Below are 57,671 nucleotides of genomic sequence, written 5' to 3'. Positions count from 1 at the left end.
GAGCTTGCTCCTGCATCATGCCCACCATGGCCTGGATCAAGGAATATCTTGATCACATTATTTTTTACAACCTGTGCCAGTTTGTTCAGTGTGTACGTATCAGCAATGCCACTGGCAGGAAGATCATAGGCTCTTTGAAAGCTCTTTACCTCTGCTACTGTTTTGTCGCCGAAATAGCTGGTAGGATTAGATGAAACACTATAGCCTATCGCAGCAAGATCTTTTTTCAGTTGGATAGCATCATTGTGATATTGACCTTTCCTTAACGGGCTTGACTTTAATTGATTGACTTTTTCTAAAGTTGGTCCATCTGCAATCCCATTAACCTGAAGCTTGTAATGTCTTTGAAAATCCTCTACGCGTTTTTTCGTGTAAGAACCATAAAAATCGGTAACTTTAATTCCATTGAATCCAAGGCTATTCAAATCTTCTTTAAGTCTGATGTTATCTTTATTACGTTTCCCTACCTGAAAATAGGTCGATAAGATGTCATTGATTTTATTCCAGGTGTTTTTACCTGCTACACCGGCTGCATCTCCTGTTACTCGATAGTAGGATTGAAATTCTTTTACTGTACTTTCAGTAGAACCCCCATAGTATGTAGTAGGATTATTCGATATATGGAAACCTAATTTCTCAAGCTTCACTTTCAAGTCGATGACATCATCATGATAGTTACCTTTAGATAGTGTTGTAGAATCATTATTACCGGAATCCCTTACAAGCTGAGAAATTTTATCCCTTGTGACCGGACCAGCTATACCATTAATGACTAATCCATATTTCCTTTGGAAGCTGCTCACAGAATCTGCTGTCTTACCCCCATAATAGGTGGTAGGGTTGTTTGATGTGTGAAAGCCTACTTTGGAAAGGTTTTCTTTCAGGGTGATATTCTGGCTGCTGTAGCCTCCCACCTGGAATGGACTGGACAAAATCGCGTCAATTTTACCGAAAGTCATCCTCCCGGCAATACCATCTGCAACTAACCCATAATAGGACTGGAACTCTTTCACTACTTTCTCTGTAGTAGATCCATAATAGGTCGTAGGATTATTGGATACATGGAAACCTAATTGCTCCAAATCAGCTTTCAATTGGATTACACCCTCGTGGTAGTCACCTTTAGAATAAGTCTCTGTGGTTGCAGCCTGAATGGAAAAACTGCTTAGGCTCTTATTTTTAGAAGCAGATAATAAGGAATTGATTTTATCCCAGGTTAGCGGATCAGCAATTCCGTTGACTACCAGGCCGTGATCATCCTGAAATTTCTTTATCGTTTGTGCTGTCGAGCTCCCGAAATAAGTAGTAGGATTATTGGAGATTCGATAACCCAGTTCATCTAATTTTTCTTTCAGGGTAATTGTTTCTTCATCATAGCCTCCAAGTTGGAAAGAAGTTGACGTAATTTCTTCCATTTTTGCCAAGGTCGCTGTTCCGGCGGTTCCTGGTTCATCCTCTGTTACACCATAATAAGATTGGAAGTTTTTCACTGTCTCAGCTGTTTTGGTGCCAAAGTAGGCCGTCAGATTATTGGATACTTGGAATCCAAGCTTCTCAAGAGCAAGTTTAAGGTCCACAACTTCCTCAGAGGTGGTGCCTTTCTTCATGACATTGGAATCTTCCTGTTCAGATGCTGCTTCTTCCTGTTTATCCTTAAATTCATCTTCTTTTACAGGTTCGTCTTGTAGTACGTCTTTCTCATTATTTCCTTCATCTGACTGGCTTTCCTCTTCTGTGGTGTTATCATTCTCCTCACGAGGAGGAAGGGATTCTTTTTGTTCTGGTTCCTCTTCTCCAGGTTCTTGTTCTTCTGTCTCATTCTTCACTGTGAGTTCTTCTAACTTTTGCTTTGTAACAGAGTCGACGATACCATTTACGATCAACTCATGTTCTTCTTGTAAGTCAAGTACCGCTTGCTCTGCTTTTTCATCAAAAATCGCGGACAGTTCATCTGAATCAAGGTAACCTGACTCAACGAGAGCTTCTTTTACGTCAACAACTTCATTGCCTTCACCCTCCAATTGCAATGGTGAAGTTAGTAACTCATCCATCAGTTCCAACGTGGATTCCCCGGCGATTCCATTTGACTCCAGGTCATAGTAGGTTTGGAAATCTATTACGATTTTTTTCGTATAATCGCCATAGTATTCGTTTGGTGCTTCTGGGTAATCACCAAACCCTAGATCAGTTAAGCCTTGCTTTAACTCATTAATGTGATTCCCATAGTCTCCGTTTTCATATTTCGATGGTGTTTCGAGTAACTCTTCAGGTAATTGGTCATCCTGTAACGCTTCATCATCACCGTCAGGTTCATCTATTGCTCCGTCTTCTGTTGAATCGATGATCTCATCCGTTTGCTCTTTTTTGTTCTTCTCATGCCCTTCATTATCTTCTGCACCTGCAGTAATCGCACTAAAGTTGAAGAGAGACAAAAAGAAGATTAATAGAATCAACCCATTTCTTCTGTTCAATTTAGACTCACCCCCCTTGTAAATTAAAGTAATACTTTCCTAGTATCGACAGATAATCCAACTTTTCAATAGTTTTAGTGCTTTTATTTGTCAAAAAACAACAAAAAATGAGTTTCTACCTGGGGTAGAAACTCACATTTCAATATGGAACTTAATTTTATTTTTTTACTAAACGTGAAATGAATTTAGAGAGCTTGCTGGCAGAGTCGTATCTTTGATGATTTTGTAATTGCTCTAAATCAAGTTGTAATTGTTTTATTTGTTTCTTCTGCTTATTAATTATGCTGTTTTTTTCAGCTGCTTTTTGTTCTGAAATTTCTTCTTTTATCACTTGAAAACCTAATTGAACAGGTTTCCTCCAAGGCTTTCCTGAGACTTCCTGCACTTGTGCCCGGCGTGGGCTTTCTGAATTAAGAACCGCTTCAAAGTTAAACATGTTGGATTCATCACCTGCAGCTACAATGAAAACAGATCCATCTGCTCTATTCTCTACAAATCCACTCAATTCTAAATTCATCGCTTTCCTCTGTACCCAACGCCTGTAGCCTACCTTTTGTACTTTACCAGTAACCGAAAATGCCTGCACGGATAAATGTCGTGGCAGCTCCGGCAGTATCACTTCTTCAGCCTGACCGGATCTGAGGGTGTCTGCAAAAAAAGGATAATCAAAATATATCTCCTGGTGTATAGCATTATTCATCGTTTCAGGGAAATAGTAATCGATGATTGCTTTTGGAATATTTTTGGCGCAGCCTTTCTCCGGAAAAAGGTGCCCCCCGATCCCCGGTTTGGAATTAACTTCAATCACCGTGACAGTATCACCATTTATAATCATATCCACACCACCTTGGACCATTCCCGGGATGGCCTTTGTAGTATTAACGGCTATACCTTTTATGTATGCTGTCAATTCATCCGTAACATCGATCGGCTCTCCTCCTGAAGATAAGTTACTGTTTCTCCTTAGAAAAATTTGTTCATTTACAGCAGGTATACTGTCCATTTCATATCCGGATTTTCTTATATACTTTCTAACTTCATTGTCTATCTTTATCGGCCGGGTTCTCAAGTTTGGATTTCTTTTTCTCTCTTTATTTCTATTAATAATCAATTGTTTAATTGAATGTTTACCATCTGCAATAATATTTGCCGGAATCCTTTTCATTGCTGCCAATACTTTGCCATCCAGAACATATACCCGTACTTCATCGCCTTCGACATATTTTTCAAGGATTACCTCATCATGCTTTAATCTCTTACGTACATAGGTCAATGCGTCCTTCAGTTCATCGGCATCACTAATATTGACGATGACTCCTTTTCCCAGCTTGCCATCAGTAGGTTTCAATACAACTGGGTAGCCCAGTTCATCTGCGTAACGTATGATCTCTTCGTCGCTTTTCTTATCATTGAAGTTGGCACCTGAAGCGACAGGGATATTCGCCAGCTCTAAATATTTTTTCGTTTTAGTTTTACTCCTGCTTATCTTCCTAGTTTCTTCTGTGACTTCAGGTCCCTTGGAAACTGCAAAATGGCATTCTTTTTCCTTGTTGGAAAGCGAATAATTGATCACCATTTTACCTTCGAATAATTCATTATATAACTTTAATTTCAGTCCTCTCCTCCAGCCTTCCAAAGCAATTGTATACATACTGATTTTACCAGAAGGCAACTTTTCAGGCATGCAGCTTTGTAGGTGCGGAAGCCATTCCTTTTGATTATTTCTCATCTGAATCACCTGTTTTTCTATGTAGAGTTAGAGGTAAGCAATTTTAAAACTAATAAATTTTATATTAACACACAAAATGAGTGTATCCTATCCTGTACAACCTTACAGTTAATTCCTGTTTTTTTACCTGAAATGGTGGGAATATTGTTCTTATTAAATGCCAATAACAGTCTTATAATAATTCAATTACATCTATTGTTATTAGAATTTTCCTTTGTATAATTTACTCAGCAACCTTAAAAATGTAGCTAGAAAGGACAGTGGATATGCTAGTCGGATATATGCGAACATTTAAAAAGCCAAAAGAATTTGTAAAATTATTAGCAAAAACAACTAAATACCATGGAATTGATTTGGTTTATTTTCATCCAAAAGATATTGATATGGAGCGTAACGTAGTAAACGGTAAAGTACTTGTTGATAATAAATGGGTCACCAAAGAAGTGCCCGTACCACCGTTTGTGGATGTTACTGTTTATAGTTTCAAGTATAAAGAACAAATAAAATTTTTAAGAAAGCATAGTTACTTTACAACAGATAGATTATCTTCTAAAAGTAACATGTATACTAAACTTAAGGAAGATGGGGAATTCGCCGATATATTGATCCCCACAATTGAGGATTCTGACTTTAAAGACTTCTATAAATTTTTAAAACATCACAATCAGATTGTCATGAAACCTAAAAGGGGACATAAAGGGCAAGGCATTTATAAGCTTGCAAAAGAGAAAAATAAATATATTTTAAGTTATGGTAATAACTCGGAGAAGATTTCAAAAGGAAAATTGAAAAAATTTTATAAGAAAAATCTTGCTCCCAAGAATTATATTTACCAAAAATATATCGCATCAAGAACCAAACACGGAGATCCATTCGATTGCCGAATCCGTTTAGAGAAAAATGGGAAAGGTGAATGGGAAATTGTCATCAATCTTATCCGGATAGGTACCGGACAAAAAGTTGTGTCTAATATTGCCCAGGGCGGCTGTATTAGTTATTTGGATCCTTTCCTTCAAGCAAACTATGGTGATCAATGGAAAGAGATCAAAAATTCCATCAATGAAGTAGGAAAAACCTTTCCCGCTAAATTGGAAAAATTGTTCAATAAAGAATTAGGCTCCTTAGGTATTGACCTGGGCATTGATGAAAATGGAAAACTATACTTTTTTGAATCGAACAATGCACCTGGGGTGGAAGGTGCCTGGGGTGAAATCGCCTTGGTTAAAAGTGAGTATTATAACTATATGCTGAATAAACTTTCCGGAAAAAATAGTGAAAATAATATACGTACTGCTCAACATTAAAAAAAGTATCTGTTTACTGAATAAAGAAACCCGGACAATATATACAAATTGTCCGGGTTTTCCCTTGGATGGGATTCTTTTGCTTTTGTTTCAGTCGTTTTCTATTATTTCAAAACCGATACTGCTTCTGCCCTTAAATTCCTCGAATTCCGCGGTGGTCACCTGATGAATTTTGGACTTTGCGGTGCCTTGAGTATTTATGAACTCTTCCAATTTCGATATCTTTTTCTCACTACCAATTGCGGTTACTTCAAGCCTTTCTTTTGAAATGGGATTAATCGATCCTTTCAATTGCAAGTTGGCTGCTTTTTTCTTCAATTTTTTCAGATACAATGGACCGAGACGTTCCCCTTCAATCACCAGTTCTTTTTTATGATAAGTACCTTTCGGGTACATCGGAATTGTGATTTCATCTGCTAATCCGCTCAAGAACAATTCTTTGACTGGTTTATATTCAAAGTAAAAGTGATCATTGATTTTTTTCGATTCAGGAAAGTAATAATCAATCAAATGTTTTGGAATGTCAATGGCCTCTCCTTCAACAGGAAATACATGCATCATGATTTCCCCTTTCGTGTTGATTTCATTGACGATTCCTTCATTTTTCTCTTCATTGATGATCATGTCTATCGAGCCGGTTGGTAACCCAGGGATAGAATTCAAAGCATCTACGGCATATTTTTTAAATTTAGGGTCAACGGTATTGGTACAGTCAACGTTAAGTCGTTTACCAAGGTAGGTACCATGTTTCCTGACAAAAACCCTCTCCCCCTTTTCAGGTATATATTGAAGAGAGAGATTCTGTTCCTTTAAATAATTTAACAGATTATCATCGATTTTGATCGTCCTATTCCTGGCAGCAACATTGCTCTTTATTTCTTTGTTTCTTTCCTTTATCAGTTGCTCGATATTGCTTTTCCCATCACCGATGACATTTGAGGAATAGGATTTTGATACAGCAATCACTTTATCTTTTATTACATAAAAGCGATAGTCGACCCCACCTTCAAAGTATTTCTCAATGATGACATTCTTTCTGCTGAATTCATCTTTTATTTTCAAAATAGACTCTCGCAGCATTTCTTTGGAATCGATATGGGTCACTACCCCTCTACCACCACCCATGTTGGTCGGTTTCACTACAAGAGGATAACCAATCGATTCACCATAATCACACATCTCTTCAACCGAGGTTTCGGAAAAATCGAACGTTCTGCTTTCAGGTATAGGCACTCCATTTTCTTTCAAATACTTATAAGCACTGCTTTTATTTTCCGCTTTAAGCACAGCTTCCCTAGTGGATTGAGATCCTCGTGCACAAACGAAATGATACTCGTTGTTATCATCAGAAAGTGAATAGGTTATGGACGTGGAGGGTACCCTCCCGCCTCTTTTACTATTATAATATTTTAATTTAAGACCACGGCGCCATCCTTCTAAAGCTACTGTATAAAAAGAAGTCTGGTAAGTGAAGACATCTTCAGGAAGAGAACCCTGAAGGTGTGGTAAATGATGTGAGTTGCTCATAATGTTCATCTCCAACGTTAGTTATTTATAGCACCAGAATGTTCCGCTTCATAGAGACCATGCTCAACAATTCTTACCTTTTCAATGCCCGTAATGGCTTTGTTACTTTCCAGGAAGTACTATTCAGGATTTTGTTTTGCCGTTTCTTTAATTTTGCTAATTCTCTTTTCAACTGTTCGTTTTCTTTCAAAAGCTTTTGATGCTGCAATTCCATCTCTGCATTTATTTCATCATTATCGATATAAAAGCCTTGTCTGACAGGCGAGTTCCTTGATTTCCTTTTCATGCTGATTGATTGTTTCGAGCGGGAAATCTTTCTTTTCAAAAGAGCTGTAAAATCATTTATGTCATCCCGGTTACCTCCAAGAATGAGAGAGAGGTTATTATTTTTGGTCCACTTGACATATCCACTTACGTTATTCCTTACAGCAGTGGATCGAATCCATTGATCAAAGTCTTTCGGAAACTTGTCCGCATTCAATAGAAACCTCGTCAGTTCAATATCATCAGGAATCGAAGGAATATCTATATATCCTGTTGTACCAGCTTCAAAAGATTGATAGATATGATTGAAATCAAAATACATTTTTGCAGCCTTTTCCCGTTGGTATCCTTTTGTCTCAGGAAAATAATAATCGATGATAGCAGATGGTACGTCCCTTGCCTTCCCATAGGATGGGAAAAGATGGGTACGGATGTGTGCTCTGGAATTTATTTCGAGCACGACTCCTGTATTGGTTTCCTTATCAATAATCATATCGACTCCAGCCTGGACGAGTGTCGGTATCGCTTTTGTAGCAGCGACTGCTATCCGCTTCATTTCATCTGTCGTTTCATCTGTGACATCGACAGCTTCACCGCCGGAAGATACATTGTTCTTCGATTTAAGAAATACTGTTTCTCCTTCTGCAGGTACAGACTCCATCGTGTATCCCAGACGACTTAGTAACTCCTTTGTTTCTGCATTTACTTTTATCGGTTTATTTTGCAGGGATGGAATTTTCATTCGGTCTTCATTTTTCTTTTTTAGCAGTTCTTTAATCGTATCAGTTCCGTTTCCTGTCACGCTTGCAGGATCACGTTTGAATACTCCGACCACTTCATCCCCTACTACGTACAGGCGATGATCTTCCCCTTTAAAAAATTGTTCAACGATAACCTTTCTATACTCCAATTGATCCCTTACATAGGTTATCGCCTGTTTCATTTCTGCTTCATTCTTTATATTGGCGATTACCCCGACCCCGCCTGTACCATCCGTCGGCTTCAATACAAGGGGGTAGCCTGCCCGATTTGCAAACTCTATTATTTCTTCATCGGATCTGTTTTCATCAAAAGTTTCCCCTTTTGGTGTCTCTACTCCGGATTTTAATAGATATTCTTTTGTCTGGTCTTTATTCACACAAATTCTTACTGCCTTTTTCGAGACTAAATCACCACGAGTGATTTGGAAGTAATGGGTTTTCTCTCCGTTACTCAACATAAATTCTGTTATTTTCGCTTTTCTTCTTAGATATTTAACCCTGATCTTTAAATCCAGTCCTCGTCTCCACCCTTCCAGGGCTATGCTATACCCACTGGACATGTAACCGTGGGCATGCTCCGGAAGAGCATCTTTAAGATGAGGAAGGTATCTTTCGTCCGTATTACTCATGAATAAATTCTCCATTCTATTAACCAATTATCTTACTCATTTCACCATTAACTTTTGTACAACTTATGATATTTCTATTTCAGGAACCCATTGGCTCAGGCGAGTTTTAAGTTCTTCATAAACTTCTGCCGACCTAAAATCTCCCATATGCGTTTTAATATATTCTCTTTGCTCAACTATGTCTTCTAATAAATGCATCTTATAATTCTTCTTATCTGTACTATCCGTAAATGTCAATTTCAGTGTCGGTTTGTCAATTTTTAATACAGGGTTGTCATTGAATTTTTCAATGTCTATTGTCATAAATGCGCCAATTTGCCTGTACAGTCCTTTTTGCCCTGAAAAAAAGTTCCCTAAAGAATTCATGACAAAAGTTCTTTTACCTCGTGAATTCAGAATATATTCAGGTGGTTGAAGGACATGTGGATGGTGGCCGATGATGACATCTGCTCCTGCATCTGAGAGGGTTGCAGAAATTTCCTTTTGTTCCATGGCAGGATACAAATGGTATTCCTTGCCGAAGTGAAGCGACAAAATGATGACATCAGCCAGATTTTCTTTTCGGATGTTTCTGATCCGTTTCTCTATCTTTTTGATTTTCATAGGTTCATAGCAATCTACCATATAAGGTTTATCTTTCGGCAATTTTACAGAAGGCATTTTCCTTGTATAGGATAGGAAGCAGACTCGCAAGCCATTTTTATTTATGATTCTAAGTGTCTCCTGGTCTTCTTTAGATTTATATGCACCCACATAAGGGATGCCTATTTTCTCCCAGTTTTCAATAGATTTTAATACCCCTTCTTCTCCTTTATCCATGATGTGGTTATTGGCAAGGCTTACGATATCCACACCGAAATTCTTTAGTGTGTAGCCAATATCCACTGGACTGTTGAATTTAGGGAAATCGGAAATGCCAAGTTCTTTCCCTCCAATGATCGATTCCTGATTCACAATCGTCAAATCGCCTTTATTAAAAAGGTGTTTCGTTTCCTCCATAAGCCCATCGAAATCATACCCGTTGCGTATTTTTCTTTTGGCTTTCCTGCATAATCTTGTATGTAAAAGTACGTCCCCCGTGGCTGCTAGGGTGAATTTTTGGCTTGATTCCATCTATCTACTACCTCCCCGGCGGGTATCCCTTAAAAAAAGCAGCTGTTACCTGCTTTTTCTAATTTCAAACCCAATCCTGATTTGTTTATCCCATGCAAATTCTTTAATTTTCTCAACTTCTGCCTTACTAGATCCATGGTAACAAGTATCTTTGAAATCATCTACAGTGTGTTTGTCTATACCAGCTACTACCACGACAACATTGCCATTATTCAGGTTTCTTGTATATCCATGAAGCCCCTGCTCTATTGCTTGTCTGCGAATCCATCTGCGGTAGCCCACCTTTTGTACGTTACCCGAAATCACATACCTTTTAGCATACAATTGACCTACAGGGGCATCAGTAACCCGAGCTTGTTCCAGTGAATTGCTCCTGAACAAATCCAAAATATTTTTATAATCAAAATAGATTTTGTCGCTGACAGTGATTCCTTTCGTTTCTGGAAAGTAATAATCGATGATTTTTGCTGCAATATTCTGCTTGGTTCCGAATAATGGGAATGTATGAAGGGAAATTCCTGCGGTAGGATTGATTTCGATTACTACTGCTTCCTGGTCATTTACAATCAAATCAATCCCAGCATGATTAAGGCCAGGCACTGCTTTCACTGCATCTATGGCTGTCTGTGCAACATCTGCTCTTAGTCTATCGGTGACATCGATAGAGTCTCCACCTGCCGAAATATTACTCTGTCCTTTCAAGTTAACCAGTTCACCATCCGAAGGCACATCCTCGAGTCTTTTTTCTTTTTTTAGCAGAAAATTTTTCATTTCTTCATCAATTTTTATGAGCCTCGTGGACGTCTGGGGGTTCTCACTCCTGATCGTATTCTTCCGTTCCACTAATTCTTCGATGGTATGTACCCCATCCCCCATCACATTGGCAGGAACCCGCTTTGTGGCAGCGGCTACTTCTCCCTCGATGACATACACTCGCACATCGTCTCCTGAAATATGGCGTTCCAAGAGATAATCTGTATAATCATGTTGGGAAATAACGTAATCCATGCTCTCACGTAATTCCTGTTGTGTTTTTATATTAGTTATAACACCCTTTCCTAAACTGCCAAAAGTGGGCTTCAGGGTTAAAGGGTATCCTGTCTCTTCCGCTAAACGGGCCACTTCCTCCCAGGAAGTTGCAGTAGAAAATTCAAAGCCCTCAGGAACCGGCACTTGCTGAGAAGCAAGAATACGTTTGGTTTCTTTTTTATTTGTTCCGACTTCCACCGCTTCATTTTCCACCTTATCCCCTCTGGTACGGTAAAAGAAATGGGTTCGATCATTCAAAGAAAGTGAAAAAGTTTTTCCGACAGGTTCAAAACCGATCACTTTTAAGTCAGTAACAGCTGCATGGTTGTTATGGAATGTTAACGAAAGACCTCTTCTCCAACCCTCCAGAGCGACAAGAAAAGAATCGATGTTGAATCTGCGGACTCCCTTCATCATTTGTTTAGATAACCAATAAGGATAAGCCTCTTCTATCATTCTAACTACTCCTCCCCACTAAAGTAACCATATTATCTTCCCTTTTTTACCAAAGCACCGACCTTTCTTAATGGTGCGGTATATCTCCACGATGTGCTATTTAAAATGTGTTGATTATCTTTTTCAATTCTGTTTTTCTGTTTAGTCAGATATTTCAAATCCTTGTCCATCTTTCGCAATGCGTGCTGAATTGATTTAAGGCTTGACGTGTTATATCTTTCTGAAATTTCGAAACCGACCGTAACTGGCTCCTCATGGTTCTCTTCCACTACTTTATTGACCTTTGAATTTTGCGGATATTGTGTGATCAGCTGTTTGAATTCTGTAATCGCTGACTTATTCGTCCCGGCAACTACGATTTCGATTTCATCAAATACCATATTTTTTATATATCCATGAAGATTACGATCCATTGCCTGCTTCTTTAACCACCGGTGGTAGCTTTGCCGTTGCACCGTGCCATACACTGTGAACTTCCTGGCATACAATTTTCCCATCGGGGCAGGAGCCACTTCTACTTCGAGCGCTGCCCTGTTCTCTAATGGTTCAAGAACATTAATTAAATCAAAATAGACTTTGGACCTTCTGGTGTCCATACCCTTTGTCTCAGGAAAATAATAATCAATGATTGCAGCAGGGATATCACGAGCTTTTCCTTTCAGTGGAAATAACGCACCACCAATTTGAGCAGTCGGGTTCAATTCGATGACAACACCCGCGACGTCCATCGACCGGTTTTCATTTGCAATGATATCGACCCCGCCATGATCCAGACCAGGAACAGCTTTAAGGGCATCAATCGCAATTTGTTTCATTTCTTTGGACATCGTATCGGTGACATCGATCGGATCGCCACCGGAAGATACGTTCGTTTTCTGCCTCAAGTAAATTTGTTCCCCTTTTTTCGGAACACTTTCCAGCGTGTAACCGGCCGATTGAATGTACTCAAGGATTTCTGTATCCATATGGATCAGGCAGCTGTTCAGCCTGGCATTCTTCTTTCGCTCCGTGTTTTTTAATTCAATCAATTCTTCAATCGTATGCTCCCCATCACCAATAATGTTAGCAGGCTTACGATTATAAGCTGCAATCACTTTGTCTCCTACGACATAGACACGGTATTCTTCTCCTTCGACATGCTGTTCTACAATAACCTCGTCATATCCTAGTTCGTGGCGTACATAGTGCATCGCCTTCAAGAATTCTTCATCACTATTGATATTGGTCACCACACCGTTTCCAAGGCTGGCGTTGGTCGGCTTTAATACAAGGGGGTAATCAATCGTTTTACTATAGGTGATGATTTCTTCATCGGTGGCTTCGGGGTCAAACCCTTTACCTTTAGGTACAGGCACGCCAGCTTTATCAAGGACCACCTTGGTATCGTCTTTCTCCGATGCGATTTCTACTGCCTCATTCGCCACAATATCTCCTCGAGTCCGAAAGAAGTAATGGGTCCTCTCTTCGGAACTAAGGGAGAAAAGCCTTCCCGGTGGATTGACACCAAAGATAATCATGTCTTGGAAATGTTCTGAGTCTTTGGTATACCATTTCAGTTTGAGACCTCTTCGCCATCCTTCCAAGGCTACTGCAAAGGCATCCAACCTGGTTTTTCTAGCATTTTTGACAATATCATTGGTAAGTTGGGGAAGACTGATTCCCTGCTGCTCACTCATTTTCTATTCCTCCTACACCGTACCTTACAGATGGTTGCTGTTATGATTTGATCTTCTTCACGACTGCTCCTGCCAATCGGATTGGTTTTGTCGCTTTCCAGGATAGGCTCTTATGGAATTTCCTCCGTTGGAGTTCTGCTTTTTTCATGGCATGTTCTGTCACTTCAAGCTCCTGCCTGAAAACTTTTAATTCCTCTATTTGGGTTTTCAAGTCTGCTTTAATTTCAAACCCGACTTTGATCGGCTCATAAAAAGGCTCTTCCTGAATTTCAATCACCTGGGCTCTCTCTTCGTCTTCCCAGATACCATTTTTGAAGTCATCTACCATTTCAGCGTCTGTCCCTGCCACGACGATTTCGATATCTCCATCGTCCCGATTCATAACGAATCCGTGCAAGGCACGTTCAAACGCTTGTTTTCGCAGTCCCCGGTGATAACCAATATCCTGCACATTTCCACTGACGATATATTTTTTTGCAAATATTTCACTCTCGGGGGATGGCGTAACAGTAACTGCAACGGCATCTCGTGCCTGCAAAGGGTCAAGTACATCCTGAAAATCAAAATAAGTTTTTGTTTTGTTCAGTTCCATACCTTTCGTTTCCGGAAAATAATAATCCATGATTGCAGCTGGAATGTCCCTCGGTTTTCCCTTCATTGGATAAAGGAGGCCCCCAATTTGTGCCGTAGGGTTCAATTCAATGACATAACCGTTCCACTTATTATCTTCATGCGTAATTAAATCAACCGCTCCATGCACAAGGCCCGGAACTGCTTTGATTGCATTGACAGCAATGGCTTTGATCTCCGGGTCCAGTTCATCTAACACATCAACAGGATCTCCACCAAGCGATATGTTGCTTTTATCACTTAGGAAAATCTGTTCTCCTTTTTCGGGGACCATATCGGCTGTATATCCTTTTCGCCCCATATATTCGATGACATCCTGATTCATTTCAATCGGACAGCTGACTAGTCTAGGGTTGAGACTCCGCTCTTCGTTTTTGATTTCGATCAGGGCTTTGATATTGTTGATACCGTCTCCCATTACGTTAGGCGGGATACGATTCATGGCACCTACTACTTCATCACCTACCACGTATAGCCGATACTCCGGTCCAGGGATATAGTGTTCAACAATAACATCCTGGTAATCGAGTTCACTGCGTAAATATTCCAAAGAATAGCGAAGCTCTCCTTCACTAGTGATATTGGACATGACTCCACGACCGAAGCTGCCATCTGTCGGCTTTAAGACAACCGGGTATCCAATCTGGTTGGCGAACGCTATGATTGTTTCGTTATCCACGTCTTCAGGAAACTGCTTTCCTTCCGGTACTGGTACACCTTGTTCTTTCAATACCCGCTTTGTTCTTTCTTTATCCCTGCCGATATCCACTGCTTCGTTGGAAACCAGGTCTCCCCGGGTCCGGAAGAAATAATGGGTCTTCTCACCGGAACTTAAGGAAAACAGTTGTCCTGGCTTGTCCACAAACCATGTTCGCATATCCTTGAATTTCTCCGAGTCTTTGACATGCCATCTTAATTTAAGCCCTCGCCGCCATCCTTCCAGCGATACGGCATAAGCATCCAACAGGTTGCCGTGAGCAGCTGCTACAATTTGGCCGGATAGGTGCGGCAGCCATTCTGTGTTGTTCTCGTCCATCAGATTTCCTCCTAAAACTCTATACATTCTTTAAGTGTTCAAATTTCCCTTCAACTTTTCATAGTCACTGAACTTTTTACCGGCAAGGAGATCTTCCATCAGGCGGGCTTCCGCTTCAAGGAATAGATCACCCATCCACCGGTCTGAATGCTCGTCAAATTCATCATAGTTACCTGGTTTCGGTGTGAATTCTCCGAATACCAGACCTTCTTCCGATCTTAGAAAATCGATTCGGATGAAAGGCGCTGGAATCTCTGTGCTGATATCCGCAGCAAGTTCTGTTTCAGCTGATGAAACGCCTTTTCCTAAATATGGATCATCTTCATATTTTCCTGTCTTCACTCTTTCACCATCAGCTGTCCACCAGCAGTATTTCACCTCTGGATAACGGGCGATCTCCAGGATAAGTCCCACCCTGCCATAAAAGCAATAGAACTTGATGTCACTGGCGGGAGTCTTTACCTCTTTATTTTCTAATATAAGTTCTTCCAGATACCAGCTATCTTCTTCCACCCAGCCGGATTGGAGGTCCTTATCCATTGCTTCTTTCAATTTGTCCCAGCTTTCGAGTTTTTTCGTTCGCTTGACGTCTATTATATCATCAAATGCATGGACCAGATAAACGCCGCGAGACCCGGCCCCATTGGCCGGTTTGATGACGATTCCTGTTTTTTCAGGGATATCTTTGGCTCGATACGTCTCTTCGGACGCCCATGGAACACGCACATTCATTTGCTTCATAAATGTATAAGCTGTCTGCTTCTCGTCGAGCAGCATCTCCGGGAGTGATTCGGTCAGCTGGAGTTTTCTCATTCGCATGTTGAGGCTTGCCCGGTAGGAAGCGGCGGGCGCAAGGGAAATCGGTTGATCGTTAAGCCCTTCCCGGACTATGAATTCCGGTATTTCTTCCACTTGAAATCCTTCGAGTACCTCACGGTAAGCTAATTTCCTGTATTCTGGTTTATCATTCATCCACGTTCTGGCTGCATAGCGCAGCGCTTCATTATAGTTTGCCTCATGTTGGTGTTTTTGTTGCACCAGTTTTGTAATGTATTCCAGGAGTTTTCCTTCCTGTTTCTGCTCTTTAACCACTTTGAGGGTTTCATGGCTTTTCATGTAACGATCATCGAGCCTAACTTCCGCCAGCTGTTCTTTCGTTGCTTCTAACTCTTTTTGGAGTAATTGTTTTGCTTCCTGCTCTATCTCAAGGAGATGCTTGTCTGCTTCCTCTTTGTTTCCTGTTATCCTACTGACTAGAGCTTTTATTTTACGTAGCGGTGCTGTATATTTCCAGACATTACTTTTCTGTATTTGTTTGGTTTCCTTTTGGTTTTGCTTAAGCTCTTGTTCTTTTTGGCCAACCTCTGCTTCCGCTTGAATCATGTGTCTAAGGTATTCCTGTTCATCTTCCTGAGGGGAAGTTTGTTGTTTTTCCTGTTCATTATTGTCCATCAGTTTTCACATCTCCCCTCGGTGATTTTACCAGCCAGTCATCAAGAAAAGCTTCGTATCTGCTGCCATAAGCGCTATACCAGTTCTGGCTTGCCAATTTAATATATTTCAGTTCCCTGTTTTCCTGATTGGTTAACATGCTTCTCACCTGTTTGTTTTTCGGATGCCACCTTGCTTGTTTATCCGCATAATCCAACAAATTTCGCGAACAGTGCCTTAGTGAATAACCATGCTGGCTATCGTCTGGAGGGCTCTCCATGACGACCCTTACCATTCCGGCTGAGATTCTTGGCAGCTTTTCCTGTTTTTCTTCCAGCACCTGTGGGTGTTTGATGATAAGCAAATCACAATTGACTTGCTTATTACTGTCGAGCAAGTCTACGACTTCATCATTAATCAATTTCTGAATCGCAGGAGCGATTGTTGCTGGCAGGCGAAAATCATAGGTTGCCAGTGGAACAAGCACAGTCTTTAACCCACGTTCCTGGTTAATATTAATTTCTTCTATTGTATCTGCCAGCTCATTTTCTGACAGACGGAAGTCGGTGGCAAACACTATATCTGCTTGAACTTGCTCTTCAGGTAATGGGGTGGGTTGCTGTTTTCCCATACTTTCTTCCAGGATTACTAAAGCTTGGTGCAGTTCTGGATGGTCCCAAAATCCAAGAGCCTTTTGTAAGACGTGTTTCGCTTTTTGCTTATGGTTAAGCAGGTGCAGACTTTCTGCTGTCAGGATAGCAGCTTGTCTGAGCAATTCTGGATCACTTGTTCCCTTGACGACTGCAGGCAGGTAAGCCAATGCCCGCTTTGCACCTTGTTCCGTCTTTTTACTGGCATACCAGCGGGACAGTTCCAAGGCTGCCAGCCGCTTCATGTGCTGGTCGCCTGTTGTTGTATATATTTTTTCAAGATCTGCTAAAACACGTTCGGTAAAACCTAATTCATATAAATAATAACGATAGGATTCCATTTGCTTCGTTCCTGTTTGAAGACTTGTACCTCTCTGAAAAAGAGTGAGAGCTTTCTTTTTTCCTCGAAGCACCTGTATGACATTTTTTATGAGTACTTTCACTTTATTAGCCTTATGAAGAAGCCTGAAAATATTACTGTTTTTCATGGCATAATAGCTGCCTTTTATTTGTTTCAGCTTGTTTTCACTGATTGCCAGTTCCTTTTCTTTTTCGGCCAGTTGACGCCGCAGCTGCTCATACTCTTCTGCATAGCTTCGTGTCTGAGCTTTAGCCATTGCTGGTCCGCCTCTGGTCGAGCAGCTCTCTGGCAGGTTGAATTTCTCCGAGCAACTCTTTTGCCTCATCGGAAAATACGCTGTTTTCACTTGCATACCAGCTCGCATTTTCACCGAAATATAAGTTCAGGTGAAGCTTTGCCTGCTTTAGTTTTTCCTCACCTGCTTCTGACGCATGGTGATCCGCCACGGCAACTTTTATATCTTTTGTATCTACTTCCGGGATATATTTTTGCTTATCTTCCAGTACACTGGAATCTAGAATATACATTTCATGCGTTACAATTTTTTCACCATAGACAAGCATGTGTACTTTTTCACCATCAAGCAGGTTTCTGACTTTTTCGTGGATGGGTTTCGTTATGCTGAGATCGTATCCATACATCTGCACTAATCCAACACGTTTATCAGCACGTGCAATCAATTCTTTTATAAGCTTCAGCTTCTTTTCCGGCATGACCCGGAAGTCGGCTGCTATGACTTTCTCAAAATGACGTTTGCCGTCCGGCTTCTCCTCACGCTCCGGCCACATCGGTTCCGGCACCGGGAACGGGCGTGTCGTTTGTGGGTACGGGTAATACAAGCTGTCTGCCTGACGGTGATGGTGCTCCAGGCTCTCGACATACTCTTTTCTTACCCCCATGAAAAATCCGTTATATCCAAAAGCAGAACTTCCAGTAAGAGAGGAAACAGACTGCCTTGGCAAGGATAATGGACCAGTCTCAAGATCGACATACTTCTCCTTGCCGAATGTTTTCACCAGTCTCCGCTTGAACTCGCCATCTGCTGCAAACCTGACACTATCCCAATAACCGACTTTCTCTATAACTGGTTCACGCCGGAACATGATGGAAGACATGTTCGGAAAAATATATTTACCTGGAGTACCGCGGCGATACAGCTTCAAGTCTTCTGTCAGCCGGGCGTGGCCAGACGTGTTCGCGATTATATCAGGATTGTCGATTAAATGGCGCACCTGCTTCTCTAGCTTCTGCTCATGAGACCAGTCGTCCGAATCATTGATCGTAACAAACTCCCCTTTAGCAGCTTGGAGAGCGATATTGCGCGCTACGTAAGGTCCACTGTTCTGAGGAGTAGAAAGCAGTTGTACCCGCTTGTCTTTAGCAACGTACTCCTCGACCACTTTACGGGTATCATCGGGACTGCAATCCTCTACAACTAGCAGCTCGACATTTTGCCACGTTTGCGAAAGAATCGATTCGATGGCTGTATGAATTCCATCCTCCGCTTTGAAAGCTGGAAGAATGACGGAGATCAGCGGACCATCGGTGATTTTCTTCTCACTTGATATGGTGGTAAGGTCGTCATACTCTGGTTTCTTTTTAGAAGCAAACGAAATAGGCTGCAGCTGATAGGCTTCCATCGCCTTATTCATCCACTTCAGCCTATCCTCTATGTTATCTTCTAAATTTGCCATTGCTAAATAAAGGTCAGGATGCTTCTGGTTTGCCAGCATTTCTTTAATCGTGTGCTGCCCTTTATCCTGTTTTCCCAGGATGTCATAGCATTCTGCCTTAATAATCGCAATTCTTCTAAGGTGATCGGGGCTGGTTTCCATACGGGCTGCTGCAGGAAGGTATTCCAGCGCTTTTTCTGCCCCTTCTTCCGAGTACTTATTAGCGTACCAGAGCACTAATTCCCACGCGACAAGCCGTTTGATATCTTCCCCTTTTACTTCCCGGTAGAACTGTTCTAATTCTCCCAAAGCACGTTCGGTGAATCCCAGGTTATAAAGGTGGTGCTTCAATTGCCGTAATTTCTTTCTTTGGAGAAACTTTTTGCCATGAAGAATTTCCTTTAGTCTCTGCTTTTGTTCCTGTGAAAGAAAGTCACCTAGTTTTTTTCGTTGTCTTTCATTCAGCACTGTGTACAATAGCCAGTCCATCGGGCCGGCTGCCACTTTTTTCAGAAGACGTAACATATCGAGTCACCACCTGATCCCTGTTTATGATTTTTGTTCTGCTTCTGTATTATTAGTCTTTTTATTGTCCGCTTTCGTCGTACCTTTTGGCGATGTTTTTTTGAGGTTTTTTCCATTCTTACCATTTGCAGCATTATTACCTGTGACGTTCCTTTTATTCTTACGCACTCTCTTTTGAACGCCCTGAGATTCCCGGTATTTAGCCACCGCTTCCTCAGCACTGCCGTCGAATTTAACATGGCCTTTTTCCATCCAGATACCTCGTGTACATATTTGCTCAATGAAAGAGAGACTATGGGAAACTATGATGACAGCCTTCGCACGCTCCATCATTTCCTGGATCCGTTCACTCGCTTTCTGCTTAAATGCCATATCCCCTGTCGACAGCGCTTCATCTATGATGAAAATATCCGGCTTTAGGATGGCTGCGATACTGAAGCCAAGGCGTGCCTTCATTCCGCTCGATAGATCTTTTACTGGTTTATGGATTTTTTCTCCTAACCCTGAGAATTCGACAATTTCATCATACTTATCATCGACACGTTTCTTAGGAATTCCAAGCAGCATGGCATTCAAATAAATATTATCTGCACCGCTTAAGTGTGCATTGAAGCCTGTGCCATAACCAAGCAATGCTGAAGTTTCGCCGTGCAGTTCGATTGAACCTTCATCTGGTGCGAGAATTTTCGTGAGCACCTTGCAAAGGGTACTCTTCCCTGCTCCATTATGGCCGATGATCCCCACGACTTCTCCTTCTTTGATTTCAAAGTTCACATTTTTTAATGCCCAGAAGTCTTTATTACTTAGCTTGAACCGTACGCCGAGGTTTTCTGCCTTAATAATTGCTTTATCCGTCACATCTGTTTCTGTCTTTTCCAGCTGAAGGTTACGTTGTTTCCTCGGCGGCCGTGGGGGCACTGTAGCTTTATAGTGCTCAATCACTTCTTTCGGATCGCCTATTTCCCGGACCTCCCCGCCATCGATCCACATCAGCCTGTCGCAATTACGGCGGGCATAACCAAGGCTATGTGTGACGATGATGACCATTTTTGCCTGCTGGACGAGTTCCTTCATCTTGGCAGCTGCTTTCTTACTGAACTTAGCATCCCCCGTATTAAGTGCTTCATCAAGAATAAGGATTTCCGGCTGTAAGTGAGCGGCGACACTAAACCCTAGTCGTGCTTTCATCCCGCTTGAATAATATTTCATCGGTTGATAGAAAAAATCTTCCAGATCGGAGAATTCGTGAATCTCGCGAATATATTTTTCGATCATTTTTTTATCGATGCCGAGCATCATCCCATTCAAGAAGACGTTCTCTTCGCCGGTCAGCTCTTTATTGAAGCCCATACCAAAAGAGAACAAGGCAGTAACCTTACCGTCTACTTCCATTTCTCCCTTGTCCTCTTCCAGGATACCCGCAATTATTTTACTGAGCGTTGTTTTGCCCGCGCCGTTTGATCCGATGATACCCAGGATTTCCCCCTGAACACCTTCGAAATCAATATCGGTCAGCGGCCAGACCAATTTATCTTTTTTATTGCTGCGTCCTTCTTTAAAAAAACGGAGAACCCGGGATTTGTAGTCATCCCTATAGTTTCCGCCAAAGAAAGAAACTCCAACATTTTTAGCCTTTATTACTTTTTCCTGTGTGTTGTCTTTATTGATAGACAATTGAAAAACCCTCTTTTTATTCAAGATTGCTTCACTGGAACCTTCCAGAAAAGCGGGCCGTCCTACAACGCTTTAATAATTTTATGTTCATTGTTGCTGTAGTAGCGGATCATAAAGATGATAGCTGCTACTGACAAGACGAAAATTACCGACAACCCTATAAACGCCGGGTTGGTTTGGTGCATCAGGACAGCGCGGTAGGATTCCACGATAATTGCAATCGGGTTATAATCCACTGCCCAGCTGTACTCCGGCGGCAGTCTTCCACCTTCCCAAATAATCGGGGAGGCATAGAAGAATATTCGAATAACGTAGGACAACAGATTATCGATATCCCGAACGAATACCGTCATATAACCAAGAATCATTCCAACTCCCAAAAGGAAGACAGTCTGAACGAGCACAATCAATGGCAGATAAACGACCTGCCAGCCAGGCATCACCCCATAAATAGCAAGGAATGCAGCTACTACAACAAGACCAAATGCAAAGTTGAACAATTGCGTTAGCGTAAATGACAATGGAAACAACGACTTAGGTAAATAGACTTGATTAATAATAGAACTGTAGCGTGTTATCGATTTTGCTGAAGTATTGATTGTTGAGCTGATTGCTCGCCATGCTACCAGTCCGATAACAAGGAATAACGGATAGTTCTCCCCGCCTCTACCAAGTATGATGACGACGAGGAAGTAGTACACAAGTACGTTTAATAGCGGATCGAGCAACCACCAGAAATAGCCGAGATAACTATTGCGGTGTTCTGCTTTCAACCCGGATTTCACAAGATATATCAATAAATCCTTACGTTTAAGCATTTCCTGTAAATATGTTTTCATAACTTCTCATGACACCGTCCAATTTCTTCACAGCCAGATCATCATCCAGCCAAATTATTGTGAGATTCGATATTTAATAACATCCCTAATCGATAATATCGCATAATGAACAAAATACCAGATACTTTTCGGAAGACTTTGCTTTTCAACTTCCCGGAACACTCGCCAGTTTTGTTTCGCAGCCTTCCATTTGTTACTGGAAATCGAATTATCGACGACACGATACTTTGACAGCACCTCCGGAATTCCGTATGCCAGAAACCCTCGTCTCGTCAAATCAAGCCACAGAGCATAATCCTGACGGGTTCGGATGTTGACCATCTCAACGCTTCCGGTTTTATCTGTATCGAGCATTACTGTCAGACAGCCGATGACGCAGCGCTTCATGAGTGCGTCATAGTGCACTGTCGCGGGTGCTTCTGTGATGGCATTCGTTTCAGTTCCGTCTTCTTCCATCCTGCGGTATTTCGTAAACGAGAAAGCGACGCCGGTTTCCTGCATGAACTTCAACTGGCACTCCAGCTTCTCCGGCAGCCATAAATCATCACTATCTAAAAATGCAAGATAACGACCTCTTGCCTCCCGGATCGCTGTGTTACGTGCTACTGCTGATCCGGAGTTTTCCTCGAGAACAATCAGACGGATACGCGAGTCTTTTTTCTGATATTTTTCTACAATCTCTATCGTCCGATCCTGTGACCGATCGTCGACAATAACCATTTCCCAGTCCGTGAACGTCTGATCGATGACCGATTGGATTGTCTCTCCGATAAAACGCTCTGCATTATAGGCAGGCGTAATGACGGAAACTAATGGTGTCTCATTATTTTGCATTGTCACCCTAACCTTCCATCTTCGCCGGCTGTTCGCCTAACAGGCGCTGATACCAGCTGATCAGTTTCTGTTCTTGTGTCTGCCAGTTCAATTCTTCCATGACGGCCTTCTTGCCATTCTCACCCATTTGCTTTGCTTCTTCCGGGTGAGTGCGCAGATAGTTGAGAGCGTTACGGATGCTGTCGTCATCATATGGGTCCACCGCGATGCCACACTCATGCTTCTGGACGAAATCCTTCCATACCGGAAAGTCAGAGCAAATGACAGGGAGCCCGGCATTCATGTATTCAAAGAACTTTGTCAGTTCTTTTCTCCTGTAATGTTCTGTCGGTGGAAACAGCGCGATTCCTGCCAGCCAGTTGCGGCTAAGGTAACGATCTTCAATTACTTCTTTTTCAATAAAGCGGTCTATCCCCTCAATCACCAGTTGATCTTTCTGGTCGCCTGCCACTTCATACATTTCTTCGGCCAATGATTTCGGGCATTTACCGACAAAATGGACCGATAGAGACTCATCAATTACTGGCAGTTTGGCATGGAATAAAGCTCCACGCACCTCGGTAACATTCCCAGTGTAAATCACTTTGTCTTCCGCTTCACCGACGCGTGTATGATGAATGAACTTTTCATTAACTGTCGGATAATTCAGGATGCATGTCCCTGTTGGGTACATGTCTTTATAATACTTTTCTGCGAGACATAGCTTCATTTTACGCGTGAAAAGTTTTTCCATCGTTTTATAAATAGCTGCAACGGCTTTTTTTACGGCAGGTTTCATATAATCCTTTTGAAGGATGCTTGTAATGTAATCCTCATGGATATCATAGATGACGACGTTATTCTTTTTTTTCAGAAGCCAGCCGATTGGCAGCAATTCGGGATCGTGAAAATGGTAGACATCCGCCTCCATTTTTTTAGCTTTCCGGTAAACCTGCCAGGTTCCGAAAAGCATCCGTTTCAGCTTGCTATTAAACTTTTTCACGGGAATATGACGAATTGGCTTGTCTGCCAGTCCGCCGTTCTCATCCCTCTGGGCAATCAGGGTCACATCATACCCCGCTCGCTGGAGGGACTTGCATTCTTTATGAAAAATCCTTGGATCGTATGGATGGTGTACTGTCGTCAGATGTACCACCTGTTTTGGATTCGCCATGCTTCTCATCCTCTATTGGTTCATTTCCTATTTTCTTAGTGTTTCGATGAACATTGTTTCATATTCCGCTGCGATTTTTCTCGCATGAAAGTCATTCGTTCGTTCGATGCCTTTTCTGACTATTTCAGCGCGCTGGTTTTCTTCCAATATAAGCAATTCGTAAATTTTCTTTGCCATATCTGCTTCGTCTCCAACTTTACACATCGCTCCAAATTCTCCATTGTTCAGTACTTCAACCGCACCAGGACGGCAGCTTGTAGACACAATGGGTGTGCCTGTTGCCAAGGCTTCCGCCAACACATGGCCGAATCCTTCTCTTTTGGAAGAAAGAACAAAGGCATCGGCATGATGGAAATAAAGATAAGGGTTGCGCTGGAAACCAATGAAGTGAACTTTATCAGCGATTCCAAGGGTGTTAGCAAGCTGCTTCAAGTCTTGCTCTAGTTCTCCTTCGCCCAGGATGACCAGTCTGGATGCGATGCGCTCGTTCACCTGTTTGAAAGCTCGTAACAGCGTCCGATGATCCTTATCATTGACCATTCTGCCAGCAGTGACGAGCACTTTGTCATCGCCTGCAAAAATAGGCTGGTGTTCTTCTGGCAAAGCTTCTTTTTTCATCATGGTACGGATGGTATCAATATCGACAGGGTTGTAAATGACGGTTATTTTGTCAGGCTGTACTTTGTACCGTTTGACGATATTCTCCTTTACCCCATGTGACAAGGCGATAACCCTGCTTGCACGGCGGTAAAGCAACCCGTAGAGTTTAAGTTTAAGATCTGCCTTGAAGCTGCCGCCAAGGAAAGCTGCTTCCCGTACCACATTTTTCGCCTTCGTCCCAGAAATGATCGTCGCGAGAATTGCAATCGTATTATAATTTGGAATCGTGCTGAACACGATATCTGCCTTTTCTTTGCGGATCACTTTCGCCAGTGGAAAGATAGCGGAACGCAGCCGCTTCGTATCCAGCTTAATGAACGTAACGTCTGGATCCAGGTAAGACTCATAGCTTCCATTATAATCCAAAGTGACAAGAATCGGTGTGAATTTTTCCCGGTCCATGTTGTTGATGATATTCAAAATTGTGCGCGCTGCACCGCCCGCACCTAGTTGATAGATAAAAAACAGAACTTTCTTCTTTTTCATTTCGGCTTCAGCCTTTCGTTACATAAAAAGCACCATTATACTTCACGCATTATATCATAGCCAAACTGATAAATAAATTGTCGGAAAGATTACAAAACAGCACCATTAAGCAATTACTTTTCCCATTAATTGGAGGGACCGGGGGGTGATTTAACACACCCCGGATCCCTCCAATTATTTGATATTTATTTCAATATAAAAAAGCTCACAGGATATTAGTTTCCCTGCAAGCTTTCTAGCTAATTGGTGATTATCCGTAAATGACTGGGCGGCCGATGGAGTGGTACTCGACGCCGCTGTTTTTGACCTGGTCGAGGTTGAAGCAATTACGTCCGTCAAATAAGAGCGCTTTATTCATTCTTTCTTTATAGCCGGAAAGCGGGAATTCTTTGATTTGCTTCCATTCTGTAAGAATGATTGCAACATCAGCATCCTGCACCGCTTCTTCGGCACTTTCGGCATAGTTCACTTGATCCGGCAGCACCTTTTTCGCGTTGTCAACGGCAACGGGATCATAGGCTACGACAGTTGCGCCTTCTTCGAGCAATTTTTCCGTTACAGCAATGGAAGGTGCTTCCCTCATGTCGTCCGTGTTCGGTTTAAATGATAGGCCAAGGACAGCTACCTTTTTCCCTTTCAGGTCATAGATGCGTTTGAGCAGTTTATCGACGATGATACTTCGCTGACGTTCATTGACATCCACGACATTTTCCAGGATCGGCATGTCATAAGCAATCTCCTTACCAATGGAAATGATGGCCCGTGTATCCTTCGGGAAACAGGAGCCGCCAAAGCCGATGCCGGCATTCAGAAAGCTTTCGCCGATCCGCTTATCCATTCCCATTCCTTTGGCAACATGGTCGATATTGGCACCGATCTTTTCAGAAAGGTTGGCCATTTCGTTGATGAAGCTGATCTTTGTCGCGAGAAAGGCGTTGGAAGCGTACTTGATCATTTCGGCACTTCGCAGATCGGTCTTGACGATCGGCAGGTTAAAGCCGGCATTTACTGCTTCCAATAGTTCTAATGCTTCTTCATCATCGGAGCCGATCACGATACGGTCTCCATTGAACGTATCATAAACAGCAGAACCCTGACGCAAAAATTCTGGATTCGAAGCGATTTTGATATGTACCTCATGCACCAGATTGGCTTCAATAGTTTCCTTAACATACTCATTCGTCCCGACCGGCACGGTACTTTTGGTCACGATGACCGTATCGTTCGCCAGGTGTTCAGCAATATCCCGGCTCGCTGCTTCTATATAAGTCAAATCCGCCGAGCCATCTTCTCCCTGCGGGGTACCAACAGCCAGATAGACGAGCTGTTTGTCTTTCAAACCTTGCTCATAATCGGTGGTGAAATCTACCTGCTCGCTGCGGAGGTTTTTCTGAAGGAGTTCTTCTAAGCCTTCTTCATAGATCGGGCTTTTCCCGCTATTCAGCTTTTCTACTTTTTGTTCATCAACATCGATGCAGGTGACATGATGGCCAAGCTCCGCCAGGCAGACGCCGGTGACCAGGCCGACATAGCCTGTGCCGATCACTGCTATTTTCATAAGTCCTTCACTCCTAGTTGTTTCTTAGGTTGTCCAGCTTCTTTTCCATATAAGCTTTGATTTCTTCATGTAAGTCTTCCCGGTTCAAAGCGAAATCGATCGTCGCCTGGACGAAGCCGAGTTTTCCTCCGATGTCATATCGTTTACCGGTAAAGTTGTACGCCAGGACCTTTTCCCGGTCATTCAATGTTTCAATCGCATCGGTCAGCTGGATTTCGCCGTCTTTCCCCGGTGGCTGCGTTTTTAAAATGCCGAAGATTTCCGGTGACAGCACGTAGCGGCCCATAATAGCCAGATTGGATGGCGCTTTTTCGACCGGTGGTTTTTCTACCAATGACTCAACTTCCTGGACGGCTTCCGGATAGCCATTTTTATCAGATGGGTTGATAATGCCATATTTCGAGACATTTTCCCAAGGGACATCCTGGACGCCGACCACAGAGTGACCGTACTGATCATATACATCGATCAGCTGCTTCAGACACGGTTCCTCGGCCTCGACAATATCGTCCCCCAACAGAACTGCGAACGGTTCATTGCCGACAAAGCTCTCTGCAACACTGATGGCATGACCGAGCCCTTTCGGTTCTTTTTGCCGAATATAATGGATGTTCGCCAGGCTGGAAATCGATTGAACCATTTCCAGCATGTCGGTCTTCCCTTTTTGTGTCAGTTTTTCTTCCAATTCATAAGAAGTATCAAAATGATCCTCAATTGCCCGCTTGCCACGGCCGGATATGATGATAATATCTTCGATGCCTGACTGGACCGCTTCTTCTACGATATACTGGATGGTCGGTTTATCAACGATTGGCAGCATTTCTTTTGGCTGCGCCTTGGTAGCAGGTAAAAAACGAGTCCCAAGCCCGGCAGCCGGGATGATTGCCTTTTTTACTCTCATGGTTACTATCCCCTTTTTTCAATCACGATAGTTTATATGCTAGTAGCTATTCTATCATAAACCATCCCCATTGAATAAAACATCAACTGTCATTAAATTGTTATATACGTATAATATTAACCGCTACACAAATGTTATAGATGCATGTATGATATTATTGTTGTACTATATACGATAAAACTTCCCATATAAAGGCAGGAATTTAAAATTATGAGTCTATATTCAAAGTTACAGGCAAAAGAAGAAAGAATTGCGGTAATTGGCTTAGGTTACGTCGGACTTCCACTAGCTGTGGAACTGGCGAAAGAATATGATGTTGTCGGCTTCGATGTCAACGAAGCGAAGCTGGACAAATATAAGTCTGGTATCGACGTAACAGATGAAGTCGGTAATGAAGCTTTATCCCAAACTTCCATGACCTTCACAAATGATGAAGATGAATTAAAAAGTTGTAAGTTCCATGTCGTAGCTGTTCCTACACCAATCAATGTCGATAAGACACCTAACCTGAACCCTGTAATTGGTGCGAGCAGAACAGTTGGCCGCAACCTGACAGAAGGTTCTATTGTGGTCTATGAATCAACGGTCTATCCAGGGACTACGGAAGAAATCTGCATTCCTATTTTAGAAGAAGAGTCCGGCTTGTCTTTCGGTGAAGACTTTAAGGTGGGCTATTCTCCAGAGCGAATCAACCCTGGTGATAAAGTGAATACCCTAACCAAAATCACCAAGATCGTTTCTGGATCCGATGATGAAGCACTACAGGAAATCTCTGCTCTATATGGTTCTATCATTGAGGCTGGAGTTTTTGAGGCAGAATCAATTAAGGTTGCTGAAGCTGCTAAAGTCATCGAAAACTCCCAGCGTGATATCAATATTGCATTTATGAATGAATTGTCCATGGTTTTCAACAAAATGGGAATCAGCACAAAAGCCGTATTGGAAGCAGCAGGTACCAAATGGAACTTCCTGAAGTTTACTCCTGGTCTTGTTGGCGGCCACTGCATTGGTGTAGACCCTTATTATTTCACTTATAAAGCCGAACAGCTTGGCTATCATTCACAGATTATCCTGTCCGGCCGTAAAATTAATGACGACATGGGCAAATATATTGCAAGCAACGTCATCAAGAAAATGATCAAGGCGAAACAGGAAGTGGATGGAGCAAAAGTAGCGGTGCTTGGTCTGACTTTTAAAGAAAATGTCGGAGATGTCCGGAATACGAAAGTAATCGACATCATTGAAGAATTGAAAGAATACGGTGTCGAACTGCTCGTCCATGACCCTGTCGCGGATGCAGAAGAGGCACAGAGAGAATTCGGCATCACCCTGGTTGATAAAGAAGCGCTGACGGATTTGGATGCGATCGTCTATGCTGTACCTCACCAAGTGTTCAAAGAGGCATATCCTTTAGAACAGCTTGACAACATGTATAAAGATGACCGAAAAGTACTGATCGATGTCAAAAGCTCCCTTGATCGTAAAGAATGTGAAGATAAAGGCTACCATTATTGGAGCCTGTAAACGAATATATAAAGAGCAAACGCCCTGCCTAACCGGCAGGGTGTTTATTTATGATGAATCCTTTTCTTTTGATGAATCTTTTTCTTTTTTAGATGACTTTGATGCTGTTTTTTTGACCGTATCGATGACGGGTTTCTTTCCTCCCCGCATAACTCCGGTCATCTCAGCAAATAAATGAAGAAGCAATAATATTAAGAACGTAAGTCCTAACGCCAACGCAAAGGACGCATAAGAGAAAATCACTCCCAAAAAACCAAAAAATGCACTGAATCCATATAAAATCAGAACTGTCGTCCGATGACTCAAGCCGGCTGCAATTAACTGATAGTGGATATGCTGGCTGTCAGGAGACATGATATTCTGTTTATTCCGAAGCCTCCTTAAAATAGAGAACATGGTATCGAAGATTGGGATTGCCAATACAAGAATCGGAATAATGAAACTGAAGAAAGTGATACTCTTCATTAAACCGACAACAGAAATGACAGCAACTGAATATCCAAGAAATAAGGAGCCTGTATCTCCCATATAAATTTTCGCCGGATAAAAATTATGCGGCAGGAAACCGAGATTACTGCCAATCAATACGACACAGAACATGACGGCTGCAGCATGGTTGTCAATAAACGCCATCACCGTAATACTTGTCAAAGCAATTGTTGTGACACCAGTGGCAAGCCCGTCCAGCCCATCGATTAAATTGATTGCATTCGTTACCCCGATAATCCAGAAAAATGTCAGGATAACACCAGCAAAATAGTTCAATGGAATCTGACCGATCAATGGAATCGTCAGGTTTTCCATAACCAATCCTGAAGAAATTAAAATGACAGCGGCCATGATTTGGCCAGTAAGCTTTACGAGTGGACGCAATTGATAACGGTCATCCAGTAATCCGGTAAGTGTCACAATGGCAGCTCCGATAGATATCGGCCAAAAAAACTGGTTGGCAGGCTGAAAATAAACGAGACCAGCTACAGCACCGGCAAAGATTGCCAGCCCTCCCATCCGAGGTGTTACCGTTGTATGTATCTTTCTAAGTTCCGGATAATCCATGACTTTCAGCTTCTGAGCCAGCTTTCGCACTGGAAAGGTCAATATGAAGCTTGTCATAAAAGAGATTACCAGCCCAATAAGCAAATTGTTTATAGCAATCATAGGGGGACCCCACTTTATCGTTAATGTTTAAATATCTAAGTCAGACCTCTTTCATTCTACATGATTATCTTTCAATCATAAAGCGGGCATTTGAAATTTGAGTCCCCTCACAATCAAATAGGAGCGATTTATCCTAATTGCTGGATCAACTGTTCAATCGCTTCCTCTGTCGTTTCGATCTCTTCCATTTCACTCTGCCTGATTATATTTTGTAACACTTCACTCAAATTTATATCTTCCTTCATTGTCATTAGCTCCTCTTCCCTTTTATTTATACATATGCATCTTTCGGTTGCTTGGTTTATACTACATATATTTACATATCGATACGACAGTAAACTTCGATTTCCGACTGTATCATTTAAGAAAGGGTATATTTCTCCATTAGAAAAACTTGGCTTATTGCCAAGTCCTTATGGCAAAAGCCATTGTATTTTCTTATATTTTAAATTAAGTTTTTTAACAAAAATTAATTTAAAATATAAAAAGAAGGCTTGCCCTTGCCAGGCAAACCTTCCTTTTGATTATTATCAGCAAGTCGTCCTTGCCCTTTGACGTCTACTTTTAATATTCACTACACATTCAGAAGTATTCAAACGGACAATTTCGATCCCTTGTGCAAGTTCGAATAATTCTTCAAAATACCTGTCACTCTCTTCTACTTTTTCCTGACAATGATATTTCATTGCTAAATAATGAAATAAAGCTTTGTCGAACATTTTATTATGTTTGATAAAATCATTTGGCTTGTCCAAAAAATAGCTTAAATAATTATCTTCGATCCATGCAGCATGCTCGAACATCTGCTTTTGATAATGGTAGATCGCGAGCAGCAGATGATAGATCATTTCCTGATGAAGGGATGGAATAGGCTGATAAAACTCTATCTCAGAAACGACGGTGTCGATATCCTTTTTCACTCTTGCAAATAAAGCATTTTGAAGTTTTTGCAACAAATTATGAAGGTAATGATTGGTGATCTTATGATCTGCGAAATAGGAAACAGGTCTGTCGAAGTATTTGCTGAGGTATTGGATACTTGAAGGTGGCAGTTGAATCAATCCCTTTTCGAGCATCTTTATTTCTTCACTTGGAATATCAAGCTCGTCTATTGTTACCCCATTGATATGACATAAATAATCGATTCTCGACTTCAAATTCATCATAACGCCTCCCGCACTGGATGTCTGTTAATGATTAAACCCAATGTATCACAAGGTATATAAGAAGTTTGTCATTTCTTGTAAGGATATTCTGTTTATTGTGAAAAGTTTTCGACAAATACGGGAAATTTCCCGGGAAATAGTTGGTTTCAGACAAAATTATTTTCCTGATTTTCGTAACGATGACACAATAAACAGGATTCCAACAGCAATTGTCGCGCCTGTCGTATCTAATAATACATCACCGAAATATGGAGTCCGATTAGGCGTTAACCCTTGATGCCATTCATCAAAGGCAGCATACAAAACAGTCAAAATCCACGCTATGAGCATTAATCCGCTAGTGGCCAGACGAGTAGATTTTGTCAAAGCATAATAGAATAACAGCGTCAGAACAAGAAACACGGTTATATGAGCACCTTTTCGGATGAAAAATTCTACTAAACCCGCCGTCCCTAACGCTTCAACACTTACTTCAGAATGGTGATAAGTAAAATGGACCGAATAAAGAACCGGATTTAGAAAGGATAAGTCTATATATTCCGATAACATAGGTTTAATGTCCTGGTCCTGATACGGCTGTGACGAAGAATAAAAAATAACCGACATCCAGAGGAGTGGCCATATCCAATGTTTCAAGTTGATCTCCTCCTTTGAAAACATTCCATAGGAAAACCTGCAAGGATTGCTTGCAGGTTCAGGCATTTTTGGAATCACATTCTTCGGCGTCTGGTTTATGAAGCTTCATGTACTTGTCTTGTATTTGTTTTGCTCTTTTTTCATATAACGCAGACAGAGCAGGATAGATCTCATCCAGTTTTCTTTTGACCTGATTCGTTTCATGATATGCGATTAATTCTTCGTAAACTTGTATCGCCCGATTAATATCTGTTCTTTCAAAAATTTCTGCTTGCATCTGTTTGGCTAAGGATTCTTCCCAGTCATCGGCAGCTGCCCGCATCGCTTTTTGCTGGTATATATCGGCGGCCGATATATCATTCAGGAGGAGATAAATGTCTGCGAGGCTAAGGTATCCATGGAATAATCCTTCTGCGAGGTCATGCTCTTCGACTATCCGTATCGCCTCATGATATCTGTCCAAAGCTTTTGGGTATTTTTTTAATTCGCAATATAAGATCCCTAAATTGTGCTGCCTTTGAGATTCTGAAGATGGATCCAGCTCAAGCCTGCCCATTTTTTCAAAGTAATAAATGGCATTTGGAAACAATTTCTTTTCCATGTATAAGACCCCTAATAAATTCCATGAAACGAAAAGACCTCGTTTACTTTCTTTCTCTTTGCTGTAAGCCTTCAATCGCTTCATATAGTCGATCGCTTGGTCATAATCTTTCTTATCTCGCAATATCAAGGTGAGGTTTTGCATGATAGAGATGACTTCATCCGGATTTTTTGTTTTTTCGAGCAGTCGTTCAAAATAAGCGAATGATTCTTCCCGGTTGCCTTCGGAATAGTATTTGACACCGTAATAATAAAAGAGGGCTTTTTGAAATACGCTTGATTCCTTGAGCACATTATATGCCGGAAGCATGATCGACAAATAATCCGATTCGATACGTTCTGCTTCCTGTTGCTGGTTTCTTTTGTAAAGGTGAATCGATTTCAGTAAATGAAAAATGACCTCCTGGGTCACATCCGAAAGCCTCCATGGTTGATCCAGCTGATCTACAATGTCAGCCGCTTCACTGCTATTGGTAAGCAGGGCATGCTGTAATAACTGAAGTTGGCGGAATGTAACCAGATCGTTTTTATCGTAATCGGTAAAGTAGGATACAGGCACACCCCACCATTCAGCCAAATGCGCAGCCTGAGTGGAAGTCAGTGGGAGCTGCCCGGAAAGAATCTGTTCCCACTCCTCTTCCGTTATAATACTTTTATTCAAATACAGGGGTGGAAGTCGATCAATTTCTATTAAACGTGTTAACCGTTTCGCAATTTTCATCGAACCATCCTCTAAGCGTGTTTGGTCTCTTTCTGCTTTTTATGCAATGCCTCATGACGTTTTTTATACAGACTTTCCATATCTCTCTTTCCTATCTTCTTATACAGCTCCGAAAGTGCTGGGTATAGCTCATCCAATTCGCTAATGAACTGTACCTTTTCGTAATATTTTAATGCCTGTTCATACAAGTCAATAGCCGTTTTCGGATCGCTTTCTTTTTTCATCTCTGCTTCTGCCTTTTTAGCAAGTGATGTTTCATCTTCATTTCCTGCTGTTTGATAAGCCAGCTTGAGATAGTGGTTAGCATCATGCTGCTGTTTGGCTAAGAAGTAGTTTCTGGCTAATGCGTGATAGGCTAAGAAAAGATCTTCCTTCAGTTGATTGGATTCTTTGATGTCTTTCGATTCAAGAAACATTTCTATTGCTTCCCCGCGACGCTCTTGCTTGCTGTATAGGATACCAAGGTTATGGTACATCCGTGAACGCATGAGCGGTGTCAGATCCAGATGTTCCATTTTTTCAAAATAATAGATAGCTGTCGGGTAATTTTCTTTTAATAAATAAAGGACACCAAGGTAATTACGTGCAATTGCAAGTCCTCTATTCACTTTATTTGTTAAACTGAACTCTTCCATCCGTTTCGCAAAATCAATCGCACGGTCGTATTCCTTATTTTCATTAGCGAGCAATGTGAAGTTCTGAATCAATGAAATGATTTCTTCCTTATCACTTGTCATCTCCAGCAGTCGTTCAAAGTAAGCGAACGACTCCTCTCTTTTACCCTCATAATAATATTTGAAGCCATAATAATAGAACAGCGCTTTTTGAAAGACACCGCTTTCTTTCATGATGCGATTGTTCGGCAGCATATAGCTGAAATATTCTGATTCTAGTTGATCTACGTTTTCCAGTTTATTTTTCTTATAAAAATGGACTGATTGTAGTAGCTTGAAAATGACTTCCTGCATCAATGAGGGAATAGTGTAAGGAACAGAAAGCTCGCTTAGTGTAACCTCTGCCTGCTTATTATTTGTCAGCATATCATGCTGCAGGCTTTGGAGCTTGCGGTGTATATCAATATCTGTTTTATTATAATCCGTAAGATAGGCATATGGAATCTCCCACCGTTCAGCAAGGTAAATAGCCTGGTCTGTGCGTAGTGGAAGCAAGCCAGCGAGAATGGCCTCCCATTCTTGTTGGAGAAAAGGAGCCTGACGAAAGTCCGGCCGTATAAAGTTCTCTGATTCCAGCAAGTAATTCAATCGATTGGCGATATTCATCGTTAGTTCCATCCTCTGAGTGAGATTCATGCTGTACTAATCATCAAACGATCAGCATGTTATTGGTTTTGTGAGGTGTTGTTTATGGTGATGTAAAGGTTATGTGAAGGTCATGGTGTAAGTGTTCGTAGATATTAATCGGCAGTTTTTTCTATTGACCAGATATAGCCTTAAACCTCTCAAGGTTAATTGGTCTAATGGGTAAATACTGTTTTGTAGTTTATGGAAATACCTGATATATTTGACCCGTTTTGTGGTGAGCGTTTATGCTATTCTTCCGTCTCGGAAACTATCATTCTGGGTCTATCATATCACACTATTATAGCACATGATTTTACAAATTATTACACAATTTTTAACGGAAATTACTACAAAACACCCCGGAGCCCTCCAAATTTTGGTGGGATCCGGGGTGCAGTTGTTTAAGCGCCTAGTAAGATTAGTAGTATTGGAAGGGTGATGATACTTAGCAATGTGGTTACTAACGTAATACTTGAGACTAACTCCGGTTTGGCATCGAACTGGAGGGCATACATTGTAGTCGTAGCTGCTGATGGACAGGCGGCGGCTACAATCATTACTTTTGCCATCAGTGGATCCATCGGCAGTACTAATGTCAACAGATAGGCGATCAGCGGTGATGCGAGCAGACGTACAGTCGCACCATAGCTGATTTTGACCCAGTTCATATTTTTTACGGTTATTTCAGCGAGCTGCATTCCGAGCGTAATCATCATTGTAGGAATCGTCGCATCTCCCACCAGCGTGATAGCCGATAACAGACTATCCGGCACAGGAATCGACCCCAGATTCATCACTAACGCAATAATGACCGCATAGGTCGGCGGCATTTTCAGCACGGACTTAAAGGCAAGCTTAATTCCCGCACTTCCCCTTGCTGCGTAATACACGCCAAAAAAGTTCATGATGATCGCCTGCAGCACCATAAACGATACGGCATATGTGAATGCTTCCTTCCCGAAAGCAAAAAGGATGATCGGCGTCCCGTAATTCCCCGAGTTCATGAAGGCAGTGGATAGAATCATGCCGCTCTCCATCGCCTGATCATAGTTTCTTAATTTAGCGACAATTTTATTAATCAAAAGGATCGCAATTAATAGCACTGCTGCAAAAATCAGCATGACGACATATTCTTTATCGAGCTCCGCTTCATAAAACGTATTGAATACGAGGTTCGGCAGCATGATGTATAACGTAATGGTAGCAAGTGACTTGATGTCGAGGCGAGCAACAAGCTGGATGATGTATCCCGCCCCGAATATCAGCAGTACCGGCAGGACAACGGAGAGAAATACTGTCATTGTGCTGTCAGCTCCTCTAGATTATTTGATATATGGTGGTGTGCTGCTGCCATAGTTATTTTCCTTTCTATGTATCTGTTCACGTTTTACGGTTGTGTTGTAAATTTTTTTGCTTCTGCTCAACTTTATAATCTCTTCCGCGAAATGGCTTTTCGCATTTTCGCCATCGCTTCCTGGGATTGCTCTTTCTTTTTCACGCTGTAATTGACATACAGCGCATCTATTATCGAAAGCTCAGCAAGCCTGGATGCCAGCGCTTCGGAGCGATAGCCAGTTTCCGGTGAAACGGTATACAGACAGACGTCCACCGCCTTGCTGAAAGGAGATTTGGCATAATTGGTGATACCTATTGTCGGGACCCCATTCTGTTTGGCGACATCGACGACTTCCAGTAAATCCTTGTTCGTTCCGGTATGGGAAATGAACAGAGCTGCATCTTCATTCGTCAGCTGGGACGCTGCCATCAGCTGCAGATGCGTATCTGTGTAGGCGTGGCTTGGCAGTCCGCTACGCATGAACTTATGCTGCCCGTCCTGAGCTGCTACCCCGGAGCCCCCATTGCCATAAAAGTGAATCTGTTTAGCATCAGTAATGATAGCTAGCGCCTTTGTAAAATTATTTTCACTTTGAATTTCCCGTGTATATTCAATGGCATTGATGTTTGCCTGGAAAACTTTTTTCATAATATCCATCTCGGAATCATCTTCATTTATTTCCTCATGGATGTCTTTAATCGGACTGACCAGCTCGGAAGCGAGCGCGATTTTCAAGGCCTGATAGCCTTTAAATCCAAGCCGCTTGCAAAAACGGAACACGGTCGCATCGGCCACTTTCAAATCATCTGCCACTTGATTGATGGAAGAATGAACGATTTTTTCAGGATCGGAAATGATATAATCCGCAATCTGCTTTTCTTTTTCACTGAACTGCTGATACGATGAGCGAATTCTTTTTAATACGTGTAATGATGCTTCAGCCATGCTCCGTCCCCCTTTTTCAGACATGTAATCAGTTTAAACGATTTAATTTCCTATTAAAAGCAATAGGTGAAAATTTTTTTCATCAATACGGGTTGAATCGAAAAAAATTTATTGTATAATCGAATTTAAAGAAAATAATTTTCACAGCACTTATTTTTTATTTAAACTGAAAACGCTTCAACGATAGGAGGGATAGAGATGCAGCAATCTGTTGTCATCGCCATAGATATCGGTACCACAAGTACAAAGACACTGGCCTACGATACTAAAGGCACCATTTGGGCAGAGGTGGAACAGGAATACCCGCTTCACTCTCCGGTACCGACAAGAAAAGAACAAAACCCGGAAGAAATCTACCAGGCAGTAAATTCGACACTGACAGAGGTTGCTAAGCAAGTCTCTGATAAAAACGCAAGGGTTGCAGGCATCGGCTTCAGTTCTGCTATGCACAGCCTGTTGGCACTCGATGAAAATGGCCAGCCGCTCACGAATGTAATCACCTGGGCAGACCAGCGAGCGACAGAAGAAGCAGAATCTCTGAAAGCGAATGGCGGTCATGATATCTATTTACGAACCGGAACCCCGATTCATCCGATGTCACCGCTGACGAAACTGCTCTGGTTTCGGAAAAATGATCCGGAAATCTTTGACCAGGCAGCAAAATGGATTTCGATTAAAGAGTATGTACTCTACCGATGGTTCCAGCGTTTCGTTGTTGACTATTCCATCGCTTCCGCTACCGGTCTCTTTCATTTGGAAAATCTAGACTGGGACGAAGAAGTGTTGAAACGGACAGGGATTAACGAACAGCAATTGTCCCACCCGGTTTCGACCACTTACACCCTTGAAGGGATAGACGAAGACCTGGCAGAAAAGCTATACGTTGATCCTTCCACCCCGGTTGTCATCGGTGCAAGCGACGGTGTCCTTGCCAATATCGGCGTCGGTGCGATCGACCCTGGTGTTGTCGCCTGTTCAATTGGGACAAGCGGAGCGATCCGTACTGTAGTTGACAAACCGACTGTTGATCCGAAAGGAAGAATTTTTTGTTATGCCTTGACCGAAGATCAATGGGTGATTGGCGGTCCAATCAACAACGGAGGAATCGCCTTTCGCTGGGCGCGTGATGAATTGTTTGCTGACTTGAAAGAAGCTACAGAGGGAGATGTCTATCAGGAACTGACGAATCGGGCAGAAAAAATCCGTCCCGGTGCAGATGGTTTGTTGTTCTTACCATACTTGACCGGTGAACGTGCCCCGTTCTGGGATGCCGATACCAAAGGAATGTTTTTTGGCCTGACCTTGAACCATGGACGCGACCATATGGTGCGCAGCGTGCTCGAAGGAGTCATGTTCCAGATGTATTCGGTCGTTATCGCTCTGATTGAATCAGGCGTGGAACCGAAGCAGTTCCGTGCAGGCGGAGGTTTCGCCCGGTCGGAATTGTGGCGACAAATGATGGCGGATATTTTCGAAGCGGACATCGTCATTCCAGAAAGCCATCAAAGTTCGTGCCTCGGTGCTGCCTGGCTCACGATGAAATCGCTTGGAATGATTGAAGACATAACAAGCATCAAATCAATCATCAACACAAAAATGAAGCATTGTCCAATTGATGAAAACTTGAAAATTTATCGTGATTTGAAGCCGATTTTCTTAAGGCTTGCCCGCCAGATGGGCGATGAATTCAAAGCAATATCGGATTTTCAGCGTACACACGGCCACGGAGACGAAAAATTGTCAACCAGAATTAACTAGAAAGGAGTTTTCACATGACTTCAACTGCAGGACTGATCATTACCGCTGTCCTCGGTGTTCTACTTTTGTTATTTTTAGTAATGCGCACCAAATTGCAGGCATTCATCGCTTTACTAGTTGTCAGTATTCTGATCGGGTTAGCTGTCGGGATGCCACTGCAGGATATAATTTCTACGATTGAAGAAGGAATGGGAGGAACGCTCGGATTCATCGCAGTCATCATCGGACTTGGCGCCATGTTTGGCGAAATGCTGCGTGTCTCCGGCGGTGCTGAGCGTCTGGCCCTGACATTAATGGACAAGTTTGGAGAAAAGAATATCAGCTGGGCGATGGGGCTCACCGGCTTTATCGTATCCATCCCGGTATTCTTGGATGTCGCCCTTGTTATACTTGTGCCAATCTTATACAGTTTGACACAAAAAACGCAAAAATCGCTCTTATACTTTGGTATTCCTTTATTAGCTGGTCTTGCTGTCACGCACAGCTTTATCCCGCCTACGCCAGGCCCAATTTCGGTCGCATCCCTGCTTGGGGCGGACCTGGGCTGGGTCATCCTGTTTGGTATATTAGCCGGGGTTCCAGCGATGATAATTGCCGGCCCTATTTTTGGTAAATATATTTCCAAGAAAATTCATGTCGGTGTTCCAGAATATATGATGGAACAGATGAAAGAAACGGAGTTAGACAGAGACCTTCCCAGCTTTAAAAGCGTTGTAGCAATCATCACCCTGCCGCTTGTATTAATTTTATTAAATACGACTGCAAGCCTCGTATTATCTGAAGGCAGCACCGTACAAAGTGTGTTGACATTCATCGGGCATCCATTCGTTGCCCTGACAGTGGCTGCACTGCTGACATTCTATATATTTGGCTACAAACGTGGGTATAAAAAAGAAGAAATCCAGAAAATCACAACAAAAGCGCTGGAGCCTGCCGGAATTATTATCCTTGTTACCGGAGCTGGTGGTGTATTTGGTGAAATGCTGATTACATCAGGGATCGGTGACATACTGGCAGATATGATGAAAAATGCTCAAATGCCATTGATCGTGTTTGCTTTTATTACAGCAACTGTCGTGCGGATTGCACAGGGCTCTGCGACTGTTTCTATGATTACGGCAGCCGGGCTTGTCGCCCCACTGCTAGATTCATTCGATGTCAGTGAACCGATGTTAGGGTTGTTGGTTATCTCCATCGCCTCTGGGGCAACTGTCGTTTCTCACGTGAACGATTCTGGATTCTGGCTCGTTAACCGTTACTTCGGTTTAACAGAAAAACAAACGCTCCAATCATGGACGATCATGGAAACATTGATCGGGCTGGTCGGATTCGCAGTAGCATTATTGTTGAGTATTTTCGTATAAAAAATAGAGAAAAGAGGTTGGTCATATGAAAGTAGGTTTGATTGGATTAGGAAAGATGGGTTTCAATATTGGAGCTCAAATGCTGGAGAAAAATCATGAAGTTGTCGCAACTGATGTCAATGAGGAAGCTGTCCGCGACTTTGAAAAAGAAGGCGGAAAAGGCACGGACTCGTATGAGGAATTGGTGAATAGTCTGGAGCAACCACGCGTGATTTGGATGATGGTTCCTGCCGGGGAAATTACAGACCAAGTCATCGAAGAGCTCTCTCCTTTGCTTGATGACGGTGATATCCTGATCGATGGCGGGAATTCCAATTACAAGAAGACTCTCGCCAACCACGAGAAATTGAGCGCTAAAGGTATTCAGTTTTTCGATGTCGGAACCAGTGGCGGGATTTCCGGAGCACGTCATGGCGCCTGCTTTATGGTCGGCGGTGATAAAGAGACGTTCGAAACCATCGAGCCGCTATTCCGTGACCTTGCTGTGGAAGACGGGTACCTTTACACTGGAAAAGGCGGCAGCGGCCATTTCTTGAAAATGGTTCACAACGGTATTGAGTATGGCATGATGGCCGCAATTGGAGAAGGGTTCGAGCTGCTTGAGAAAAGCCCGTTTGATTATGACTATGAAGATGTCTCAAAAGTGTGGAACCATGGCTCCGTCATTCGCGGGTGGCTGATGGAACTGATGCAGGATGCCTTCCGTAAAGATGCCAATTTGGATGACATCAGAGGTGTCATGAATTCTTCCGGTGAAGGAAAATGGACCGTAGAAACAGCACTCGATTTCGAAACGCCGGCGCCGGTCATTGCACTTTCCTTGATGATGCGCTACAGATCCCAGGAAAATGATACATTTACCGGAAAAGTCGTATCTGCTTTACGCCATGAATTTGGCGGTCATGCTACTGAGAAGAAATAAGGAAAGTATAAAAATACCCTTGCACTTTCGGGAATGCCCGAGCGTGCAAGGGTTTTATTATTGTTTCAATTTCCATTTATTAAATTCCAGGTATTCTTTAAACTGTTCTTTCGTCACGCCTGACTCCTGTGCATCTTTGACGAGCTTCATCCATTCTTCATCGAGAGCAGGATCTTCCTCGCCGCCATGTAATAAATAATTAATAGAAACGTTCAACTCAGAAGAGATTTTCTCCAGGAATTGAATCGATGGATTCGTTTGAAGATTCCGTTCAATCGAGCTGAGGTATGATTTTGCCACCCCGGCCCGTTCCGCCAGCTCGGTTAACGATAATGCTCTTTGTGTACGGATTTCTTTAATTCTATCGCCTATCATCCCACTCACCCTCTTTTTAGAAAAACTGGCATATCACCAAGTTCTTATGGCGAAGGCCTAAGTATTTCTTATACTTTACCCCTTCAACAAAGGGAAACTTTTTTAAAGTACAAAAAAATTATACCATACAAAAGATGAGTGTTCTATGATAAGCACAAAGAAATCAGTTTCCGTATGTATTTGTTCTCCCTATCCGCCTTTCATCTAAGAAATGTCTCACCTCTTCCTTGCTCATCCCCATTTCTTTTGCCTGTTTCATCAATTCTACCCACTCCATGTCTAACCCGCCTGTTTTCACTTGTTTAGTAATCGCCATCACATGATCCTCCATTTTTAGTCTTTCAGGTAGTCCAGCCGCCATAGTTTTGTTCCTTTGTGTGCCATCTATGTACACCTTAGGCCTGCGACTTTGCGCCCTTATTTTTCAATAAGGTAGCCATTTTCTGAAGAATCTGTCTCATTTATTAAGTAGAATATACTATAGATGTGTTATTAAAGTGTGTAGAAATTTGTCGATGGTCGTGCACTAGTTTTGTCGAACGGTAATTTTTTGGAAAAATTGTAGGTTTTTAGTTTGTGTTTATGGTTCATTATGCCCAATCACTTACCAAGCGGGCATAAAAAAGCTTGCAGAATTTGGTTTTCTGCAAGCTTGAGTAGGTTCCTGTATTAATTTTTCTTCAGATGATTTACTGCAGCGGAGAAGTGTTCGTTTTCTTGTTTTAACACGCGGCTTGCTTTTTGAGCATCAATTTGGAACATGAGCATGAGGATGGCAATCCTTGCGTCTCCTTCTGCCTGGATGCTTGCTTTTTGTGCTTCTTCTTCGGTTGCGCCGGTCAGCTCCTGGATGATCGATACCGAGCGCTGCTTCAGTTTTTCATTGGTCGCCTGGACGTTTACCATCAGGTTTTTATAAACTTTCCCGGTTTTTACCATGGAAGCGGTGGATAACATGTTCAACACCATTTTTTGTGCAGATCCTGCCTTCAGTCTTGTTGATCCGGTCAACACTTCCGGTCCGACCAGCACTTCAATCGGAAAGTCAGCTGCTTCTGCCAGCGGAGTTTGTCCGTTGCATGTTAGGCCGACTGTTTTCGCACCGAGCTTTTTAGCGGCCTCGATCGCGCCTAGTACATACGGGGTCCGGCCGCTGGATGCAATACCTACTATGACGTCTTTCACATTGGCGGCTTCTTTAATCGCTTTTTCGCCTTCAGCCCAATCATCTTCGGCATTTTCGATAGCATGCCGGAGTGCGTGGTCGCCGCCCGCGATGATGCCCTGGACTAAAGTTTCCGGGACACCAAACGTCGGCGGGCATTCGGAGGCATCGAGAACGCCCAGACGACCGCTCGTTCCTGCACCTATGTATAACAGCCGACCGCCATTGTTCAATGCAGCGACAATCGTGTCGATTGCTTTTTCGATTTGCGGCAGGCTTTTTTCAATAGCAGCTGGGACTGTGTGATCTTCCTCATTCATCAGGCGGATGATTTCCATCGTCGATAATTCATCCAGCTGATGGGACTTGCTGTGCCTCGATTCGGTCAACGTTCGTTCTTTTGTGTCACCCATTCATTCAGCCCCCAATTTCTTAAATTTAGTTCACACTTTTCTGTAGGATTCTTTAATGGATAGTACCGTTGTATCGGTCACCGATATGCCAGCATCAAGCAGCGCGCAGCCGTATGCCCCAACGGCCGGCGGCATAGCGGCCGGTAAAAATTCCATGCCGTTTTGAAAACGCGCCCGGCTCCGCTCGATGAACCGTCCGGTGAAATAGTCGGATTGAAAAACCCCACCCGCCAGGACAATCGGTGATACCTTTTCCCTCTTTTCCATTTGTGCTGCGATTAATTGCAGCAATGCTGTCGCAGCGTTATGGACGATTTCATCTGATACCGGGTCGCCCTCACTAGCCGCTTTTATCACTTCATTGGCTAAGGAAGCAATCGCAAGTCTAGGATAGTCGTGTTCATAAATGAACGTAATCAGCTGTTCCGGCTCATCAAGGCCGAATCGCTCCAGGAACCTGCCAGTCAGCTTTGTTTGTTTCTTCCGTCCATCATAAGCCTGCATGACCGCCTGCAGTCCGTGACGTCCGATATCAAATCCGCTGCCTTCGTCTCCAAACAGATAGCCCCATCCTCCGGTACGGACTGGCTTTTCCCCTGGCTGGAAGGTATATAGAATCGAACCGGTGCCCGCAATCAGGACGGATCCTTCTTTTGTAAAAGTAGTGCCGGCCAGTGCGGCAATGGCGTCATTTTCGACGGAAACTTCAGGTTCCTCTCTTACAATTTCACGGATCCATTGTTCCCACCGCTGCTTATCTTCCGTACGATCGCCACCTGCTGCCGCAACAAAAATATGCTCAATTGGACCGGGAATATCCTGCAGCAGCTGGTGCACCGTTTCCCTGACTTTAATTTCACTTCTCGACTTCAAATTTGTGGACGCGCCTGTTTTCGACAAAGTTACCTTACCGGTCTCATCTCCCAAAACCAGCTCTGTTTTTGTGCCGCCGCCATCGATTCCGATGAAGTACCGCTTATTTGATGGCACCAGCCGTCAGTCCTTCCATGAATTGTTTCGATGCGATGAAGAACAGGATCATCATCGGCAAGGAAGATAGCGTCAGCCCGGCAAACAGCGCTCCCCAATCGGCTGAGTACTCACCGAACAAAGACAGCATCCCGACGGGTATCGTCTTTTTCATTTCGTTCGAGATGAAAATGAGCGGGAAGAAGAAATCATTCCACGCCTGGATGAAATTGATGATCATGACGGTTCCAAGTGCCGGACGCATTAATGGCAGCAGGACATTCCATAAGATGCGCAGGTCAGTAGCTCCATCAATCCGGGCCGCTTCTTCCAGCTCTACCGGCATCGTCCGGAAAAACCCGGTCAAAATCAAAATCGATAACGGAATGCCTGTAGCTGTGTAAATGAAGATCAACGACCATAACGAGTTCGTTAACCCGAGATCCTTCATCAAAATGAATAATGGTACAATGCCCAGTTTGATTGGGATCATCATTCCCATTAAGAAAAAGAAAAACAGTGCGTTATTCCACCAGAATGTGTACCTGGCGATATAGAAGGCCGCGAGCGACCCGCAAATCAAGATCAGAAGGACGGCTGTCACACTGACGACGACACTGTTATAGAAATAAGTCATGAACGGCACCTGTTCAATCAGGTTGCGGTATGGCTCCAGGCTGAAGCTTTTCGGAAGGGATAATGGATTCATGAAAATTTCATTGCTAGGCTTGAATGACGACATGATCATCAAGAACAGCGGATATAAGCTAATAGATGCGACTAAAAAGGCAATGACGTAATACAACGGTCTGGTCCAGATGTTTTCTTTCATGTTTCTCCCCTCCTACATTTCTACTTCTTTTTTGCGCATGAAATAAAGCAGGATTGCTGTGAATACTGAGATGAACAGGAACAATACGACTGCAAGCGCGGAACCTAACCCGATTGCTGAAGAACCGCCACCGGATGTACCACCGAATGCGAGACGATAGAAATAAATCGCCAGTGTATCGGTAGAATGATAAGGTTCTCCCTGTGATCCTTGCATCGCATAGACAAGTTCAAACGCTTCAAATGACTGGATGAATGTTAATACGGTAATGATCGTGATGGCCGGCATCATTAGTGGGATGATTATTTTGCTCATCATCTTCCAGCCTTTCGCCCCGTCCAGTGTTGCCGCTTCTATCAATTCATGGGGAATCGACTGGATCCCTGCTAAGAAAATCAATACCGCAAAGCCTAAGCCGAACCAGGAGTTTACGAGAATGATAGCCATCAATGCGGTATCAGGATCCCCGAGCCATGCTTTTTGTAAATTCTCCAGTCCAAATTTACCTAAAATAACATTTAGTGCCCCAAAGTTCGGGTTCAAAATCAACTTCCACAAAAAACCGACGACGATGATTGATAACAACCGTGGCATAAAAAAGGCGATTTTTAAGAATTCCGCCCCTTTGATTTTTTTATAAATGATAAAGGCAAGCACAAATGCCAGGCCGTTCTGGACGATCATCTGAACGACGAAATAAAGGACGTTGTGCTGAAAGGCATTCCAGAATAACTCTTTATATGGCTGCAGGGAAAACAATGCTTTGAAATTTTCTAACCCAACGAACGCTCCCCTGACGAGCCCATTCCAATCAAATAGACTGTATGTAAATGCAGCGAGTATAGGATAAACGATAAATAATCCATAAATGATTAAGGCGGGAATAGGGAAAAGATGGATGGCCCATCTTTTCCATTTCCTGTTTGTTTTCGTTTTGGCAGCTGCCTTATGGACAGCTTTGACTTGTGATTCAGCAGTATTCAACGTATTCACCGCCTTGAATAATTAGTTTTGAAAAGGTTCGTAGTAGCCTTCGGCGCTTTTCTGTACGGCTTCTGCTACGCCTTCAGGTGTCTGCTCTCCTAAATACATGCCTTGCAGTTCTGTCTCTAGTTCTGCTTTAGATGATGGATTTCCTTTGGCAAAGTGGACCAGGATCAAGTATGGTGTCGAAATTTCATCGGCTGCCTGGGCAAGGTCACTTACCAATTGATTGTCAGACTCTACACCAGGAACCGCGCTGACCATACTGAATTCTTCTGTGAACATTTGACCGAACTCTTCGGTTGTCATCCATTCAAGGAATTTCTTCGCTTCTTCTTTATGTTCTGAATTAGCGTTGATGGCATAGGAGCCATCGACCCATGTCGTGATGGTTGGTTCTTTCCCAACTGCAGACGGCATCGGGAAGAAATCAAGCTCAAGGTCCGGATTCATTTCCTTCAATACTTCGATTTCCCAGCTTCCAAGCGGGAACATCGCTGCCTGCTCGGTGAAGAACAACGTACGAATATCTTCCATACCAAGTCCTTCTGAGTTGTCCGGGAAGTAATCTTTCAACTGCTCCATCGCTTCGATCGATGCTACATACTCGTCGCTGACAAAATCCGTTTCGCCGTTTTCAATTTGTTCCACGAATTCATTGGCTCCATAATGCGCTGGACCTACAATTCCATGCATCAGGGACATCAGCCAGCCTTCTTTCGTACCCATGGCAAGCGGCGTGTAGCCCTCTGATTTCAACGTTTCATTAAGCTCGATGAATTCTTCATATGTTTGAGGTTCTTCCAATCCCAGTTCATCAAAAATCTTTTTATTATAGAACATCTGTGTCGTACTCATATTTAAAGGAACACCATACTGGGTGCCATCGGATCCTTGCGCTGCCAATAGTGATGAATCAGGGAACGTATCCAACCCTTCCAGGTCCTCGATTGGCTCCAAATACCCCGCGTCAGCTAATTCCGCACCAGCTGCATAAGGGCGAAGCTGCATGATATCCGGACCTTCCCCACTTTGCAGCGCCGTGTTCAAAATCGTGTTATATTCTGTGTTCTTAGACGGCTTGAACTCCAGTTGGATATCCGGGTGCTTTTCATTGAATGCTTCAAAAAGTTTTTCATACTTAGCGGTGTCTTCCGTTCTCCAGCTTCCCACTTCCAACGTGACCGTATCGCCATTTTCCTCTTTGTTTTCTGTTTCGCCCTCAGCAGAACCATCTGTGTCAGACGAACAGCCAGTTAAAATCAAAATAAACGCTAAAAATCCAATCATCCAAGCTTTCGTGATTTTCGCCATGCTTGTTCCCTCCTGTAATAAATGATTTATTTTGTAAAACATTGATGCACGAGACTGTGTAACTGTTTACGGATTTCCTTCAAATTATGGTTCCTTCCGTAATGGACGACATTCGTGAGAAAAACGGTGACGATTTCATTATGTGGATCAATCCACAGGCTCGTGCCCGTGAATCCGGTATGACCGAAGGATCCCGCCGGCCACTCGTTCCCGCATGATAGCGGCATTCCTTTACCATTCCACACTTCCCATCCAAGACCGCGGCCTGGTTCCTGTTCATTGCTGGCATCTCTTAAAAGTGACGGTGCAATGACTTGCTGTTGTTCCGGATACAGCCATTTCAGTCCGTAGGCTTCCACATCTTCTGCTGTCGTGAACAGCCCGGCGTTGCCACTGACTCCGCCCATTTGAAATGCTTTTTCATCATGGACCTCACCCTGAAGATATTGACCGCTATCCCATTCCGTTGCTGCCGCTTCTGCTTTCTGTGCTTCCGTCAGTCGATATGTAGTGTTCGGCATGCCCCATGGCTCGAAAAGTTGTGCAGCTGCGAACTCATCAAGCGGCTGCCCGGTGATTCGTTCGATTACTCTCCCGAGCAAAATCATGCCAAGGTCCGTGTATTTGACGGTTGTTCCTGGTTTTGTTGTAAGTTTTGATGTCAGTACCTCATGGAAAACATGGCGCTTTTGCCAGCGGCTTTTATAAGTAAGATCTGCGGAAAGTCCTGCTGTGTGAGTCAATAGGTGATAGATTGTGATAGGTTTGAAGTGGAATTCTGGGATGTAGTGGTTAACTGGTGCTTCTGGATTCATTTCCTGGCGGTCTATTAAAAATAGGGCTGCCGGGAGCGTCGCCATCACTTTTGTGAGTGAGGCGGCATCGAATCTCGTAGATCGTGTGATGGTCTGTGGTGTGCCGTCCCGGGCCTGGTAGCTGCCGAAAGCTTCGAAATATCGGCGCTCGCCTTTGACATTAACGATGACGACCCCACCAGGCACTTCCCGGTCAGCTGCCAGCTGGTTCAGATAGGTTGTGATCACTTAATCATTTTCACCACCTTCCGTGTCTTTTCGAGTGCTGCGATATTGGCCTCCTGGTTGTTACGGGTGATGCCTAAAAACAAGATATCAATTACATTCAACTGGGCAATCCGTGAACTGGTGGCACCACTCCTTATGTTTTTTTCCAGTGAGGTCGTGTATAAAGCTATGTCAGCCAGTGAAGACACTGGATTCTCCCCCATTTTAGTAAGCGTGATGATCGTCGCTCCGTTATCTTTGGCGACTTTCAAAGATTCATAGATGTCCCGGGTCTGACCGCTGTAGGAGACACCAAAAGCGATATCCATATTGGTAAGGTTCGCTGAAATCGTCAGCTGGGCATCGATATCCAGACCAACTTCACACCAGTTATCAATCCTAGTCAGCTTCTGCTTGAAATCCTGCGCGATGAATCCCGATGCACCGATGCCGTAGACGGCAATCTTGCGGGCATTGGTCATCAGCTGAATCGCGGCTTCTACATCTTCCGTGTCGAGGATGTTGAGCGTATTTTCCAGCGACTGGATGTTGTTGTAGGAAACATTGTTGATGAGCGACTCAATGGAATCGTCATCCGGAATGTCCTGATATTTCTCTGGTGTTGTTTCAAAGACAGCCATTTCTCTTGCAATTGTAAGTTTCAAATCCTGAAAACCCTTACATTTCAGCTTTTTGGAATACCGGATGATGGTCGCTTCGCTCACTGCGGTGTTCTCGGCAAGCTTTTGTATCGATGAGTTCACCACTTCATCCGGGTGCTTTAGAATGTATTCGGCTACTTTTCTCTCGGATGGTTTACAGCTGTCGAGGGATTCCTGGATGAAAATCAGTTGATTGGTCATAAGCGTTGCTCCAATGTCGAAATATTTTTACTTATTTTTATCTTACAAAATAATATTACTTAATACAATATGTTTTATGAAACTTTATTACATTTTACGAATTGGCAGATCAGATTATGCTTTTTCTTTTATTATTGATATCCAGCAAATATTTGACTATCTTTCACCTCGTGCGCCCGCCTGATGTTTTTTTATGCGTGAATCCGTTATAATAAGAAGAAATATCAATCTTTACATACAAAGCAGGTGACTACGATGAACGGCTCACAAGAAGAAATGGAGCTTGCCGAGCGTTTCGAGATTGCATTTAATCAGATCCACCAGCAATTGAAGGCAATCAACGGCTTTCCGAAAAACGACAATTTCATGGAACTCGTCCAGCGCTCGAAACAGAAGCACAGTGTCATCCGGCATTATTTCGACAATTTGAAACAATATGCGAAGCTTCGTAATGCACTTGTTCATGAAAAAATCCGTGATGATTACTACATCGCCTACCCGCACCGGGAAGTAGTCGAGGAAATTGAGAAAATTAAACAAACGCTTGATCAACCACCGAAAGCGATCGAAGTTGCGACACGACCTGTACTTTTTTTCAAATCTAACTCTCATCTGACAAAAATTGTCGAGGCATTTAACCGTTTCAAAGTCTCCCAGTTCCCTATTTATGGGGATAATCAGCGGTTTTTAGGTCTATTGACGAACGACGGGGTCGTGCGCTGGCTGTCACAAAATATGCAAAAAGGCTGTATTCAGCTCGAAGATGTTCGCGCTGCTGACATTTTGAAATTGGAAAAGAACCACAATGTGCGATTTTTGAGTGAAAATAATTCGATATTTGATCTGGAATCATCCTTTGAACGCAGCTTCGAGCAGAACCAGAAGCTGAAGGCGGTCATTATTACGGCAGACGGTTCCCAGCATAACAAGCCGCTTGGCGTCGTCACCACATGGGACCTGATAAAAATCGATCGTTATGGTGATGAGAGTTAACATTTTTAAAGGGAGAGGGAGCAGCTATGTATTACCGAAGAAATGAAGCCTTCCGTTATACGTTTGACCCCAGCTTGCCTGGGAACTTCATTGCCCAAACCACCCCGCCGAGCAGAGGAGAACTCCAGATATTAGACCTCAGTGTAAAGGGCATGAAAGTTGAAATTCCGTTTCATGATTATCAAATCGGAGACCGTATGATCATCCAATTCTCTCTTGTAAATCAACAATTGGATGTCGATGGACAAATCGTCTGGGTAAAAAAGCTCGGCAGAAAAATCCAGGCCGGCCTTCAACTTCATACCAGCGAAGACATGCAAAAACAATTAGTCTCTGAATTGAAATTATATGTAAAACAAAAATAAGTAAGCAACCGATCCAGAAATAAAGATCCCCTGTTTGATAGCTACATCAAACAGGGGATCTTTATTTAGAAATGATTCAGCCGGTTGTTATTTCTTTTTCCCGCCCCAGCCGGTAATTTTGTTTGATAAGTCATCAAAATAAGTGTAGACAACTGGAATCAGCAACAGTGTAAATATGCTTGAGATCGTCAAGCCGAAGATAATCGTAACAGCAAGCGGCTGCTGGGCTTCCGCTCCCTTCCCGAGTCCCAGGGCAAGGGGCACCATTCCGAGCACAGTCGTCAGTGTGGTCATCAGGATTGGCCGCATCCGGCTTGGCCCTGCTTCCAAAATAGCTTCGTAGCGGTCGACGCCTTTTCGCCGGATGATGTTGATGTAATCGACGAGTACGATAGCGTTGTTGACGACAATCCCGGCGAGCATGATAATCCCGACAAATGCCGGCAGACTCAATGGCAGGCCGGTAATGAACAAACCGCTCATTACTCCGACGATAATCGAAGGCAAGGAGAACATGATAATGAACGGGAACAGGAAGTTCTCAAACTGAACAGCCATGACGGCGTACACGAGGAAAATCGAGAATATGAGCGCCAGTGCCAAATCGCCAAAGGCCTCTTGCATATCCTGAGCCTGTCCGCCGATTTCATAACTGTATTCATCCGGGAAGTTCAAGCGTTCCAGCTCTTCGCGGATGTCATTGGTTACACTTCCGAGATCCCGTCCGACGATTTCACTCTCGACGTTGACCTGGCGCTGCTGATTTTCACGCAGCAAGGTAACCGGGCCTTGCACCTGCTTCAATTCTGCTACGCTGGCAAGAGGAATCAATCCCCCGGTTGGTGTCTGCAGGCTCATACCTTCAAGGTCAGCAATCGTCTGCCGCTCTTCTTCTGGCAATATCATACGGACATTGATTTCATCGCTGCCATCCCGGTAGCGTGTGGCTATCTGTCCGTTGAACCCGAGCTCGACCTGACTAAGAACCTGCTGGTAGCTCAAACCGTACTGTGCTGCTTTATCCCGATCGACTTCCACTTGCATTTCCGGCCGGCCCTCATCGGTTGAAGATTCCGGGTTGTGAACACCATCGACATCTTCAATCATATAAATGACCTGGTCAGCGAGTTCAGTCAGAACATCATAGTCCGGACCATTCAACTGAATCTGAATCGGTGCGCCGCTACCGAACCCTGCCCCGATTTCATTGACAGCAATCTCTGCTCCTGGGATGTCGGATACATCGGCATCAATCGCCTGCATGATTTCGCTGGTCGTACGTTCGCGATTGGCAGGATCCACAAGCTGAATCGTATATGTCGCTTCATTGGAAGAGGAAGAGAAACTCTCAAATCCACCGCCACCGACCGTAATGTAATTTGTCTCGATGATATCTTCATAAGCAGTCAGTTTTTCATTTACTTTTTCTGTCACACTCTCCGTAGTTGCAAGTGATGTTCCTGCAGGTGTCGTCACGCTGATTTCTACTTGTCCCTGATCGGAAGGTGGGATAAATTCCGTACCAATCATCGGAACGAGGAAACCGCTGGCTGTTATCGTCAGTACCGTAACAAGGACGGTTGTTTTTCGCCATTTCAACACACGGCGGAGCATGGACTGATACCCATTGTTCACTTTATCGAGGAACCGGTCAAACCAGTACCTGCGACCGGAAGTCTGCAATGGTTTCGTCAATAATTTCGAAGACAGCATCGGAATCAACGTAACAGAAACGATCAAGGCCGCAATTAAAGCGAACGAGATGGTCAGCGCTAGCGGCGTGAACAGTTCCGATGCGATTCCTTCTACGAAAATGATCGGTAAAAATACAACGATAGTCGTGGTCGCTGAAGCGATGACGGCTGGCGCCAGTTCAGACGCCCCTTCTTTGGCTGCTTCAATCATCGAGTAACCGCGCTGGCGGTAGCTGACGATGTTTTCCAGGATGACGATGGAACTGTCGACCATCATCCCGATGCCAAGTGCAAGACCACCCATGGTCAGTACGTTCAATGTCTCTCCGGTAAAATACATCAACGTAAATGTTGAAATAATGGCGATCGGAATCGAGATGCCAATGACGATTGTTGCCCGAATGCTTTTTAAAAACAACAGCAGGACGAGAACCGAGAAGATTCCTCCAATGATGATGTTCATCATGACAGAATCAATCGATTGGGTAATGAATTCCGAGGTATCGAGCACAACGCCCATGTTGACACTTTCCGGCAGGCGTTCTTCTATGTCCTCCATCGCCGCGGTGACATTATTGGCTGTCTCGACGGTATTACCATCCGATTTTTTCAAAATGGATAGTACTACCGATGATTTCCCGTTAACCTTAGAAATCGTTGAAGCCTCTTCATACGTATCCTCAACGTCAGCGATCTGATCGAGGCGGATCTGCGCTCCATTCTCTGTCTGCAGCACGGTATCCTCTATTTCTTCAACCGATTCAAATTCGCCATCAATCCGGATTTGCAGGTCTTTGTCGCCTTTTTCCACGGCTCCCGCAGATGCGGACTTATTGGCGGCATTCAAGGACTGGACAATGGTTTCCGAGGTCAGTCCATATTCGTTCATCTGTCCACGGTCGATTAAGACACGGACTTCACGGGCATTCCCACCTTCGATACTGACGGACCCTACCCCTTCCTGGCGCTCCAGAAAAGGAACGATACGATCTTCCGCAATCTGCTGAAGCTCTTCCGGACTATCACCGGTGAGGCCGACCCACATGACCGGAATCTGCTGAGGATCAAAACGGAGAACATTCGGCTCGCCCGCTCCTTCCGGCAGCATCCCTTTCACCTGGTCCACTTTTTCCCTTACATCGAGCAAAGCATTGTCGAGATTCACACCCGTATTGAATTGCATAAAAACAATCGAGGCGCCTGTCTGGGATTGCGACTGGACAGTTTCTATCCCTTCGATGGAACTGACCGATGACTCGATCGGTTCACTGATCAATTTTTCTGACTCCTGTGGTGCGGCGCCGTCATAACTGGTAGATACGACGGCAATCGGCAGGTCGATTTCCGGGTAAAGGTCGATGGCCAGATTACGCAGCGACATGAAGCCGAGCGCCAGAATGGCCAATACGATCATGATTACCCCAACCGAGCGTTTGACTGATGTATTGACGAGTTTCAAATCAAGCATCCTCCTTTATGATGCTGACTTTCGCTCCGTCAGACAACGTCAATTGACCCGTAGTGACTATTTCAGCACCTGCTTGCAGGCCACCTTCAACCGCAGTGAGATCGGATTGCGCTTCCACTATCGTCACTTCCACTTTTTCTGCTACTTCGTCAACGATTTCATAGAGATAAGCTTCGCCGCCTTCTTCCACGACTGCTTCTGTCGGTACTAAAAACGTGTCTGATACGACGGTTTCCGGAAGCAGGAAGGTGGCCATTGTCCCCGGCTTGATCGCTTCCCCTTCATTGGCGATCGTGGCTTCGACCGGATATAAGCCTGTGTCATTCGGTACGGAAGCCACATAATCGACTGTCGCAGTCACTGGCTCTTCGACACCATTGATATCTACGTCTATTTCCTGTTCTTTTTCGAATAAATTAAGCTGATCCGATGTCACTGTCGCTTCGACGGTCATTGGATTTAACGCAACAATTGCTCCAATTGGCTGCTGGTTGGATACCATGTCGCCAACTTTTGCATCAAGAGAAGTGATTTCTCCGGAAGATGGTGCCGATATGGTATTGTTGGAATTCTGCTCACGCGCCTGATTCAGCTGGACCTGGGCCTGTTCGACTTGAAGCTGCGCCTGTTCCACGCCTACTTCTGCCTGCGCAAGCTGTTCCTCCGCCTGATCAACCTGTGCTTCCGCTTGTTCTACTTCTGCAGAAGATGGGGCAGTCTGATTCTTCGCCTGCTCGTACTGAGCGTATGCCTGATCCGCCCGGTTCTTTGCTTGTTCATATAACACTTCCGGGATGGTGCCCTCGTCTGCCAGCTTCTTTGTCTGATCAGCGAGCTCTTTCGCCTGCTCATATTGCTGGTAGGCTGCCTGTTCCTGACCCTTGGACTGCTCAGCCCGTGCCTGTTGGGCCTCTTTCGCGGCATCGACTTGTTTCTTAGCATTCTCGACCCCAAGTGCTGCCTGACGTCTTGAAATCCTGGCATTTTCCAGCTGCTTGCTCGCCTGCTGGACGGCATTTTCCTGCAGCTCTACTTGACTTTGTGTATCCTGAGCGTCTACTTGCCCGATGGCATCTCCTTTTTCTACTCTGTCCCCTTTTTCTACGTTCAAAGCGACAAGTTCCCCTGGTGTCCGCGGAATGATTTGTGAAGTATCAGCTGGTGCCGTCCGTCCGACGATTTTCCGCTCAATGCTCAAATCCCCTTTTTCTACGACTGCCGTTTCTACCGGGGTGACGCGCTCTACTTCTTCTTCCGGTTCTTCATTATTGGAACAGCCACTGATCAATCCGATCGAAAGCAACGCCACGATGGCCGGCTGGATAATTTTTTTCATACCATGACTCCTCTCGTCTTCCTATATCAATTCAATATTCAAATCTCTGGCAATTTGGCGGCATTCCTTGTCAAATGCAGCTATCCCTTTAAAATGGGATAGCATGCCTTGGAACAAAATCGGCTGTGACTGCTCTTTTTTTATTTCATTCAACAGTACATCCACTACTCCATGCAGGTCTTCCCTTTTCTGCTTTGCCATTTTCAGCGAGTCAATTTTGCCTCTCATCGCAGTCAGCTGCTCTTTCACCCGGCTGTGAGGGTCCTGCTGATGAAATGAAGGAAAATGTCGCTTGACATTATCCAAGGTGATCAACGGTTTTTCCTCTTTTTTCAGGATGCCCTCGACTGCATCGACAATTCGCTCCTGAATAAATGAAGCAAGCCGCTGCGGTTCGACATCGAGTTCATCAATAACGAGCCATTTGGCATACCCATCGAGAATCCCTTCCATAAGGATGGAGCTATCGACTATGTATGGTTCGACCGCTTCTCCGAATAGTTCTTTCAGATTTTCACTTGTCCAACGGAAGCTTTCTGCTTTCATCTCTAGGAGAAAGTCATCGACTTGCGGACTGAGCGACACATTATCACGCAGATGCATGATGATAAACTCTTTGTTCTCCATTAAACTGGTGATAAACACTTCGAGTTGACGGGTCATTTTCTCCTTGGGTGGCAAATCGGTCTGACGCACTTCTTCTACTTTTTGCATCAATTGCTGGTAATAAAATTTATAGATAGCCAAAGTCAGATCTTCTTTCGAGTCAAAATGAAGATAAAAGGCTCCTTTAGAGACGTCACTTTGGCTGGCAATTTCCTGAATGGAGGTTGCGTGGTAGCCTTTCTGGGCAAATAGCTTCATTCCAGCTTCAATTAACTGGCGTTTCCGTTCATGCATCTATATCCCTGCTTCCTTTTCTTTCTGACCAGTCAGTCACAACAAGGTTAATCGTACTAAATTACCAGACAAATTTCAATCACTATCGACTTGTTTTTTAAGCATTTGCTTTTTACAAAAAAAGAGACGAAAAGTCGAAGACTTGATTTTGAGATATCTAGGGTCCTTTACCATAAAAGTGTCAGGGGCGGCTGGAAGCTCACCGTACGCCCATGGAAAGCGAGTAATTTCCCGGGCCTCCAAACGCTCTCGAATATAACGGAAACTATCTGCAAATCTGAAAGAAACCATGCAGTAAGACGCAGAAAAGCCAGGTGACTGTGAGGTCACCTGGCTTTTTTGGGGTTCTTGTCAGGAAATTTGTCTTCCCATTTCTGACACCATTAAATCCAATTTCTTCACTTTTGAAAGACCGCTCTTTGGGAAACGGCGATCAAAATTATCGAACATTACCTTAAGGCTTTCCTCCTCCAGTAATATACTGTAGGTATCAAAGGTATGTCGGTACTGATCAATATACCGCTTCATCTTTTTATAAAAGCTATTCAAATGATAAGTTGAAGAAAAATCAAATGCCTTTGCTACATCACTGTCATACGTCGGGAAATTACCATTAAGTGTATGTAGCATAGCGGTAGCAAGCGGGAATTGCATCGTTGGGTTCCCTTTATGGTTTTTCACTTCATAAAGATCAGTTACGACCCGGACGATATTCGGCCTGCTTTCATTGCGTTGATTTTCCATGATTTCAAAAAAACGTTCCTGAAATTCCTGCGTCAGGCTCGGGTTGTCCAATTTATAAAAATAACGGAAAGCAAACTGGAAGACGAGATCCTTTGTTACATCCGTCTCTTTAAATCGGTCATGCAGGAAGCGATAAACTTCAATTTTTTCAGGATCGATTTGGTTGATTATGTTTTCCTGATCATCAAGCAGGAGATCTTTGATGTCATCTGCCGTTCTATATTTCATCCGAATCACCTCTCCTATTGATTTTCCCTTTGCCAAGAATAAGAAAACTATCAATTTTTCCCATTGGAACATGGCATTCAAACGCTCTCTTATTCTAAAGATGATGGCGTTTTCACGATAAATTATGTATGTTCATCTTACCATAAAAATAGGGAAGGAAAAACGAAAGGGTATTCATTAAGGCAGAAGAAGCTTCCTGCCTGTTTCAGGCGTGATGCAGCCGATTGACAAGCCGGGCGGCAAGTATGAATTGCCGGTTAAAGGAAGCTTTGGAGGTATCAATCGTATACGTCGTATTATCAGAAAAAAGTATTTCCATTTTGCCAGGGGCTGATTCTCTCTGGTCCTTGACATGATGGTAGTTAAACCATACTTGTTCGCCGGTAATATTATCACGAAGTGGAAACATGACAATTCCCGAAGGAGAACTTACTTCAATCGGCAACTTTTTATCGGTATGCAGGAAAGCACGGGCAAAATCCCTTCTTCCATTAAAGGAGGACCCATATAAAATACAGCTGTTATTAAGGATGTTCTGGACGCTCATCTTTGCACAAACCACGTGACTATCTTCCAGTATCAGCGCAGCCAGCTTACCTTCCTGCAGATTCGGTTTTACCATCATTGTCTTTTTATTGATCAAGTATTCTAACGCTCTTTCAGCACATTCCACATCTCCACCCCATCATCTCTCTATTCTATTACCTACGACCATATTACTATAATACCTATTTTCAAGTCGCATCGCTTATTGACAAAATTGTGAACAATACCCAATTCACCCATTTGTTGGTCACCCCAGAGGTGACCAGGAAATTCCATATTCATTAATCCAATATCAGGTCGATATTAGAAATAGTTCAGGAGAAAGGAGTGAAGCTATGGATGTTGCGACCGTCTCTGTCCTGATGAGCCAGCATTATGTGAAGCAGAATGCCAGTCTTGCCGTGATGGATAAATCGATGGATCAGGCCAGACAGCAAGGTGCCCAGATCGTCGAGATGCTTGAGACTGCCAAGCCGGAAGTTCAGCACCCGACACTCGGAGGCCGCCTTGATTTACAAGGTTAAGTGGTGGGAAAAATCGAGTAGGAGGAGGTGACTAACCTCCGTCCTCTCACACCACCGTACGTACGGACCCGTATACGGCGGTTTCTTTAAGATTGACGTAAGAAAATATATCTTTGATACAAACTGCGAAGCCCT

Annotated in this window: 47 protein-coding genes and 1 riboswitch (1 of these 48 running past the window's edge); of the genes, 8 read left to right on the top strand and 39 right to left on the bottom strand. The window is 43.4% G+C overall.

Annotated elements, in window-relative coordinates:
* Positions 1-2,471 carry the 5' portion of a peptidoglycan-binding protein gene (locus ACGTNI_RS08375; protein ID WP_394461512.1) on the bottom strand. The gene continues 496 nt to the left of window position 1, outside the view, so the window shows 2,471 of its 2,967 coding nt (coding positions 1-2,471); its start codon is at positions 2,469-2,471; its stop codon lies beyond the left edge, outside the window.
* 157 nt (positions 2,472-2,628) lie between these two features.
* On the bottom strand, positions 2,629-4,200 hold the full coding sequence (locus tag ACGTNI_RS08370) for an acylphosphatase (RefSeq protein WP_394461510.1): 1,572 nt from the start codon (positions 4,198-4,200) through the stop codon (positions 2,629-2,631).
* 266 nt (positions 4,201-4,466) lie between these two features.
* Here ACGTNI_RS08370 and ACGTNI_RS08365 point away from each other — a divergent pair, with 266 nt between their 5' ends.
* Positions 4,467-5,504, top strand: coding sequence for a YheC/YheD family protein (locus tag ACGTNI_RS08365; protein ID WP_394461508.1), 1,038 nt, complete (start codon positions 4,467-4,469; stop codon positions 5,502-5,504).
* A 90-nt stretch (positions 5,505-5,594) separates the two neighbouring features.
* On the opposite strand, the gene ACGTNI_RS08360 is transcribed toward ACGTNI_RS08365, so the two are convergent.
* The 16 genes from ACGTNI_RS08360 to galU all read right to left on the bottom strand — a co-directional run bounded on the left by ACGTNI_RS08360 (position 5,595) and on the right by galU (position 27,370).
* Positions 5,595-7,031, bottom strand: coding sequence for an ATP-binding protein (locus tag ACGTNI_RS08360; protein ID WP_394461506.1), 1,437 nt, complete (start codon positions 7,029-7,031; stop codon positions 5,595-5,597).
* A 73-nt stretch (positions 7,032-7,104) separates the two neighbouring features.
* A complete protein-coding gene (locus ACGTNI_RS08355) occupies positions 7,105-8,685 on the bottom strand; it encodes an ATP-binding protein (RefSeq protein ID WP_394461504.1) in 1,581 nt (526 codons plus the stop codon).
* A gap of 63 nt (positions 8,686-8,748) precedes the next feature.
* Positions 8,749-9,798: a CapA family protein gene (locus tag ACGTNI_RS08350; RefSeq protein ID WP_394461502.1), complete on the bottom strand. Its 1,050-nt coding sequence runs from the start codon at positions 9,796-9,798 to the stop codon at positions 8,749-8,751.
* A gap of 45 nt (positions 9,799-9,843) precedes the next feature.
* Entirely contained in the window at positions 9,844-11,283 is a 1,440-nt protein-coding gene (locus ACGTNI_RS08345) for an acylphosphatase (protein ID WP_394461500.1), read from the bottom strand.
* A gap of 32 nt (positions 11,284-11,315) precedes the next feature.
* A complete protein-coding gene (locus tag ACGTNI_RS08340) occupies positions 11,316-12,959 on the bottom strand; it encodes an acylphosphatase (protein ID WP_394461498.1) in 1,644 nt (547 codons plus the stop codon).
* A 40-nt stretch (positions 12,960-12,999) separates the two neighbouring features.
* Positions 13,000-14,625 carry an acylphosphatase gene (locus tag ACGTNI_RS08335; protein WP_394461496.1) on the bottom strand — a complete coding sequence of 542 codons (1,626 nt, stop codon included), beginning with the start codon at positions 14,623-14,625 and terminating at the stop codon, positions 13,000-13,002.
* Between the two features lie 30 nt (positions 14,626-14,655).
* Positions 14,656-16,077 (bottom strand): ATP-grasp fold amidoligase family protein, encoded by a 1,422-nt coding sequence (locus ACGTNI_RS08330; protein ID WP_394461494.1) that lies wholly within the window; start codon positions 16,075-16,077, stop codon positions 14,656-14,658.
* Positions 16,067-17,323: a hypothetical protein gene (locus tag ACGTNI_RS08325; RefSeq protein ID WP_394461492.1), complete on the bottom strand. Its 1,257-nt coding sequence runs from the start codon at positions 17,321-17,323 to the stop codon at positions 16,067-16,069. The genes ACGTNI_RS08330 and ACGTNI_RS08325 overlap by 11 nt, the downstream gene beginning before the upstream one ends.
* Positions 17,316-19,265, bottom strand: a complete 1,950-nt coding sequence (locus ACGTNI_RS08320; protein WP_394461490.1) for a glycosyltransferase family 2 protein — start codon at positions 19,263-19,265, stop codon at positions 17,316-17,318. Before ACGTNI_RS08320 ends, ACGTNI_RS08325 begins: the two co-directional genes overlap by 8 nt.
* Positions 19,266-19,289: 24 nt before the next feature.
* Complete coding sequence (locus ACGTNI_RS08315) at positions 19,290-20,939, bottom strand: ABC transporter ATP-binding protein (RefSeq protein ID WP_394461488.1); 1,650 nt, start codon at positions 20,937-20,939, stop codon at positions 19,290-19,292.
* Positions 20,940-21,001: 62 nt separating this feature from the next.
* Positions 21,002-21,778 (bottom strand): ABC transporter permease, encoded by a 777-nt coding sequence (locus tag ACGTNI_RS08310; RefSeq protein WP_394461486.1) that lies wholly within the window; start codon positions 21,776-21,778, stop codon positions 21,002-21,004.
* A gap of 54 nt (positions 21,779-21,832) precedes the next feature.
* Complete coding sequence (locus ACGTNI_RS08305; protein ID WP_394461484.1) at positions 21,833-22,612, bottom strand: glycosyltransferase family 2 protein; 780 nt, start codon at positions 22,610-22,612, stop codon at positions 21,833-21,835.
* 7 nt (positions 22,613-22,619) lie between these two features.
* The gene (locus tag ACGTNI_RS08300) at positions 22,620-23,765 is read right to left on the bottom strand and encodes a glycosyltransferase (protein WP_394461482.1); all 1,146 of its coding nucleotides are present in this window, start codon (positions 23,763-23,765) and stop codon (positions 22,620-22,622) included.
* A 27-nt stretch (positions 23,766-23,792) separates the two neighbouring features.
* Positions 23,793-24,911 carry a glycosyltransferase gene (locus ACGTNI_RS08295; protein WP_394461480.1) on the bottom strand — a complete coding sequence of 373 codons (1,119 nt, stop codon included), beginning with the start codon at positions 24,909-24,911 and terminating at the stop codon, positions 23,793-23,795.
* A gap of 250 nt (positions 24,912-25,161) precedes the next feature.
* Positions 25,162-26,469: a UDP-glucose dehydrogenase family protein gene (locus ACGTNI_RS08290; RefSeq protein WP_394461478.1), complete on the bottom strand. Its 1,308-nt coding sequence runs from the start codon at positions 26,467-26,469 to the stop codon at positions 25,162-25,164.
* 13 nt (positions 26,470-26,482) lie between these two features.
* Complete coding sequence (gene galU / locus ACGTNI_RS08285; protein ID WP_394461476.1) at positions 26,483-27,370, bottom strand: UTP--glucose-1-phosphate uridylyltransferase GalU; 888 nt, start codon at positions 27,368-27,370, stop codon at positions 26,483-26,485.
* A gap of 210 nt (positions 27,371-27,580) precedes the next feature.
* On the opposite strand from galU, the gene ACGTNI_RS08280 reads away from it, so the two are divergent.
* Complete coding sequence (locus tag ACGTNI_RS08280; RefSeq protein WP_394461474.1) at positions 27,581-28,894, top strand: nucleotide sugar dehydrogenase; 1,314 nt, start codon at positions 27,581-27,583, stop codon at positions 28,892-28,894.
* A 48-nt stretch (positions 28,895-28,942) separates the two neighbouring features.
* Here the strand turns inward: ACGTNI_RS08280 and ACGTNI_RS08275 are convergent, their stop codons facing one another.
* The 7 genes from ACGTNI_RS08275 to ACGTNI_RS08245 form a co-directional block, all read right to left on the bottom strand.
* Entirely contained in the window at positions 28,943-30,052 is a 1,110-nt protein-coding gene (locus ACGTNI_RS08275) for a glycosyltransferase family 4 protein (protein WP_394461472.1), read from the bottom strand.
* A gap of 530 nt (positions 30,053-30,582) precedes the next feature.
* Entirely contained in the window at positions 30,583-31,215 is a 633-nt protein-coding gene (locus ACGTNI_RS08270; protein WP_394461470.1) for a hypothetical protein, read from the bottom strand.
* A 159-nt stretch (positions 31,216-31,374) separates the two neighbouring features.
* Positions 31,375-31,854 carry a VanZ family protein gene (locus ACGTNI_RS08265; protein WP_394461468.1) on the bottom strand — a complete coding sequence of 160 codons (480 nt, stop codon included), beginning with the start codon at positions 31,852-31,854 and terminating at the stop codon, positions 31,375-31,377.
* Between the two features lie 58 nt (positions 31,855-31,912).
* Positions 31,913-33,175: a tetratricopeptide repeat protein gene (locus ACGTNI_RS08260; RefSeq protein WP_394461466.1), complete on the bottom strand. Its 1,263-nt coding sequence runs from the start codon at positions 33,173-33,175 to the stop codon at positions 31,913-31,915.
* Between the two features lie 11 nt (positions 33,176-33,186).
* Positions 33,187-34,455, bottom strand: a complete 1,269-nt coding sequence (locus tag ACGTNI_RS08255) for a tetratricopeptide repeat protein (protein ID WP_394461464.1) — start codon at positions 34,453-34,455, stop codon at positions 33,187-33,189.
* A 422-nt stretch (positions 34,456-34,877) separates the two neighbouring features.
* Entirely contained in the window at positions 34,878-35,777 is a 900-nt protein-coding gene (locus tag ACGTNI_RS08250) for an AEC family transporter (RefSeq protein WP_394461461.1), read from the bottom strand.
* 125 nt (positions 35,778-35,902) lie between these two features.
* Positions 35,903-36,757, bottom strand: coding sequence for a MurR/RpiR family transcriptional regulator (locus tag ACGTNI_RS08245; protein WP_394461459.1), 855 nt, complete (start codon positions 36,755-36,757; stop codon positions 35,903-35,905).
* Positions 36,758-36,955: 198 nt separating this feature from the next.
* Here ACGTNI_RS08245 and gntK point away from each other — a divergent pair, with 198 nt between their 5' ends.
* From gntK to gnd, 3 genes are read left to right on the top strand one after another with little or no spacing between them, the layout of a single operon-like run.
* Complete coding sequence (gntK, locus tag ACGTNI_RS08240; protein ID WP_394461457.1) at positions 36,956-38,515, top strand: gluconokinase; 1,560 nt, start codon at positions 36,956-36,958, stop codon at positions 38,513-38,515.
* 14 nt (positions 38,516-38,529) lie between these two features.
* Positions 38,530-39,879, top strand: a complete 1,350-nt coding sequence (locus tag ACGTNI_RS08235; protein ID WP_085506217.1) for a GntP family permease — start codon at positions 38,530-38,532, stop codon at positions 39,877-39,879.
* 25 nt (positions 39,880-39,904) lie between these two features.
* Positions 39,905-40,801 carry a phosphogluconate dehydrogenase (NAD(+)-dependent, decarboxylating) gene (gnd, locus tag ACGTNI_RS08230; protein WP_085506218.1) on the top strand — a complete coding sequence of 299 codons (897 nt, stop codon included), beginning with the start codon at positions 39,905-39,907 and terminating at the stop codon, positions 40,799-40,801.
* A gap of 57 nt (positions 40,802-40,858) precedes the next feature.
* Here the strand turns inward: gnd and ACGTNI_RS08225 are convergent, their stop codons facing one another.
* From ACGTNI_RS08225 to ACGTNI_RS08185, 9 genes are all read right to left on the bottom strand, one after another.
* Positions 40,859-41,176, bottom strand: coding sequence for a helix-turn-helix domain-containing protein (locus ACGTNI_RS08225; protein WP_085506219.1), 318 nt, complete (start codon positions 41,174-41,176; stop codon positions 40,859-40,861).
* A gap of 163 nt (positions 41,177-41,339) precedes the next feature.
* A complete protein-coding gene (locus ACGTNI_RS08220; protein WP_139823756.1) occupies positions 41,340-41,492 on the bottom strand; it encodes an anti-repressor SinI family protein in 153 nt (50 codons plus the stop codon).
* A 25-nt stretch (positions 41,493-41,517) separates the two neighbouring features.
* Positions 41,518-41,624: riboswitch (cyclic di-GMP riboswitch) on the bottom strand.
* Between the two features lie 221 nt (positions 41,625-41,845).
* Complete coding sequence (gene murQ / locus ACGTNI_RS08215) at positions 41,846-42,754, bottom strand: N-acetylmuramic acid 6-phosphate etherase (protein ID WP_085506220.1); 909 nt, start codon at positions 42,752-42,754, stop codon at positions 41,846-41,848.
* 30 nt (positions 42,755-42,784) lie between these two features.
* The gene (locus ACGTNI_RS08210; RefSeq protein ID WP_176223938.1) at positions 42,785-43,744 is read right to left on the bottom strand and encodes an N-acetylglucosamine kinase; all 960 of its coding nucleotides are present in this window, start codon (positions 43,742-43,744) and stop codon (positions 42,785-42,787) included.
* Positions 43,731-44,555 (bottom strand): carbohydrate ABC transporter permease, encoded by an 825-nt coding sequence (locus ACGTNI_RS08205; RefSeq protein ID WP_085506222.1) that lies wholly within the window; start codon positions 44,553-44,555, stop codon positions 43,731-43,733. The genes ACGTNI_RS08210 and ACGTNI_RS08205 overlap by 14 nt, the downstream gene beginning before the upstream one ends.
* A gap of 12 nt (positions 44,556-44,567) precedes the next feature.
* On the bottom strand, positions 44,568-45,455 hold the full coding sequence (locus ACGTNI_RS08200) for a carbohydrate ABC transporter permease (protein ID WP_394461649.1): 888 nt from the start codon (positions 45,453-45,455) through the stop codon (positions 44,568-44,570).
* Positions 45,456-45,560: 105 nt separating this feature from the next.
* Complete coding sequence (locus ACGTNI_RS08195) at positions 45,561-46,853, bottom strand: ABC transporter substrate-binding protein (RefSeq protein WP_394461453.1); 1,293 nt, start codon at positions 46,851-46,853, stop codon at positions 45,561-45,563.
* A 26-nt stretch (positions 46,854-46,879) separates the two neighbouring features.
* Positions 46,880-47,896 (bottom strand): serine hydrolase domain-containing protein, encoded by a 1,017-nt coding sequence (locus tag ACGTNI_RS08190; protein ID WP_394461451.1) that lies wholly within the window; start codon positions 47,894-47,896, stop codon positions 46,880-46,882.
* Entirely contained in the window at positions 47,893-48,738 is an 846-nt protein-coding gene (locus ACGTNI_RS08185) for a MurR/RpiR family transcriptional regulator (protein ID WP_394461449.1), read from the bottom strand. Before ACGTNI_RS08185 ends, ACGTNI_RS08190 begins: the two co-directional genes overlap by 4 nt.
* A 255-nt stretch (positions 48,739-48,993) precedes the next feature.
* Between ACGTNI_RS08185 and ACGTNI_RS08180 the strand changes: the two genes are divergently transcribed.
* Together ACGTNI_RS08180 and ACGTNI_RS08175 are read left to right on the top strand one after the other, a co-directional pair.
* Complete coding sequence (locus tag ACGTNI_RS08180) at positions 48,994-49,731, top strand: CBS domain-containing protein (RefSeq protein WP_394461446.1); 738 nt, start codon at positions 48,994-48,996, stop codon at positions 49,729-49,731.
* A 26-nt stretch (positions 49,732-49,757) separates the two neighbouring features.
* Positions 49,758-50,096, top strand: a complete 339-nt coding sequence (locus tag ACGTNI_RS08175) for a PilZ domain-containing protein (RefSeq protein WP_394461444.1) — start codon at positions 49,758-49,760, stop codon at positions 50,094-50,096.
* A gap of 87 nt (positions 50,097-50,183) precedes the next feature.
* Here ACGTNI_RS08175 and ACGTNI_RS08170 read toward each other — a convergent pair whose 3' ends face one another.
* From ACGTNI_RS08170 to ACGTNI_RS08150, 5 genes are all read right to left on the bottom strand, one after another.
* Positions 50,184-53,249: an efflux RND transporter permease subunit gene (locus ACGTNI_RS08170; RefSeq protein ID WP_394461442.1), complete on the bottom strand. Its 3,066-nt coding sequence runs from the start codon at positions 53,247-53,249 to the stop codon at positions 50,184-50,186.
* 1 nt (position 53,250) lies between these two features.
* Positions 53,251-54,594, bottom strand: a complete 1,344-nt coding sequence (locus ACGTNI_RS08165; RefSeq protein WP_085506228.1) for an efflux RND transporter periplasmic adaptor subunit — start codon at positions 54,592-54,594, stop codon at positions 53,251-53,253.
* 21 nt (positions 54,595-54,615) lie between these two features.
* A complete protein-coding gene (locus tag ACGTNI_RS08160) occupies positions 54,616-55,494 on the bottom strand; it encodes a TetR/AcrR family transcriptional regulator (RefSeq protein ID WP_394461440.1) in 879 nt (292 codons plus the stop codon).
* A gap of 351 nt (positions 55,495-55,845) precedes the next feature.
* Positions 55,846-56,466 carry a hypothetical protein gene (locus tag ACGTNI_RS08155; protein WP_085506230.1) on the bottom strand — a complete coding sequence of 207 codons (621 nt, stop codon included), beginning with the start codon at positions 56,464-56,466 and terminating at the stop codon, positions 55,846-55,848.
* Between the two features lie 205 nt (positions 56,467-56,671).
* A complete protein-coding gene (locus tag ACGTNI_RS08150; protein WP_085506231.1) occupies positions 56,672-57,139 on the bottom strand; it encodes a competence protein ComK in 468 nt (155 codons plus the stop codon).
* A 208-nt stretch (positions 57,140-57,347) separates the two neighbouring features.
* Between ACGTNI_RS08150 and ACGTNI_RS08145 the strand changes: the two genes are divergently transcribed.
* Positions 57,348-57,536, top strand: coding sequence for a YjfB family protein (locus ACGTNI_RS08145; RefSeq protein ID WP_085506232.1), 189 nt, complete (start codon positions 57,348-57,350; stop codon positions 57,534-57,536).
* Positions 57,537-57,671 lie beyond the last annotated feature (135 nt).

The sequence above is a fragment of the Thalassobacillus sp. B23F22_16 genome, assembly GCF_043496955.1.
In the GTDB taxonomy this organism is placed as follows: domain Bacteria; phylum Bacillota; class Bacilli; order Bacillales; family Halobacillaceae; genus Thalassobacillus; species Thalassobacillus devorans_A.
Note: the sequence above shows the minus strand (reverse complement) of the source record. Positions and strands in the feature narration are given on the sequence as shown.

Bases quoted from the DNA above. Each gene is read 5' to 3' on its own strand.
- ACGTNI_RS08310 (WP_394461486.1), bottom strand. From the start codon at position 21,778: ATGAAAACATATTTACAGGAAATGCTTAAACGTAAGGATTTATTGATA.
- ACGTNI_RS08255 (WP_394461464.1), bottom strand. From the start codon at position 34,455: ATGAATATCGCCAATCGATTGAATTACTTGCTGGAATCAGAGAACTTT.
- ACGTNI_RS08290 (WP_394461478.1), bottom strand. From the start codon at position 26,469: ATGAAAATAGCAGTGATCGGCACAGGCTATGTCGGCCTGGTCACCGGC.
- ACGTNI_RS08320 (WP_394461490.1), bottom strand. From the start codon at position 19,265: ATGTTACGTCTTCTGAAAAAAGTGGCAGCCGGCCCGATGGACTGGCTA.
- ACGTNI_RS08340 (WP_394461498.1), bottom strand. From the start codon at position 12,959: ATGAGTGAGCAGCAGGGAATCAGTCTTCCCCAACTTACCAATGATATT.
- ACGTNI_RS08225 (WP_085506219.1), bottom strand. From the start codon at position 41,176: ATGATAGGCGATAGAATTAAAGAAATCCGTACACAAAGAGCATTATCG.
- ACGTNI_RS08345 (WP_394461500.1), bottom strand. From the start codon at position 11,283: ATGATAGAAGAGGCTTATCCTTATTGGTTATCTAAACAAATGATGAAG.
- ACGTNI_RS08370 (WP_394461510.1), bottom strand. From the start codon at position 4,200: ATGAGAAATAATCAAAAGGAATGGCTTCCGCACCTACAAAGCTGCATG.
- ACGTNI_RS08350 (WP_394461502.1), bottom strand. From the start codon at position 9,798: ATGGAATCAAGCCAAAAATTCACCCTAGCAGCCACGGGGGACGTACTT.
- murQ (WP_085506220.1), bottom strand. From the start codon at position 42,754: ATGGGTGACACAAAAGAACGAACGTTGACCGAATCGAGGCACAGCAAG.
- galU (WP_394461476.1), bottom strand. From the start codon at position 27,370: ATGAGAGTAAAAAAGGCAATCATCCCGGCTGCCGGGCTTGGGACTCGT.
- ACGTNI_RS08245 (WP_394461459.1), bottom strand. From the start codon at position 36,757: ATGGCTGAAGCATCATTACACGTATTAAAAAGAATTCGCTCATCGTAT.
- ACGTNI_RS08325 (WP_394461492.1), bottom strand. From the start codon at position 17,323: ATGGCTAAAGCTCAGACACGAAGCTATGCAGAAGAGTATGAGCAGCTG.
- ACGTNI_RS08305 (WP_394461484.1), bottom strand. From the start codon at position 22,612: ATGCAAAATAATGAGACACCATTAGTTTCCGTCATTACGCCTGCCTAT.
- ACGTNI_RS08160 (WP_394461440.1), bottom strand. From the start codon at position 55,494: ATGCATGAACGGAAACGCCAGTTAATTGAAGCTGGAATGAAGCTATTT.
- ACGTNI_RS08205 (WP_085506222.1), bottom strand. From the start codon at position 44,555: ATGAAAGAAAACATCTGGACCAGACCGTTGTATTACGTCATTGCCTTT.
- ACGTNI_RS08330 (WP_394461494.1), bottom strand. From the start codon at position 16,077: ATGGACAATAATGAACAGGAAAAACAACAAACTTCCCCTCAGGAAGAT.
- ACGTNI_RS08165 (WP_085506228.1), bottom strand. From the start codon at position 54,594: ATGAAAAAAATTATCCAGCCGGCCATCGTGGCGTTGCTTTCGATCGGA.
- gnd (WP_085506218.1), top strand. From the start codon at position 39,905: ATGAAAGTAGGTTTGATTGGATTAGGAAAGATGGGTTTCAATATTGGA.
- ACGTNI_RS08270 (WP_394461470.1), bottom strand. From the start codon at position 31,215: ATGAATTTGAAGTCGAGAATCGATTATTTATGTCATATCAATGGGGTA.
- ACGTNI_RS08185 (WP_394461449.1), bottom strand. From the start codon at position 48,738: ATGACCAATCAACTGATTTTCATCCAGGAATCCCTCGACAGCTGTAAA.
- ACGTNI_RS08295 (WP_394461480.1), bottom strand. From the start codon at position 24,911: ATGAAAAAGAAGAAAGTTCTGTTTTTTATCTATCAACTAGGTGCGGGC.
- ACGTNI_RS08180 (WP_394461446.1), top strand. From the start codon at position 48,994: ATGAACGGCTCACAAGAAGAAATGGAGCTTGCCGAGCGTTTCGAGATT.
- ACGTNI_RS08250 (WP_394461461.1), bottom strand. From the start codon at position 35,777: ATGACAGTATTTCTCTCCGTTGTCCTGCCGGTACTGCTGATATTCGGG.
- ACGTNI_RS08275 (WP_394461472.1), bottom strand. From the start codon at position 30,052: ATGATTGCTATAAACAATTTGCTTATTGGGCTGGTAATCTCTTTTATG.
- ACGTNI_RS08175 (WP_394461444.1), top strand. From the start codon at position 49,758: ATGTATTACCGAAGAAATGAAGCCTTCCGTTATACGTTTGACCCCAGC.
- ACGTNI_RS08335 (WP_394461496.1), bottom strand. From the start codon at position 14,625: ATGGACGAGAACAACACAGAATGGCTGCCGCACCTATCCGGCCAAATT.
- ACGTNI_RS08155 (WP_085506230.1), bottom strand. From the start codon at position 56,466: ATGAAATATAGAACGGCAGATGACATCAAAGATCTCCTGCTTGATGAT.
- ACGTNI_RS08360 (WP_394461506.1), bottom strand. From the start codon at position 7,031: ATGAGCAACTCACATCATTTACCACACCTTCAGGGTTCTCTTCCTGAA.
- ACGTNI_RS08195 (WP_394461453.1), bottom strand. From the start codon at position 46,853: ATGGCGAAAATCACGAAAGCTTGGATGATTGGATTTTTAGCGTTTATT.
- ACGTNI_RS08365 (WP_394461508.1), top strand. From the start codon at position 4,467: ATGCTAGTCGGATATATGCGAACATTTAAAAAGCCAAAAGAATTTGTA.
- ACGTNI_RS08220 (WP_139823756.1), bottom strand. From the start codon at position 41,492: ATGGCGATTACTAAACAAGTGAAAACAGGCGGGTTAGACATGGAGTGG.
- ACGTNI_RS08145 (WP_085506232.1), top strand. From the start codon at position 57,348: ATGGATGTTGCGACCGTCTCTGTCCTGATGAGCCAGCATTATGTGAAG.
- ACGTNI_RS08355 (WP_394461504.1), bottom strand. From the start codon at position 8,685: ATGAGTAATACGGACGAAAGATACCTTCCTCATCTTAAAGATGCTCTT.
- gntK (WP_394461457.1), top strand. From the start codon at position 36,956: ATGCAGCAATCTGTTGTCATCGCCATAGATATCGGTACCACAAGTACA.
- ACGTNI_RS08280 (WP_394461474.1), top strand. From the start codon at position 27,581: ATGAGTCTATATTCAAAGTTACAGGCAAAAGAAGAAAGAATTGCGGTA.
- ACGTNI_RS08260 (WP_394461466.1), bottom strand. From the start codon at position 33,175: ATGAAAATTGCGAAACGGTTAACACGTTTAATAGAAATTGATCGACTT.
- ACGTNI_RS08300 (WP_394461482.1), bottom strand. From the start codon at position 23,765: ATGGCGAATCCAAAACAGGTGGTACATCTGACGACAGTACACCATCCA.
- ACGTNI_RS08235 (WP_085506217.1), top strand. From the start codon at position 38,530: ATGACTTCAACTGCAGGACTGATCATTACCGCTGTCCTCGGTGTTCTA.